66 protein-coding genes and 2 tRNA genes (2 of these 68 only partly in view) are annotated in these 56,949 nt (G+C 34.1%); 44 read left to right on the plus strand and 24 right to left on the minus strand.

Annotated features, from left to right (window positions below; genetic code table 11):
• A protein-coding gene (locus ACW9XH_RS07815) for an acetyl-CoA carboxylase biotin carboxylase subunit (protein WP_457760098.1) crosses the window boundary here: on the plus strand, positions 1-1,477 show its 3' portion. It extends 11 nt beyond the left edge of the window; the window shows 1,477 of its 1,488 coding nt (coding positions 12-1,488); its start codon lies beyond the left edge, outside the window; it ends in the stop codon at positions 1,475-1,477.
• A 6-nt stretch (positions 1,478-1,483) separates the two neighbouring features.
• On the plus strand, positions 1,484-1,996 hold the full coding sequence (locus ACW9XH_RS07820; RefSeq protein WP_457760099.1) for an acetyl-CoA carboxylase biotin carboxyl carrier protein subunit: 513 nt from the start codon (positions 1,484-1,486) through the stop codon (positions 1,994-1,996).
• A gap of 5 nt (positions 1,997-2,001) precedes the next feature.
• Here the strand turns inward: ACW9XH_RS07820 and ACW9XH_RS07825 are convergent, their stop codons facing one another.
• Positions 2,002-2,466: a redoxin domain-containing protein gene (locus tag ACW9XH_RS07825; protein ID WP_457760100.1), complete on the minus strand. Its 465-nt coding sequence runs from the start codon at positions 2,464-2,466 to the stop codon at positions 2,002-2,004.
• A gap of 156 nt (positions 2,467-2,622) precedes the next feature.
• On the opposite strand from ACW9XH_RS07825, the gene ACW9XH_RS07830 reads away from it, so the two are divergent.
• From ACW9XH_RS07830 to ACW9XH_RS07880, 11 genes are read left to right on the plus strand one after another with little or no spacing between them, the layout of a single operon-like run.
• On the plus strand, positions 2,623-2,955 hold the full coding sequence (locus tag ACW9XH_RS07830; RefSeq protein WP_457760236.1) for an NADH-quinone oxidoreductase subunit A: 333 nt from the start codon (positions 2,623-2,625) through the stop codon (positions 2,953-2,955).
• A 40-nt stretch (positions 2,956-2,995) separates the two neighbouring features.
• Entirely contained in the window at positions 2,996-3,520 is a 525-nt protein-coding gene (locus ACW9XH_RS07835) for an NADH-quinone oxidoreductase subunit B (protein ID WP_457760101.1), read from the plus strand.
• Positions 3,520-4,101, plus strand: a complete 582-nt coding sequence (locus tag ACW9XH_RS07840) for an NADH-quinone oxidoreductase subunit C (protein ID WP_457760102.1) — start codon at positions 3,520-3,522, stop codon at positions 4,099-4,101. Before ACW9XH_RS07835 ends, ACW9XH_RS07840 begins: the two co-directional genes overlap by 1 nt.
• Before the next feature lie 2 nt (positions 4,102-4,103).
• On the plus strand, positions 4,104-5,240 hold the full coding sequence (locus ACW9XH_RS07845; RefSeq protein ID WP_457760103.1) for an NADH-quinone oxidoreductase subunit D: 1,137 nt from the start codon (positions 4,104-4,106) through the stop codon (positions 5,238-5,240).
• On the plus strand, positions 5,241-6,539 hold the full coding sequence (gene nuoH / locus ACW9XH_RS07850) for an NADH-quinone oxidoreductase subunit NuoH (RefSeq protein ID WP_457760104.1): 1,299 nt from the start codon (positions 5,241-5,243) through the stop codon (positions 6,537-6,539).
• Complete coding sequence (locus ACW9XH_RS07855; RefSeq protein ID WP_457760105.1) at positions 6,539-7,036, plus strand: 4Fe-4S binding protein; 498 nt, start codon at positions 6,539-6,541, stop codon at positions 7,034-7,036. Before nuoH ends, ACW9XH_RS07855 begins: the two co-directional genes overlap by 1 nt.
• Complete coding sequence (locus tag ACW9XH_RS07860) at positions 7,029-7,541, plus strand: NADH-quinone oxidoreductase subunit J family protein (RefSeq protein WP_457760106.1); 513 nt, start codon at positions 7,029-7,031, stop codon at positions 7,539-7,541. The genes ACW9XH_RS07855 and ACW9XH_RS07860 overlap by 8 nt, the downstream gene beginning before the upstream one ends.
• Complete coding sequence (gene nuoK / locus ACW9XH_RS07865; protein WP_457760107.1) at positions 7,522-7,827, plus strand: NADH-quinone oxidoreductase subunit NuoK; 306 nt, start codon at positions 7,522-7,524, stop codon at positions 7,825-7,827. The genes ACW9XH_RS07860 and nuoK overlap by 20 nt, the downstream gene beginning before the upstream one ends.
• A complete protein-coding gene (locus tag ACW9XH_RS07870; RefSeq protein ID WP_457760108.1) occupies positions 7,827-9,380 on the plus strand; it encodes a complex I subunit 4 family protein in 1,554 nt (517 codons plus the stop codon). The genes nuoK and ACW9XH_RS07870 overlap by 1 nt, the downstream gene beginning before the upstream one ends.
• Positions 9,381-9,383: 3 nt before the next feature.
• Positions 9,384-11,462, plus strand: a complete 2,079-nt coding sequence (locus ACW9XH_RS07875; RefSeq protein ID WP_457760109.1) for an NADH-quinone oxidoreductase subunit 5 family protein — start codon at positions 9,384-9,386, stop codon at positions 11,460-11,462.
• A gap of 13 nt (positions 11,463-11,475) precedes the next feature.
• Positions 11,476-12,960: an NADH-quinone oxidoreductase subunit N gene (locus tag ACW9XH_RS07880; protein WP_457760110.1), complete on the plus strand. Its 1,485-nt coding sequence runs from the start codon at positions 11,476-11,478 to the stop codon at positions 12,958-12,960.
• On the opposite strand, the gene ACW9XH_RS07885 is transcribed toward ACW9XH_RS07880, so the two are convergent.
• The gene (locus ACW9XH_RS07885; RefSeq protein ID WP_457760111.1) at positions 12,950-13,801 is read right to left on the minus strand and encodes a polyprenyl synthetase family protein; all 852 of its coding nucleotides are present in this window, start codon (positions 13,799-13,801) and stop codon (positions 12,950-12,952) included. The genes ACW9XH_RS07880 and ACW9XH_RS07885 overlap by 11 nt on opposite strands.
• 42 nt (positions 13,802-13,843) lie before the next feature.
• A tRNA-Glu gene (locus ACW9XH_RS07890) sits at positions 13,844-13,922 on the minus strand.
• Between the two features lie 80 nt (positions 13,923-14,002).
• Here ACW9XH_RS07890 and ACW9XH_RS07895 point away from each other — a divergent pair.
• The 19 genes from ACW9XH_RS07895 (at position 14,003) to ACW9XH_RS07985 (ending at position 32,687) form a co-directional block, all read left to right on the plus strand.
• Positions 14,003-14,635 (plus strand): TenA family transcriptional regulator, encoded by a 633-nt coding sequence (locus ACW9XH_RS07895; protein WP_457760112.1) that lies wholly within the window; start codon positions 14,003-14,005, stop codon positions 14,633-14,635.
• 41 nt (positions 14,636-14,676) lie between these two features.
• Positions 14,677-14,750 (plus strand) — tRNA-Ile (locus ACW9XH_RS07900).
• A 48-nt stretch (positions 14,751-14,798) separates the two neighbouring features.
• Positions 14,799-16,142, plus strand: a complete 1,344-nt coding sequence (locus ACW9XH_RS07905) for a tyrosine-type recombinase/integrase (RefSeq protein ID WP_457760113.1) — start codon at positions 14,799-14,801, stop codon at positions 16,140-16,142.
• The gene (locus ACW9XH_RS07910) at positions 16,135-16,941 is read left to right on the plus strand and encodes a hypothetical protein (protein WP_457760114.1); all 807 of its coding nucleotides are present in this window, start codon (positions 16,135-16,137) and stop codon (positions 16,939-16,941) included. The genes ACW9XH_RS07905 and ACW9XH_RS07910 overlap by 8 nt, the downstream gene beginning before the upstream one ends.
• A 2-nt stretch (positions 16,942-16,943) precedes the next feature.
• Positions 16,944-18,305: a hypothetical protein gene (locus ACW9XH_RS07915; protein ID WP_457760115.1), complete on the plus strand. Its 1,362-nt coding sequence runs from the start codon at positions 16,944-16,946 to the stop codon at positions 18,303-18,305.
• Positions 18,306-18,629: 324 nt separating this feature from the next.
• Positions 18,630-18,794 (plus strand): hypothetical protein, encoded by a 165-nt coding sequence (locus ACW9XH_RS07920; protein WP_457760116.1) that lies wholly within the window; start codon positions 18,630-18,632, stop codon positions 18,792-18,794.
• 57 nt (positions 18,795-18,851) lie between these two features.
• The gene (locus tag ACW9XH_RS07925; protein WP_457760117.1) at positions 18,852-19,052 is read left to right on the plus strand and encodes a hypothetical protein; all 201 of its coding nucleotides are present in this window, start codon (positions 18,852-18,854) and stop codon (positions 19,050-19,052) included.
• Positions 19,053-19,125: 73 nt separating this feature from the next.
• Positions 19,126-20,214, plus strand: coding sequence for a DNA sulfur modification protein DndB (gene dndB, locus ACW9XH_RS07930; RefSeq protein WP_457760118.1), 1,089 nt, complete (start codon positions 19,126-19,128; stop codon positions 20,212-20,214).
• The gene (gene dndC, locus ACW9XH_RS07935; RefSeq protein WP_457760119.1) at positions 20,211-21,653 is read left to right on the plus strand and encodes a DNA phosphorothioation system sulfurtransferase DndC; all 1,443 of its coding nucleotides are present in this window, start codon (positions 20,211-20,213) and stop codon (positions 21,651-21,653) included. Before dndB ends, dndC begins: the two co-directional genes overlap by 4 nt.
• Positions 21,640-23,664, plus strand: coding sequence for a DNA sulfur modification protein DndD (gene dndD, locus ACW9XH_RS07940; protein ID WP_457760120.1), 2,025 nt, complete (start codon positions 21,640-21,642; stop codon positions 23,662-23,664). The genes dndC and dndD overlap by 14 nt, the downstream gene beginning before the upstream one ends.
• Entirely contained in the window at positions 23,639-24,025 is a 387-nt protein-coding gene (locus ACW9XH_RS07945; RefSeq protein WP_457760121.1) for a DndE family protein, read from the plus strand. The genes dndD and ACW9XH_RS07945 overlap by 26 nt, the downstream gene beginning before the upstream one ends.
• Positions 24,022-25,185, plus strand: a complete 1,164-nt coding sequence (locus ACW9XH_RS07950; RefSeq protein ID WP_457760122.1) for a cysteine desulfurase family protein — start codon at positions 24,022-24,024, stop codon at positions 25,183-25,185. Before ACW9XH_RS07945 ends, ACW9XH_RS07950 begins: the two co-directional genes overlap by 4 nt.
• 43 nt (positions 25,186-25,228) lie before the next feature.
• The gene (locus ACW9XH_RS07955) at positions 25,229-25,909 is read left to right on the plus strand and encodes a hypothetical protein (protein WP_457760123.1); all 681 of its coding nucleotides are present in this window, start codon (positions 25,229-25,231) and stop codon (positions 25,907-25,909) included.
• A 23-nt stretch (positions 25,910-25,932) separates the two neighbouring features.
• Complete coding sequence (locus ACW9XH_RS07960) at positions 25,933-27,690, plus strand: DEAD/DEAH box helicase (RefSeq protein ID WP_457760124.1); 1,758 nt, start codon at positions 25,933-25,935, stop codon at positions 27,688-27,690.
• The gene (locus ACW9XH_RS07965; protein WP_457760125.1) at positions 27,677-28,450 is read left to right on the plus strand and encodes a hypothetical protein; all 774 of its coding nucleotides are present in this window, start codon (positions 27,677-27,679) and stop codon (positions 28,448-28,450) included. Before ACW9XH_RS07960 ends, ACW9XH_RS07965 begins: the two co-directional genes overlap by 14 nt.
• 38 nt (positions 28,451-28,488) lie before the next feature.
• Positions 28,489-29,424: a ParB/RepB/Spo0J family partition protein gene (locus ACW9XH_RS07970; RefSeq protein ID WP_457760126.1), complete on the plus strand. Its 936-nt coding sequence runs from the start codon at positions 28,489-28,491 to the stop codon at positions 29,422-29,424.
• Between the two features lie 8 nt (positions 29,425-29,432).
• Positions 29,433-30,230 (plus strand): hypothetical protein, encoded by a 798-nt coding sequence (locus ACW9XH_RS07975; RefSeq protein WP_457760127.1) that lies wholly within the window; start codon positions 29,433-29,435, stop codon positions 30,228-30,230.
• Positions 30,223-31,320 (plus strand): hypothetical protein, encoded by a 1,098-nt coding sequence (locus ACW9XH_RS07980; RefSeq protein WP_457760128.1) that lies wholly within the window; start codon positions 30,223-30,225, stop codon positions 31,318-31,320. Before ACW9XH_RS07975 ends, ACW9XH_RS07980 begins: the two co-directional genes overlap by 8 nt.
• The gene (locus ACW9XH_RS07985; RefSeq protein ID WP_457760129.1) at positions 31,317-32,687 is read left to right on the plus strand and encodes a hypothetical protein; all 1,371 of its coding nucleotides are present in this window, start codon (positions 31,317-31,319) and stop codon (positions 32,685-32,687) included. Before ACW9XH_RS07980 ends, ACW9XH_RS07985 begins: the two co-directional genes overlap by 4 nt.
• 12 nt (positions 32,688-32,699) lie before the next feature.
• On the opposite strand, the gene ACW9XH_RS07990 is transcribed toward ACW9XH_RS07985, so the two are convergent.
• The 12 genes from ACW9XH_RS07990 to ACW9XH_RS08045 form a co-directional block, all read right to left on the minus strand.
• Complete coding sequence (locus ACW9XH_RS07990; protein WP_457760130.1) at positions 32,700-34,028, minus strand: hypothetical protein; 1,329 nt, start codon at positions 34,026-34,028, stop codon at positions 32,700-32,702.
• A gap of 42 nt (positions 34,029-34,070) precedes the next feature.
• Positions 34,071-35,552, minus strand: a complete 1,482-nt coding sequence (locus tag ACW9XH_RS07995) for an MBL fold metallo-hydrolase (protein ID WP_457760131.1) — start codon at positions 35,550-35,552, stop codon at positions 34,071-34,073.
• 34 nt (positions 35,553-35,586) lie between these two features.
• Positions 35,587-35,898 (minus strand): hypothetical protein, encoded by a 312-nt coding sequence (locus ACW9XH_RS08000; RefSeq protein ID WP_457760132.1) that lies wholly within the window; start codon positions 35,896-35,898, stop codon positions 35,587-35,589.
• Entirely contained in the window at positions 35,895-36,485 is a 591-nt protein-coding gene (locus ACW9XH_RS08005; protein WP_457760133.1) for a hypothetical protein, read from the minus strand. The genes ACW9XH_RS08000 and ACW9XH_RS08005 overlap by 4 nt, the downstream gene beginning before the upstream one ends.
• On the minus strand, positions 36,482-36,811 hold the full coding sequence (locus tag ACW9XH_RS08010) for a DUF7220 family protein (RefSeq protein WP_457760134.1): 330 nt from the start codon (positions 36,809-36,811) through the stop codon (positions 36,482-36,484). Before ACW9XH_RS08010 ends, ACW9XH_RS08005 begins: the two co-directional genes overlap by 4 nt.
• Complete coding sequence (locus ACW9XH_RS08015) at positions 36,811-37,152, minus strand: hypothetical protein (RefSeq protein WP_457760135.1); 342 nt, start codon at positions 37,150-37,152, stop codon at positions 36,811-36,813. Before ACW9XH_RS08015 ends, ACW9XH_RS08010 begins: the two co-directional genes overlap by 1 nt.
• On the minus strand, positions 37,145-37,621 hold the full coding sequence (locus ACW9XH_RS08020; RefSeq protein ID WP_457760136.1) for a hypothetical protein: 477 nt from the start codon (positions 37,619-37,621) through the stop codon (positions 37,145-37,147). The genes ACW9XH_RS08015 and ACW9XH_RS08020 overlap by 8 nt, the downstream gene beginning before the upstream one ends.
• Complete coding sequence (locus ACW9XH_RS08025) at positions 37,618-37,815, minus strand: hypothetical protein (RefSeq protein WP_457760137.1); 198 nt, start codon at positions 37,813-37,815, stop codon at positions 37,618-37,620. The genes ACW9XH_RS08020 and ACW9XH_RS08025 overlap by 4 nt, the downstream gene beginning before the upstream one ends.
• Positions 37,812-38,069 (minus strand): hypothetical protein, encoded by a 258-nt coding sequence (locus tag ACW9XH_RS08030; protein WP_457760138.1) that lies wholly within the window; start codon positions 38,067-38,069, stop codon positions 37,812-37,814. Before ACW9XH_RS08030 ends, ACW9XH_RS08025 begins: the two co-directional genes overlap by 4 nt.
• The gene (locus tag ACW9XH_RS08035) at positions 38,066-38,290 is read right to left on the minus strand and encodes a hypothetical protein (RefSeq protein ID WP_457760139.1); all 225 of its coding nucleotides are present in this window, start codon (positions 38,288-38,290) and stop codon (positions 38,066-38,068) included. Before ACW9XH_RS08035 ends, ACW9XH_RS08030 begins: the two co-directional genes overlap by 4 nt.
• Positions 38,291-38,398: 108 nt before the next feature.
• Positions 38,399-38,572 (minus strand): hypothetical protein, encoded by a 174-nt coding sequence (locus ACW9XH_RS08040; protein ID WP_457760140.1) that lies wholly within the window; start codon positions 38,570-38,572, stop codon positions 38,399-38,401.
• A gap of 188 nt (positions 38,573-38,760) precedes the next feature.
• The gene (locus tag ACW9XH_RS08045; protein ID WP_457760141.1) at positions 38,761-39,186 is read right to left on the minus strand and encodes a PIN domain-containing protein; all 426 of its coding nucleotides are present in this window, start codon (positions 39,184-39,186) and stop codon (positions 38,761-38,763) included.
• 65 nt (positions 39,187-39,251) lie between these two features.
• On the opposite strand from ACW9XH_RS08045, the gene ACW9XH_RS08050 reads away from it, so the two are divergent.
• Complete coding sequence (locus ACW9XH_RS08050) at positions 39,252-39,995, plus strand: HFX_2341 family transcriptional regulator domain-containing protein (RefSeq protein WP_457760142.1); 744 nt, start codon at positions 39,252-39,254, stop codon at positions 39,993-39,995.
• Here the strand turns inward: ACW9XH_RS08050 and ACW9XH_RS08055 are convergent.
• A complete protein-coding gene (locus tag ACW9XH_RS08055) occupies positions 39,992-40,270 on the minus strand; it encodes a hypothetical protein (RefSeq protein WP_457760143.1) in 279 nt (92 codons plus the stop codon). The two genes, ACW9XH_RS08050 and ACW9XH_RS08055, sit on opposite strands and share 4 nt — an antisense overlap.
• 134 nt (positions 40,271-40,404) lie before the next feature.
• On the opposite strand from ACW9XH_RS08055, the gene ACW9XH_RS08060 reads away from it, so the two are divergent.
• A complete protein-coding gene (locus ACW9XH_RS08060) occupies positions 40,405-40,776 on the plus strand; it encodes a hypothetical protein (protein ID WP_457760144.1) in 372 nt (123 codons plus the stop codon).
• Positions 40,777-41,122: 346 nt separating this feature from the next.
• On the plus strand, positions 41,123-41,449 hold the full coding sequence (locus ACW9XH_RS08065; RefSeq protein WP_457760145.1) for a hypothetical protein: 327 nt from the start codon (positions 41,123-41,125) through the stop codon (positions 41,447-41,449).
• Between the two features lie 25 nt (positions 41,450-41,474).
• Here the strand turns inward: ACW9XH_RS08065 and ACW9XH_RS08070 are convergent, their stop codons facing one another.
• Entirely contained in the window at positions 41,475-42,212 is a 738-nt protein-coding gene (locus tag ACW9XH_RS08070; protein WP_457760146.1) for a PD-(D/E)XK nuclease family protein, read from the minus strand.
• Positions 42,213-42,252: 40 nt separating this feature from the next.
• Between ACW9XH_RS08070 and ACW9XH_RS08075 the strand changes: the two genes are divergently transcribed.
• Positions 42,253-42,804: a hypothetical protein gene (locus ACW9XH_RS08075; protein ID WP_457760147.1), complete on the plus strand. Its 552-nt coding sequence runs from the start codon at positions 42,253-42,255 to the stop codon at positions 42,802-42,804.
• Here the strand turns inward: ACW9XH_RS08075 and ACW9XH_RS08080 are convergent.
• The 3 genes from ACW9XH_RS08080 to ACW9XH_RS08090 are packed head-to-tail and all read right to left on the minus strand — an operon-like array spanning position 42,801 to position 43,811.
• Entirely contained in the window at positions 42,801-42,947 is a 147-nt protein-coding gene (locus ACW9XH_RS08080) for a hypothetical protein (protein ID WP_457760148.1), read from the minus strand. The two genes, ACW9XH_RS08075 and ACW9XH_RS08080, sit on opposite strands and share 4 nt — an antisense overlap.
• Before the next feature lie 40 nt (positions 42,948-42,987).
• The gene (locus tag ACW9XH_RS08085; protein ID WP_457760149.1) at positions 42,988-43,575 is read right to left on the minus strand and encodes a hypothetical protein; all 588 of its coding nucleotides are present in this window, start codon (positions 43,573-43,575) and stop codon (positions 42,988-42,990) included.
• A gap of 41 nt (positions 43,576-43,616) precedes the next feature.
• Positions 43,617-43,811, minus strand: a complete 195-nt coding sequence (locus tag ACW9XH_RS08090; protein ID WP_457760150.1) for a hypothetical protein — start codon at positions 43,809-43,811, stop codon at positions 43,617-43,619.
• Positions 43,812-44,049: 238 nt separating this feature from the next.
• On the opposite strand from ACW9XH_RS08090, the gene ACW9XH_RS08095 reads away from it, so the two are divergent.
• Complete coding sequence (locus tag ACW9XH_RS08095) at positions 44,050-44,640, plus strand: hypothetical protein (RefSeq protein WP_457760151.1); 591 nt, start codon at positions 44,050-44,052, stop codon at positions 44,638-44,640.
• A 110-nt stretch (positions 44,641-44,750) separates the two neighbouring features.
• On the opposite strand, the gene ACW9XH_RS08100 is transcribed toward ACW9XH_RS08095, so the two are convergent.
• The gene (locus ACW9XH_RS08100) at positions 44,751-45,374 is read right to left on the minus strand and encodes a hypothetical protein (protein WP_457760152.1); all 624 of its coding nucleotides are present in this window, start codon (positions 45,372-45,374) and stop codon (positions 44,751-44,753) included.
• Between the two features lie 970 nt (positions 45,375-46,344).
• Between ACW9XH_RS08100 and pstS the strand changes: the two genes are divergently transcribed.
• Positions 46,345-47,901, plus strand: a complete 1,557-nt coding sequence (gene pstS, locus ACW9XH_RS08105; protein ID WP_457760153.1) for a phosphate ABC transporter substrate-binding protein PstS — start codon at positions 46,345-46,347, stop codon at positions 47,899-47,901.
• A gap of 31 nt (positions 47,902-47,932) precedes the next feature.
• On the opposite strand, the gene ACW9XH_RS08110 is transcribed toward pstS, so the two are convergent.
• Complete coding sequence (locus ACW9XH_RS08110; protein ID WP_457760154.1) at positions 47,933-48,955, minus strand: PhoU domain-containing protein; 1,023 nt, start codon at positions 48,953-48,955, stop codon at positions 47,933-47,935.
• A gap of 136 nt (positions 48,956-49,091) precedes the next feature.
• On the opposite strand from ACW9XH_RS08110, the gene pstC reads away from it, so the two are divergent.
• The 4 genes from pstC to ACW9XH_RS08130 are packed head-to-tail and all read left to right on the plus strand — an operon-like array spanning position 49,092 to position 52,475.
• Positions 49,092-50,063 carry a phosphate ABC transporter permease subunit PstC gene (gene pstC / locus ACW9XH_RS08115; RefSeq protein WP_457760155.1) on the plus strand — a complete coding sequence of 324 codons (972 nt, stop codon included), beginning with the start codon at positions 49,092-49,094 and terminating at the stop codon, positions 50,061-50,063.
• Positions 50,060-50,983 carry a phosphate ABC transporter permease PstA gene (gene pstA, locus ACW9XH_RS08120; protein ID WP_457760156.1) on the plus strand — a complete coding sequence of 308 codons (924 nt, stop codon included), beginning with the start codon at positions 50,060-50,062 and terminating at the stop codon, positions 50,981-50,983. Before pstC ends, pstA begins: the two co-directional genes overlap by 4 nt.
• Complete coding sequence (pstB, locus tag ACW9XH_RS08125; RefSeq protein ID WP_457760157.1) at positions 50,980-51,816, plus strand: phosphate ABC transporter ATP-binding protein PstB; 837 nt, start codon at positions 50,980-50,982, stop codon at positions 51,814-51,816. The genes pstA and pstB overlap by 4 nt, the downstream gene beginning before the upstream one ends.
• Entirely contained in the window at positions 51,816-52,475 is a 660-nt protein-coding gene (locus ACW9XH_RS08130; RefSeq protein ID WP_457760158.1) for a phosphate signaling complex PhoU family protein, read from the plus strand. Before pstB ends, ACW9XH_RS08130 begins: the two co-directional genes overlap by 1 nt.
• 241 nt (positions 52,476-52,716) lie before the next feature.
• Here ACW9XH_RS08130 and ACW9XH_RS08135 read toward each other — a convergent pair whose 3' ends face one another.
• Entirely contained in the window at positions 52,717-54,117 is a 1,401-nt protein-coding gene (locus ACW9XH_RS08135) for an MBL fold metallo-hydrolase (RefSeq protein ID WP_457760159.1), read from the minus strand.
• A 116-nt stretch (positions 54,118-54,233) separates the two neighbouring features.
• Here ACW9XH_RS08135 and ACW9XH_RS08140 point away from each other — a divergent pair, with 116 nt between their 5' ends.
• Positions 54,234-54,680: a universal stress protein gene (locus ACW9XH_RS08140; protein WP_457760160.1), complete on the plus strand. Its 447-nt coding sequence runs from the start codon at positions 54,234-54,236 to the stop codon at positions 54,678-54,680.
• Positions 54,681-54,753: 73 nt separating this feature from the next.
• Here the strand turns inward: ACW9XH_RS08140 and ACW9XH_RS08145 are convergent, their stop codons facing one another.
• Positions 54,754-56,502: a hypothetical protein gene (locus ACW9XH_RS08145; RefSeq protein ID WP_457760161.1), complete on the minus strand. Its 1,749-nt coding sequence runs from the start codon at positions 56,500-56,502 to the stop codon at positions 54,754-54,756.
• A 145-nt stretch (positions 56,503-56,647) separates the two neighbouring features.
• On the opposite strand from ACW9XH_RS08145, the gene ACW9XH_RS08150 reads away from it, so the two are divergent.
• Positions 56,648-56,949, plus strand: the 5' end (the start) of a protein-coding gene (locus ACW9XH_RS08150) for a DsbA family protein (RefSeq protein ID WP_457760162.1). The gene runs 622 nt beyond the window's last position; the window shows 302 of its 924 coding nt (coding positions 1-302); the start codon lies at positions 56,648-56,650; its stop codon lies off the right edge, out of view.

Below are 56,949 nucleotides of genomic sequence, written 5' to 3' on the forward strand. Positions count from 1 at the left end.
AGTACTCATTGCAAACAGAGGAGAAATTGCTTTACGTGTGATTAGAACGTGCAAGGCACTTGGAATCAAAACAGTCGCTGTTTATTCTGATGAGGATTACAATTCAATGCATGTCAAACAAGCTACTGAAGCATATCATATTGGAGAGGCGGCTCCTGCAAAATCTTATCTTAATCAAGAAAAAATTCTTGAAGTAATGCAAGCATCTGGAGCCGATGCCGTTCATCCAGGATATGGTTTCCTTTCTGAAAATGATGATTTTGCAAATTTATGTGAGAAAAATAAAATTATCTTTATTGGTCCAACTGCAGAATCTATGAATCTTTGTGGAGACAAAATGAAATGTAAAGCTGCAATGCTTAAAGCAGAAGTTCCAACTGTCCCTGGAAGTCCTGGTCTAGTAAAAGATGCAGATGATGCAGAAAAAATTGCAAATGAAATTGGCTATCCTGTTATGTTAAAATCAGTTTATGGTGGTGGGGGTCGTGGAATTAGAATTGTAACTAATGATAAAGAACTACGTGATGGATTTGAATCAGTTACTGCTGAATCTATTTCTGCAGTAGGAAAATCTGCAATTCTTGTAGAAAAATACTTGGAAAAAACAAGACACATTGAATATCAATTTGCTAGAGACACTCATGGTAACACTGTACATATCTTTGAGAGAGAGTGTTCTATTCAAAGACGTAACCAGAAATTAATTGAACAAACTCCTTCACCAATAGTTGATGAAGAAACAAGAGCACGTGTAGGGGAATCTGTTTGTAGGGCTGCTGATGCAGTAGGCTATACCAATTTGGGTACTGCTGAATTTCTAAGGGCTGATAACGGAGACTTTTATTTTATTGAAATCAATGCAAGATTGCAGGTAGAACACCCAATTACAGAATTTGTATCTGGGTTAGACTTGGTCAAATTACAACTAGATATTGCAAATGGAGAAGCAATTCCATTCAAACAAAGTGATCTCAAAATGAATGGATATGCAATAGAGTGCAGAATTAATGCCGAAGACACTTTCTTGGACTTTGCTCCATCGACTGGACCTGTACCTGATGTGACTATTCCTGCAGGACCAAGCGTTAGATGTGATACCTATCTTTATCCTGGATGTACGGTTTCACCATTTTATGATTCACTTATGGCAAAACTCGTTACTTGGGGCCAGACATTTGAAGAGTCTAGAACTAGAATGCTTGCTGCATTAAATGACTTTTACATTCAAGGCGTTGAAACCTCAATACCGCTATACAAAACAATTCTAAATTCTGATGAATACAAAAATGGAGATCTTTCCACAGACTTTCTAAAACGCTATGATATGATCAATAGATTAACTGCAGATCTTAAAAAAGAGAAAGAAGAGAAAAGCGAAGCTGCCGTAGCTGCTGCAATAGTTCACTCTGAATATTTTAAGAGCCGTGTACAAAATAACACTGCAAATAACGCAAATTGGAAATACAAATTGGATTGATGAAAAATGAATTATAAAATACAAGACATTGAAAAATCATTTGAAGGCAGGATAATAGAAAATCTTGGAAACAATGATTATGTAATCAAAATTAATGATAACGAGCATAAATTAAAAATCATTACTATGAATTCTAAAGGAATAGAATTTATTTTAGATCAAAAATATCACAAAGCAAAATATCTTGAACAGTCTACAAATGAAATGAATGTTGTAATTGATAATGTTCCAATTACTATTAATCGTAATACTCATTTTGATGAGATTGTATACAAAAACACCGGTGGTGCAAGCAGTGCTGATGCACAATTAGGTTTAAAAAGTCAAATCCCAGGCAAGGTTGTGTCAATATCTGTTTCAGAAGGAGACTCTGTAAAGAAAGGAGATGTTGTTTGCACTTTGGAATCAATGAAAATGCAAGTTTCTATAAAATCTCACAAAGATGGAGTTGTAAAAACAATCAAAGTTAAAGAAACTGCAACAGTTGCTAAAGGCGACGTTGTTGCAGAAATAGAATAGATTTTTTATTTTAAGAAATTTTTAATCTCTTCATAGTTTGGCTCTTTTAATGGATCTTCTGAAACCCATTTGTAACCAATTTTGCCATCTTCATTAATAATGAAAACAGAACGTTTTGCCGCATTGTAACCTTTAATGTGAAGTAAATCTGGCATCAAAACACCATAATCTCGAATTGTTTTACTGGCATAGTCTGCTAATAATGGAAAATTAAAATTGTTCTTTTCTGCAAATGCCTTGTTTGCAAATGGGCCGTCATTGCTAATTGCAACTACTTTGGCACCCATGTCTGAAATTTCTTTCCAAGAGTCTCTAAATGAACAAAGTTCTACTTCACAGACAGGAGAACTTGCTGCAACTATGAATGATAAGACAATCTTTCCGCCTTTAAATTCCTCTAGTTTCCTCATTTTTAATTCGGTATCTACAAGTTCAAAATCTGGAGCAATATCTCCTACATTTAATGACATGATCGCAGTTTGACGTTATCCTATTAAGTTCTTTTCAAAAAATTCTTTTTTCTAAAATTTGATCCACAAAATGAAACATACCTTTTTATACAAAAATTGGAGTGAAAAGCTAAATTGGTCGGGGAATTAGCGGGCAATTATAGTACCGTTGTATTGATGTTTGGCTTTGCCGTAGTAGCAATGGCTCCAGCTTTAGTTATTTCTAGAATGATTTCTCCTCGCAAAAAAAGCAATCCAGTAAAATTCCTGCCAATGGAATGTGGACAAGTTCCAACTGGTGAGGGTAGAACGCATTTCATGATGCAGTATTACCCGTATATTCTGATGTTTGTAGTCTTTGATGTAATGGCTATCTTCTTGTATGCATGGGGAAGTGCACTTTTGGAAATTCCAAAAATAGCAACTTTGCCGATGATGGGATTTTTAGCAATCATGTTTGGAGCAATGGCTTTTGCATTGTATCAATCCGGGAGAAGAAGAATATGGTAGTTTTTTATACAAATTGTATTTACGAGGGTAGGAGATAAAATTGCTTAAAGATTTAGTAACACCAGAAAATGCAAACGTCTTTGTCGGAAAGTTAGGGGACATTTTAGAAAAAGCAATTGGTAAACCATTAGGTTATGCAATTAATTGGGGTAGAATTTGGTCGCTTTGGCCTGTTCACATTGAAACAGCTTGCTGCAGTGTAGAATTCGGTGCAGCATCAAGTCCTAGATATGATGTTGAAAGATTTGGTATCATTGAAGCATTCGGTTCACTTAGACAATGTGATTTGGTAGTTGTTCAAGGAACGATTACAAGAAAGATGGCACCCCGTCTTAGATTAGTTTATGATCAAATGCCAGAACCCAAGTATGTGATTGCTATGGGAGCTTGTGCAATTACTGGAGGACTATATTTTGATTCATACAATGTACTTCCAGGAATCGATGGAATTATTCCAGTTGATGTCTATGTTCCAGGTTGCCCTCCTAGACCCGAAACTCTAATTCAAGGATGTATGTTATTACAAGAAAAAATCAAGAGAATGAAAGCCAGGAAGTTTGTATAATGAGTACTGAAACTGAAAATCCTCCTGAAGTAGAATCTTCTCCACCTACACCTGCAGCAAAAAAACCTGAAGCAGTACCTGTAGATGTACCTGCATTTGAAAAAAGTATTTCTGATAAAATTGTTGAAAAGTTTGGTGATAAAGTCGAAGTCGGATTTGTAAAAGAAGATAGGGTTAGAATTAACGTTGGTAGAGAAAACGTTCACGATGTTGCTGAATTCATTCGTGATGGACTAAATTATGATCATGTTGAATCTGTTTCAGGTGTAGATTACCCTCAAGATAATGAAATTGAAGTTGTCTATCATATAGGATCCTATGATGATTCTTCATTGGCAAGACAAATTCTAGTTTTAGCTACAAGAGCACAAAGAGAAACAAACCCAATCCCGGGAAATGATGCTACCAGACTCCCAACTCTTAGAGATATATTTTACAGTGTAGAATTTCATGAAAGAGAAGTTTTTGAAATGTTCGGTGTTTTCTTTGAAGGTCATCCAGATAATAGACGATTACTTTTGCCTGAAGATTGGGCAGATTTACCTCCACTTCGAAAGGACTTTACAATAAAGGGAAGATAGAGATGACTTTTACATTACCACCTGGATTGGCACTCCAAAAAGTAGATGAGAGAATAATGACTCTCAATGTCGGACCACAACATCCTGGTTCTGGACACATGAGAATTATTGTACAAATTGACGGTGATTACATCGTAGCATGTGATCCTGATCCTGGATATGTCCATCGTGGAGAAGAAAAGATGGCCGAATATAGAAATTACATTCTAAACATCCCTCACTTGGAAAGACCAGTAATTCATGATTCATGCAATGTATTGTATCCATATGTTTTGGGATCTGAAGAAATACTTGGAATTGAAGTTCCTGAGCGGGCAAAATATGTTAGAGTGATTGCGTCTGAATTAAACCGATGTATCTACATCATGTACTGGCTTGCAATTTATGGAATATTTTTGGGCCATTCTACAATGTTTATGTGGCCGGCAGGAGATCGTGAACTCTTAATTGATCTTATGGAAAAAATGACTGGTGCAAGAGTTACACATGCACATTTTGTTCCAGGTGGAGTTAGAAATGATTTACCGCCAAACTTTGAAGATGTTTGTTTACGCCAAGTTAACTATTTTGAAAAACGTATCAAAGAATATGCTGCAATCTTTTATGATAATCCAATCTTGATTGCCAGAACTCAAGATACTGGTATTCTATCTAGACAAGACGCAATAAGATATGGAACCACTGGTTCTGTACTTCGTGCAAGCGGTGTTGATTATGATCTTAGAGTAAAGGAACCATATGATGTCTATGAAGAATTGGATGTTCATACCAATGTAATGAAGGAAGGTGATTCTTACGCAAGATCCAAAATCCCATGGCTTGACATGTTGGAGAGTTGCAATATTATCAGACAAGCATTACAAAAAATGCCAAAGTCCGGCTCTGTTAGAACTAAACTAAAACCAAATCCAAAAGGTAAGGGACTCGATTCTGTATACAAGCGTGTAGAGTCTGGTAGGGGTTCCTTGGGTTGCTATATTGTATCTGATGGAAAAACAGAACCGTACAGAGTAAAGTTAAGTGTCCCTTCATTTAGAAATCTGATTGCATTACCAAATCTTCTCAAAGGAGAAAAACTAGGTAACATGCCATCCGTTTATTGGAGTCTAAATTATTGGCCAGTGGAGGCAGATCGATAAATGTCGGTTATTGCACCAAATTTCAAACTAAGTGAGTTTGTTAAATCATTACTTGATAACATATTTTGGATTATTCTCATTTTAGTTTTAGTTGGCCTTCCAGCAGCTATGATGATTCTGTTTGTAATTGAGATGCCAGTCATTGATGGTGAGTTACTTACACCATTTCTTGCATTAACTTGGTTGGCAGACCCGTCACGAATTCTACCTGTAGTCAAAGCATTCATGGCAACTGATATCTTTAGGGTAATGGCATTTCCTGGATTTGGTTTTGCAGCATTACTAGCTGCTGGTACAATCTTTGTTGAAAGAAAAATGCTTGCAAAATTACAATTAAGAGTTGGTCCATTTTATTGTGGAAAGTTTGAGGGCATCTTGCAATTAATGGGTGACGGTCTAAAATTAATCTCAAAAGAAATTATTATTCCAGCAAAAGCTGACAAACCAATTTTCTGGGCAGCACCAGTACTCTTTGTAGCTGCGGCTGCAGCATTTGTAGCATTCATTCCTGTTGCGCCTGGTTGGGTAGTTGCAGATGTGGAGATGGGCCTGCTTGGTGTTTTTGCAGTAATTGGATTCTTCCCAATCATTACAATTCTTTCTGCATGGTCTGCAAACAGTAAATTCCCATTCATTGGTGGTATCAGGGCCTTGTTCCAAATGGTTTCATTTGAAATTCCACTAATTCTATCTTTGCTGGGAGTTGTTATGTTAACTGGATCTCTAAATCTATCTGAAATTGCTGCAAGCCAATCTGTCTTCCCATGGATTGTATTTTTACCAGTAGGCGCTATTGTATTTTTCATTACAATGCTTGCAGAATTAGAAAGAATTCCATTTGATTTGCCAGAGGCAGAAAGTGAAATTGTCGCTGGATGGTTGACTGAATTATCTGGAATGATGTATGGCCTAGTCCAATTGGGAACATATCTGAAACTTTATGCATTTGCAGGATTGTTTGTAGTGCTTTTCCTTGGAGGCTGGAACGGTCCGATGGTTGTACCTCCATTCCCAGCAGAACTTCTTGAAGGAGTTGTAATGGGTCCTGTTACCGTAGGACCATTCCCTGGATTGCCATTATTTACACAAGAAATGCTTAATGGTACACTTTGGTTTGTTTTGAAAACTGCCGGCGTCATATTCTTCATATTATTACCAAGAGGTGTATTCCCAAGAATCAGAGTTGACATGCTATTGAATCTTGGATGGACAAAATTAATTGGACTAGCTTTCGTTAACATCTTTATTGCACTTGGCTTGCTTTACGCTGGAGTGCTCGGACCAGGAGGATTACAATAATGGGAACTGCAACTGGTATTATTCGTGCATTAAATTCTGGAATTAAACACATCGCAATGAAGAGATTCACTCTTCGTTATCCTGAGGAGAAACTAAAGTTTGTAGGTGATGGATATCAATTTGATCCATCAACAGGTGTAGGTATTGCAGGATACAAAGGACGTCACATGCTATTTCATGATCACTGTACTGGATGTCAATTATGTTCAATTGCATGTGAAGGTGTCGCAGAAGCTATCGCAATGGTAAAAGTTCCAGAAGAACAAAAACAAAACAAAAAATCAATCATGCCTCAAATTGACTATGGAAAATGTGTTTTCTGTGGTCTGTGTGTTGATGCATGTCCATTTTATGCACTATACATGACTAATGATTATGAATTATCCTCATTTACTAAAGAAGGACTAATCTATACTCCTGCTCAACTGCAGGTAAAACCATACATTGCACAAGACAGTGAAATACAAATTTCTGATAGAGGTGCAACACATGGCTGATGCTGTTTTTCTTGCACTAACTGTAATTACAATCGGTTCTGCAATTGCAGCACTTGAATTAAGATCATTGATTTATGGTTCCATCGCTTTGATGGGAACTTTGGGAGGAGTCGCAGGATTCTTTTTCTTACTTGATGCACCATTTGTTGCATTATTCCAACTAGCAGTATACGTTGGTTCTATTGCTGTTTTGATTTTGTTCACTGTCATGTTGGTAAAAAGAGAATTAATCTTCAAAAAAATTGAAGACAAACGTAGAAAGTTTGCAGGTATTGGTTTGATGCTAATAATTATGGTTTCATTAGGTGCAGTATTCTTGGATTCTGGTATCAAAACAATGACTACTGATGAACCTGCTACTGACTTTAGAGAGATTGGAACTGACTTTGTAACATATTATTGGCCAGCATTAATTTTGCTAGGATTACTTTTAGCAGGATCTGTTACTGGTTCACTAATTTTAGCCAAACGAGAGGACGTGGAGAATGACCAGCGAACTAATTGATTTTACTTTAGTATCGGTAGCTATGCTGGGCATAGGAATCTATGGCCTTGCAGTCAAACGTAATTTTATTCGAATGCTCTTTGCAGTTGAAATTATTATCAATGCCGCAAATCTCAACATTGTTGCATTTGGTAGATTCTTACCACACACTGGTGGTCAAACTATGGCATTATTCTCAATTGCAATTGCTGCAGCAGAAGTGGCAGTTGGATTATCATTGATCATTGTAGCTTATCGCATGTACCAGAATGTCGATATTGCAGACTTTAGGAGCTTGAAGGGATAATGGAGTACGCATTATTACAGGCAGTTTTCTTACCGTTACTTTTATCCCCTGTTGCATACATAATCGGAAGAAAAATGGGCCCAACACCTGCAATGTGGTTTACATTTGCAATTCTGTTGTATACTACAATTCTTGTAATTACTGCAGCACTCTCTGGAACTGTGGAGGAACATTATCCATGGACAGAACAGTTCGGCGAATTTGGTTTCGTATTGGATGGATTGGCATCACCATTTGCAATAATGATTTATGTTCTATCTACAATCTTGGCCATTTACTCAAAGCCATACATGATTCACAAATTCCATGAACAGTTTGAGGAAGAACAGAAAATTAACACATCTGCAAGTGGTCAAACTTCCGTTGTCGAATCCTCGTCTCTTACAAGTTATGTAAATGCTAAATCTGGAATCTACTTTGCACTTTATCTTGTATTTGCAATGGGTATGCTCGGAACAGTCCTTGCAACTAATCTGATTGAATTTTATGTATTCTTTGAGGTTATGCTAATTCCAGGTTTCTTCCTAGTTGCACTTTGGGGTGACGGACCAAGAAGAAAGATTGGTTTAATGTTCTTGTTTTGGACTCATGCTGGTGCAGTAGTTTTACTATTAGGATTTTTAATGATTGGTCTAACTATTGGTAGTTTTGATTTTGCAGACATCAATGAATCAGAAATTCCAAAAGACATTCTCATGTTCTCTGCAGTTGCAATTTCAATAGGCCTTGGTGTAAAACTGGCAGTCTTTATGTTCCACATTTGGCTTCCATATGTTCACGGTTCTGCACCAACACCAATCAGTGCATTATTGTCCCCTGCCATGATCGGAATTGGTGCTTATGGTATTTTCAGATTAATTGTAGAATTTTTGCCTTCAACATTTGCAGATCTTGCAATATGGTTCCATATCTGGGGTCTTGTTACAATGATTTACGGCGGTGCAATGGCACTGATGCAAGACGATTTGAAACGCATGCTTGCATATTCTAGTATTAGTCAGATGGGTTACATCCTATTTGGTATTGGTTCAATATCTGTACTTGGTCTTGCAGGTGCTGAGATGATGTATGTAACACACGCTATTGGCAAAGGCATTCTCTTCATGATGGCTGGAATTATTATTGTCAAAGTCGGAACTAGAAGCATCTCAAAATTAGGTGGATTGGCAGGAAAGATGCCAATCACTGCAGTATGTGCAGTTATTGGTGCATTGACAATAATGGGTGTTCCGCCAACAAGTGGCTTCATGGGAGAATGGATTCTCTTTTTCGGTGCATTAGAGACTGCAATTGAAGAAGGTTCAACACTTAGGGCAGTAACCTTTGGTCTGGGTCTCATCGCAACAGCCCTTACAATGTCTTACATGCTATGGATGTTAAAACGCGTATTCTTTGGAAAAACTCCTGAACATCTCGAACATGTGAAGGAAGGAAGCTGGCACATGACTGTACCTATGATGATATTGGCAGGATTCTCAATTGTAGTTGGTATTTATCCTGATATTTTCTTGAAGACAATAATTCCATACATGAACGGAGTGTTGGGAGTTTAGATTATGGCAACAGAAGCTTTAGGATTACCATTTGAAATTGGAGCAGCAAGTGCCTGGTTAGTTTGGATTCTACCGTTTGCTGCTGCATTAATTATTCCAGGTGTTGGTAAACTATCAAAACATGCAACTGGATATGTTGCAGTAGCATTTGCTTTGATGAGTGCATTATCTGCAGCATCCCTTCTTCCAATGGCTTTGGAGGCTCATGAAATCCATGATCAGATAATGTGGATTGAGGCAATTGGTCTAAAAGCTGGAGTTTTGGCAGATCCGCTTTCAATAATAATGTCAAATGTAGTTGGTTGGATTTCATTCCTCATTATGATTTACAGTACAGGATACATGAAGGGCGATAAAGACATTACAAGATTTTGGTTCTGGATGTTGTTCTTTATTGGTTCAATGCAGTTAATCGTATTATCTGATAATTTACTTCAAGTATTCTTTGGATGGGAAGGTGTAGGATTAGCGTCTTATGCGTTGATCAGCTTTTGGTATCGTGATAAAAAGAAAGATCATGTTGGTGTTGAAGGTAGAACTGTTCTTGGCATGTTAGATTACTATTCACCAACACATGCTGGTATGAAGGCATTCATCATGACCAAAGTTGGAGATGTGATGATGATTGCAGGAATGCTGCTGATATTTTTGTTTGCAGGTACTTTTGGATTTAAAGAATTAATGCATGATACTGATTGGGCAACTAACATGGCTGCTCAGGGACTGCTAGTTCCTGCATTTGTTTTATTATTTGGCGGTGCCATGGGAAAATCAGCACAATTCCCACTAAACGAATGGTTGTTAGAGGCAATGACTGGCCCTACTGCAGTATCTGCATTGATTCACGCAGCAACAATGGTCAAAGCAGGCGTATTCTTGGTGGCAAGAATTGGCCCACTTGTATTTGCTTTAGCTGCTGCAGGAATTATGGCTGATCAATTCTTTGAGATAATTGCCTGGGTTGGTGCAATTACTGCATTGTTACTTGCAACACAAGGCATGGTGAATAACGAAATTAAGAAAGTCCTTGCATATTCTACTGGTTCTCAAATTGGTTATATGATGATGGCATTAGGTATTGCAGGATTGTCTCATCAATATGTCGATGGTTACACTGCAGGATTTTACCACTTGATTTCTCACGCAATGTTCAAGGCTTCATTATTCATGGCAGCAGGTTCTCTATTGCACATTGTTGGCTCTAGATTCATGAGCGATATGGGTGGTTTGAGAAAACAAATGAAGAAAACTTATGTGTTCATGTGGGCTGCAGGTCTTGGTTTAATGGGAGCACCATTTATCACTACAGGTTTCTGGAGTAAGGATGCAATCTTTGCTGCAGTCTATACATCTGGAAATGAGTGGGCAATGCCACTATACCTTATCGCTGTTCTAACTGCTGTTATCACTGCATTTTATACAACAAGAATGATTGGACTAGTCTTCTTTGGAAAGAAGAGCAAACACATCGAAAAGATGGAAGAAGAAGGACATCATATTCATGAAGCACCAATGTCAATGTGGATTCCATATGGAATTCTTGCAGTACTCACTATTGGAATTGGTCTGATTGGGTTATCTGCAGAAGAAGGACTGCATCACTTATTTGTAGAATATCTTGAAGAATCATTTGGTATTCACACTGCACATGTTGCAGATGAAGCATCAATCTTGCCTGAATTCTTGCAAGGTCTTAATCCTGTTGCTTTAGGTTCTTCACTGGTAGCATTTGCTACGGGAATTGGATTGGGTTACATCTTCTATATTGGCAGATGGGTCGATCCTGTGAAATTTGTAAATTCAAATATTGTATTTTATGCCATTCACAAACTTTTCTTAAACAGATGGTATCTTAACGCAATGGTCTACTGGTGCTTTGTTGTAGCCCCTCTATGGCTTGCAAGAGGAATATTCCGATACTTTGAAAAGACCGCTATCGATTATGGAATGAATGCTGGAGTCCAAAAAGCAGTTGGATGGAGTGCCAAAGTCGTTCAAGGAACTCAAACCGGCGTTTCACAATCATATCTATTCGTATTTGGAGCAGGATTACTATTCGTAGTTCTGATATTGTTGATATAGGAGAAATGATGAAATGTTAGAAATTACTTCAACTCCATTGGTATTAATTGCAATTTTGGGCACTGTTGGAATTCTTCTTCCAATAATCAGCATCGCAAGAAAAGAACAAGGCTCAAACTCATTTTATGCAATCATCGCATTTGCAGCATTAATTGTATCCATGGGATATGTTGGATACCAATTTTATGCAGAAAATATTGCCTCTTCTGCATTATTCTCAGAAGACGTAATTGTAGATGACGCGTTTGGAGGATTCTTTGCAATTGCAATGCTTATCGTTGCCATCTTCACAACTGTTGGATCTTTTAATTATATGCGAAAGCATAATTCTCCTGCAGTTTACTATTCACTAATTCTACTGGCAACTATTGGTATGGTGCTAGTTGCATATTCTACTGATTTGATAATGTTATTTGTTGCATGGGAACTGATGAGTATTCCAACATACATCTTGGTCGGATATATGAAAAAGAATCCAAGTTCTAATGAAGCAGCTCTAAAGTATTTCCTCTTTGGTGCATTATCTTCTGCAATCATCGTTTACGGAATTTCAATTTCTTATGGATTAACAGGTTCTACAAATATTGGGGAAGTCATTCAAGGCTATTCCACACTTGATCCTTCAATGTTGCCACTTGCATTGCTTTCTGTTGGAATGTTTATTGCAGGATTTGGATTCAAAATGGGACTTGTGCCATTTCATCAATGGCTTCCAGATACTTACGAGGGAGCTCCACCTACAATCACAGCACTGTTAGCTGCTGCAACCAAGAAAGCAGGATTTGCTGCAACTATTAGAATTGTTGTTCTTGGAATGGTTGTTTTGAATCTTGATTGGACTTTGGCTCTTGGAATTATTGCAGTAATGACGATGACTATTGGAAACGTTGCTGCAATTATGCAAAAGAACATTTCCAGAATGTTGGCATATTCTAGTATAGCACATGCAGGATACATTTTGATTGGACTTGCAGTTGCACCACACAGTTCTCTTGGTTTACAAGGTTCTCTATATCAGATCATGAATCATGCAGTAATGAAAGGTGCTGCATTTATTGCAGTTACGGGTATTGTCACAACACTTGCAGTCACACATATTGACAAATTGCAGGGACTTGGAAGACGAATGCCTATCACTGCACTAGGATTAGTTATTGCATTATTTGCTTTAGCAGGAATTCCTCCACTTTCAGGATTTTGGAGTAAATTGATGTTATTTGGCAGTGCTCTTGATGCTAGTTCTGCAATATGGTGGGCACCTTGGCTTGCAATTGCAGGTGTTCTTAACAGTGCATTATCACTTGCTTACTATGGTTGGATTACAAGAAAGATGTACTTTGAAGGGGAAACCGAAAAGAGAGTTGCAGAACCAAAATCAATTATAGCTGTCATGATTTTCTCAACAATCTTCTTGGTAGGATTCGGTGTATATCCAGAACCGTTGATTAAATTTGTAGAGTTTGCAACTCCGGTAATTAGTTTAGGTCTTATGCCTTAAATGAAGTAAATTTAATTAAATTATCTAAATTAATTTTTGCTTCATTGTCTGGAATATTTCTTAATGCTGATCTTGCTTTTTCTGAATATTCTTTTAACAATTCTTCCATTTTATTAAATACGTCTCTGGGATCAGAACTTTTCTTAATTAGTAAATTAAATAATTTGTCTTCATTTTTCCAATCTAGCAAATCATCTCTAATTTGATATGCAATTCCTAGATTTTTTCCATATTCAGTTAATGCTTCAATTTGCTCTTCAGTCCCATTTGCAATAATTGCACCAATCCTGGATGCAACTTGAAATGCAACTGCTGTTTTGTATTCAATTACTTTTAGATAATCATCAAATGTTACATCCTCGTTATTTTCTAATCTGCCTTCTATCATTTCCCCCTCACTCATTAGCATGGCAGTAGTGGCCAAATCTTTTGTAATTCTAGCATTATCTAATCTGGATGATATTGCAAGAATCAATCCTAAAACAAAATCTCCTGTTAGCACACTTGTGTTGTATCCATATTTGACATGGAATGGCTGCTTTTGCCTTCTCATGGTCTCATCATCAATGATATCATCATGAATGATTGACTCCATATGTAAAAATTCAACAGCACATGATGCTGAGAGTACGTTTTCATCTATTTTGCCCACACTTTCAGCTGCCAAATTCAAAATAATGGGCCTAATTCGTTTACCGCCCTCTAAGGAATATTTTAGAGGTTCAATAAATTCAGATTCCGAATAAATTGAGAGTTCATCATCCAATGCTTGATTAATTCGCTGAATGTATTTTCCATAAGTTTCAAGTAGAGGATTTATCTCGATATTTTTCCTGTCCAAGATGAGCCTAAAGAAAAAACTTTACCATAAGTAAATAAATCTTGGTGCTCCAGCCGGGATTTGAACCCGGGATCTTTGCCTTGAAAGGGCAAAATGCTTGACCGGTCTACACCACTGGAACCCATGAAAATTATTTTTTATGACCATAAAATCTTTTGTAAACAACAAAGATTTTTTTATTGGCGATATTGGAGATGTGATATGAACATAATTAAGAAAATTGATGAAATGATTGAAGAAAGAAGTTTACTAAAACACCCATTTTACCAAATGTGGTCTGATGGAAAATTAACACAGGAATCTCTGGCAGGTTATTCAAAAGAATATTTTCAACTTGTAAAAGCAGTCCCTTCCTTTATGGCTCCCATTATTGAAAAATCTCCTGAATCTGTGGTTAAAGAGTTAGTAGAAAACCAACAAGAAGAATCTGATCATATTAAACCCTGGATTGCATTTGCTGGCGAACTTGGAATATCTGAAGATGAATTGACCTCATATTCTGGAACACCTAAGACCCAGAAAGCAGTATCTGACTTGAATAAATTGATGGATACTTTTGATGGTGGGGCCTGTGCCATGTATGCTTTTGAAAAAGAAATTCCTAAAATTAGCCAAACTAAACTTGAAGGCTTGGCAGAATTTTATGGCATAACCAACAATGAAGCTACAGAATACTTCAAACTTCACACAGAAGCTGACATTAGACATGCAGCATCTTGGAGAAACATTTTGGAGAAATCTTCAGTTGATTCTAGCAACTTGATTGAAATTGCTGATAAATCAATTTCAGCACAAAATTTGTTGCTTGATAGTTGTTACGAAGAATACTGTTAATCTCATAACATTTTAAACCTGAGAAAAAATTCCTTTGCTTAGGGCCCGTAACTCAGCTTGGTAGAGTAACCGGCTCATAACCGGTGAGCCAAGGGATCGAAGCCCTTCGGGCCCATACCATTCAAGCTCCTTTATTTGGTCCCATGATCATAAAGGAGGTACAATGACTAGTACTGATTACTCTTTAGAGGATTTATCTGACATTTCTCCCTATGAGAATTACATTACTGCAATCAGGGATGTAACAACTCGAAAAAAATACGCAGGACAACTTGAAATGTTCCTCAACCCAAAGTATGATTGGGAAAAATCACAACAGAAAAGAAAATTACTTTCAGAGAAAAAATTTATTGTACTAGTAAATGGTTTTGCAGAATTAATAAGGAAAGATCCTCACGCAGGCAAAAACAAAATCAAACGTTACGTCATGAGTCTAAAACAGCAAATTGATAACAAAACACTAAATCCAAACACTGCACGAAACAGACTCAAACCAATCAAGACTCTGTTACGTGCAAATGAGATTGACTTTTCCTGGTATCTTATAGATAGAATGATGCCAAAGGAATCAAAAAGCGGAGACAGAGCATACACAAGAGCTGAAATCCAAAAGATGATCATTCATTGTGAGGATATCACAGATAAGGTAATCATTACTGCTTTTTCATGTGCAGGATTCAGATTAGAGGCCTGGAACTATTTTACATGGAGTGATGTTGTGTTTTTCAAAAATGAGGATAATACCTACAAGGGTGGAGCACTGCGAATTTACCATGGAGATGCTGAAGAATATTGGACTCATATCACACCTGAATTTTGCAAATTACTAGACTTGTACAAGGTGTACTGGAAGAGTAAGTTCTTTGCAGACCCGTTACCTTCTGATCCTTTATTGGCCCAAGAAAGATTACCGTATCCTGCCCGTCTAAAATCCGGTGGGGTCTCAAGAAGAGTAAGAAAAGTAGTTGATCACCTGGGGTTGAGAAATGAGATGATTCCGGGAAAGCAGAGATATGTAGTACAACTAGACCACGGATTCAGAAAATATTTCAATACCATGTTGAGACGTGCCAAAGTTGATTTTGCTGACAAAGAAGACATGATGGGTCACAAGGTAGCCCTAGAATCAAGTTATGAGAGGTACGAGGAGGCAGATTTTGAGCGATTTGCAGAATATCAAAAGGCAATCCCTTTCTTGACAATATCTGATGAGGAGAGACAAAAAATAAAGATTGAGACTCTGGAATCAAAACAAAAGGATATTGAAAATCTACAAGAAAATATGGAAAAAATAATCGCAGAGAAAATGAATCAATATTCTTCCAAATTTATCAAGGATTTTGAGAAAATCATGGATAAAAGCATGAAACGCTCTAGTTTAACGTTGGAGAAAAATGATTTGAAATTGCTCAAAGAAATGTCAGAAGATGATGAGGAATTTGAGAAAATGAAATCAGTTTACAATATTCAGCAAAATAATCCAGTGACGGAGGGAAAAGATGCCTGAAAGAACAGAAAACTACCAGCCAAAATCAGTGATTTGGAGAGAAGTAGATTATGCAAAACACATACAACAATCCCTTGGTGTTTTGGATTTTGACACAAGTTTTGACAACCAGTTTCAAAAATGGAAACTGATGATACAGTTTATTGATGATGTCTCAGAAGCAATCAGACAAGAAATTATTCCATTAAAATCAAAAAATAGACTTGATTTGATACCTGACAAGTTAGCAATTGATAAGATGGATAAGATTTGGAATGGTCAGACATATTTACGAGTGAGAAGAAATCATGAAGGTACAAAAGTACTTGGCAAAGAACTTTTTTACGAAAAACCAGATCCGATTTTTCAACTAAAAGACAAGAAAGGCATAGTGATTGACACCTTTGAAACAGAAATAATCCCAATGCCAAAATTAAAAAACATGATTCCAGTTGGTAGGATTGATTCTGATACTTGGGGTATTCGAATCAGAGAGACTATGCCACTCAAGTATGCATTTGAGGGAGCAACCTATGCAACTGTAATCACTGATGGAAATTTCATTCATCACCTTCCTGATGGAGCAATACCAAAGTTTGAAGAAATAGATATGAATTCTTTGATTAAAAGAACCCCTATCTTGCATAGATCAATTTACGACAAAATCATGGAGATTCTTCCGATGCACTTTAACATGAATTACCATGTTTTTGCTGCTAATGCACATAAGATAATGCAATGGATGGAAGAAGAGAAAAAAAACGGGATTTATGGCAAGAATTTGGAAAGTGATTCAACATCAAGTAATGATGTGATTTGAAATTGCTTAGGCTTAGAAAAAACACTGTCAACAGATCAATAAATAAAAAGATTATCAACATAAATGAACAAAACCTTACTGGTATTCTGGGAGTTAGAGGTTCAGGAAAAAGTTTGTTGGGGGAAGCGTTACTTGAAAGATATTTTGACTATGGGTTTACTTGCCTTGATTTATGGTCAGCACCAAACATGGAAGGCTGTTTCTGGATTTTTGCAAAAGACGGTCACAAGAAAAGAATTCCTATAACGATTCTAGCACCAGAATCATTTATCATACCTGAAACACAAATAGACAAATTTAATGGAACATTTATCCATGTGCGAGAACCACTTGTAGAGTTTGTAAAACTACCATCACCAACAAAAAAGAATGAGTCTGAAGCAAATGAACAGATATTAGAAATTCTAACAGAGACAATCCTACACTGTAGAGAACACAGAAGAATACTGGTTTTCAATCCCTATATGTTTCCAAATGAAACTGAAATGTTTAGGATTTTAGAAATTTTAATGAGGAACATGATTACAATATCGAATAATTATTTTCATTCATTAAAACCAGAACAGGTTGGTAAAACTTCAAAGGAGCAAATGACAAACAGGGAGAGAAATTATCACAGAATGTGTTTTTTAATGAGGGAGTTTGGAGAAGTTGCACCCGCAAGGCTGAAGGGCGACAAATCCGGTGAATCCACACTAATCAAAAAGGCACTACTAAAATTTGTTAGATTGGCAAGACATGCAAACATTGATGGCATAATTGACTATCAAAATGCAAGTGATGCCGATTCTTCTATCAGAAATCAAATTGATACCTGGCTGATAAAAACATGGACACCAGAACTTGGAGGTGAAAATTTCAAATGGGTTTTCAGACATATCAAAGAAAGAAGGGATAAAATTTTTGATGAAGCTGGTTTTAATGATGAATCTTTTCAATGGGCAGATTCTTCATATCCACCAATAGAAAAGCTGTCCAACACTTGGTTTTATGCAGTAAAGCGTGGCGATTCACCAAAGTTAAAACGGGTTCCGGAATTACATATCAGACACAAAGAACCAGATGATAAATGGTGGGCAATAACCGGTATTCCAATACAATTTGATAAAAAGTTGAAAATGAAAACATTAGCGTCACCAACAAAAAAATCTGCAAACTATGATGAAAAATTTTTGTATAATACAATAGTTGAACTAAAATCAAGAAAAGGTAAGGAGAAACTAAAGTGGAATGATATAATCAAAGTTTTGTCAGAGATGCAAGAAAACGGAGATCTGATCTACAGATTATCATTTAATGGCATGGAAAGTAATACAATATCTAGTATTTTTAGCAGATTAAAGACAAAGTTCAATGAAAAGTGATGAGAACAATTCTTGGATTTAGGCACAAATAACTGCCGTACCTATTGTCGTAAACTGTCGTAAACCAAAAATTGTAGGCATAAAATACAACAAAACGACAAAAACACTATGATGTTTTTTGTCGTGTTGTAGTGTTGGAATTTAATTTGCAAAAATTTTTTGCATAACAATAAAAAATTAAGCTATGATTAGTACCAATTACACACATGTTAATGGAGTTTTGAACCCATATGAAAAATCTCTATGAGAGAACTAATCATCATTGAATTTTTCTAAACTCAAGTATTCAATAACTCTATAAACAATTAATTTTCTAATTATATTATGAAAGACAAAATTGGTGGATGGCCATACACAGTAACAAAATCCGGTGGAAAAACTGTACTTCACTTTTATCCAAAAGGAGATGACCTCAAACATCCAGACACTCCAAAGTTTACACTGGCTTTAGACAAAGAAGATTTGAAAAAACTTGTAAAACTCAGTTAACTGCGATCTGTAATCTCTTTAATCAAAGTTATTTAGGAGATTTTTTTAATTATATTCATGGGGTATGCAGAAGCTCGTGAAGAATACAAGAAAAAACATGGCAAATCATTGAAAAATTCCTGGATTGCTCATGTGTTAGGAGATTTTGGCAAGACCACTCGTAAATCACCATCTCGAAAAGGAGAATACAAGTATCCATGTCCTGCAGATGTTCGACCAAATCTTGTAAAGATCCTAAAAGACCTTAAAATGGTATAAAAATAAAGTACACTTCCAATTAATAATTATAAACTTCCAAATGTTTTTAATAGACTTCCATTTTACCTAGATTGTGGTTAGGGGTTCAGACAATCTAGATACAGCTTATAGTTTTGATGCCTTACAGGGAATACAGGCAGGACGAAATTTCTATGTTGCAATGTGTCCACTAAAAATAATTCCAAAATTATTCATATTCAATGAAGAGGAATTGCCACCTCAATTTAGAGCCCAGAGAATTTTACGGGATTCAAGAATTCCATCGATGGCCACTTACATTGTAAATAATCCTAAAGAGTATGTCTTTTCATCATTAACTGCATCAGTTGATGGTGCAATGAAATTTATCCCAGACCCATCAGTTGGTTCTGATGGGAAAATTGGCCGACTGCACATCTCTATGGAATCACGTTTACTAATTAATGATGGACAACATAGACGTAAAGCAATTGAAGAAGCACTCAAAATAAAACCTGAACTTGGAAATGAATCAATCTCTGTTGTATTTTTCTCAGACAGAGGATTAAAGCGCAGTCAGCAAATGTTTGCAGATTTGAATAAACATGCAGTAAAGCCTACAAAGTCTTTGGGAATTTTATATGATCACAGAGATGAATTTTCACAGTTTATTGTAAAGATGGTAAATGACTTGGATGTATTTCATAATAGAACAGAAATGGAAAAGACTAGTATTTCTAATCGTTCAACAAAATTCTTTACATTAAATGGAATTTCAGATGCAACTAAACTTTTGTTAAAACTTAAAACGAAAACAATTCCGCCAGAAAGCCAACAATTAGCTGCCGAATTTTGGAATACTGTTTCTAAAAATATTCCTGAATGGAATTTACTTTTGGATAAAAAAGTATCACCATTTGAGTTACGTAGTGAATTTGTCCACTCTCACACTAATATTCTAAATGCATTGGGAATGGTAGGGCATGTTCTTACTGGTAAATATCCTGATTCATGGAAAGACAAACTAAAAGGATTGCAAAAAATTGATTGGGCTCGAGATAGCTCACTATGGCAGGGTAAAATTATTCTTGATGGAAGAATGATGAAGCAAAAGGCAGGAATCCAAAAAGCAGCTGATGTGATTTTAGAAAAATGTGGTTCTAGTGTAACCCTTGATGAATTTGCAAAAAGTGAGGCTAAATGACTGTAGATTCTGTCTTTAAAACCCGCACTCTAAAGGAAATCTACGAGGAAGTACGAGAAGTATATCTTTCCGATAATAGGCCCTGGATACTTGGATTCTCTGGAGGAAAAGATTCTACTTGTATGGTTCAATTAATTTGGAATGCATTAACAGAGTTACCTGAAGAGAAAAGACAAAAGGAAATCTATATCATTTCATCAGATACACTAGTTGAATCTCCAAAGATTGTAGAGCAAATAACTGCTACTTTGGATATCATGGAAAAGTCTGCAAAAGAGCAAGGCTTGCCAATATCTACGAATTTGGTTAGACCTGAAATCAAAGATTCTTTTTGGGTATGTCTCTTAGGTCGTGGATATCCGGCACCATCAAATAATTTTAGATGGTGTACAGATAGATTGAAAATTAAAAATGCTGATAAATTCATCAACGACAAAGTTTCTGAATATGGTGAAGCAATTGTTGTTTTAGGTACAAGAAAAGATGAAAGTGGCTCACGTGCACAATTGATGAATTTGTATGAGATAAAGGGAAGTTGTTTGTCTCGCCATTCTAAATTTGCACAAACATATGTCTATCCTCCATTACGGGATTTTATCACTGAAGATGTTTGGAATTATCTATTACAAAACAAAAACCCTTGGGGAGGCAACAATCGTGATTTACTAGCACTATATCAAAATGCTGATGCAGCTGAATGTCCTCTTGTAGTTGACTCTAGCACTCCATCATGTGGTAATTCACGATTTGGTTGTTGGGTTTGTACTGTAGTTGAGAAAGACAAATCTATGGAGAATCTAATTGATTCAGGCGAAGATTGGATGCTTCCATTATTGGAATTACGTCAAGAGTTAAAAGATACACAAGACCCAGAAAAAAAATTAGAGATTAGGGATTTTAAAAGACGCGATGGTCATGTGATGTTTTACACAGATGGAACAGAGAAGATCACACCTGGTCCATACAAGATTGATTTTAGAAAACAATTTCTCATAAAATTACTAGAGGCTCAAAATAAGATAAGAAAAGACGGTCCAGACCCCAAAATGAGCCTAATTCTAGAGGAAGAATTGCACGAAATTCAAAACATTTGGAGAATGGAACAAGGAGATTGGGAAAATTCAGTTTATCAAATTTATGAAAATGTTGCAGGAGAAAAAATATCTCCAGTTCAAGAGGACCTTGGAGGATTTAGCAAAGTAGAGCAGGAAATTTTAGAGGAGGTTTGTGATAAAAACAATGTTCCAAAATTACTAGTGTCAAGATTACTACATGCAGAATTTGATTCACAAGGAATGACTAGACACTCTAAGATTTATCCAAAAATTGGAAAAATACTATCTGAAGAATGGCGCGGATTTGAAGAGTTAGAAAACATCAAAAAAGAACTCAAAGAGAAAAAAGAAGAAAAGAGGAAATACAATAATGCATCTAACTAAAGTTACTCTAAAAAATTATGGCGTATATAGAGACAAAGTTGAATTTGATTTAACAACAACTTATGAAAAACCTGTTGTACTAATTGGCGGAACAAATGGTGCTGGAAAAACAACCTTGTTTGAATCAATTTTGATTGGATTTTATGGTCAATCCTATTTTGATAAAAAAAATACACGAAAAGAATATGAAAAATTTCTTGGAAATAAAATTCACAGATATTTAGGGACTACTGCAGCAGCTGCTGATTCCACATCCATAATAATTGATTTTAAATTTTATCACAATGGTGTAATTGATGATTACACAGTAGATAGAACATGGCACAATGATGATGGTCGAATTTTAGAGGAATTAAAAATCAAAAAGAATGGACAAAGACTAGATTCAGTCGAGGAGTCCCAATGGCAATCATTTATTGAAGAATTAATTCCAAAGGGAATCTCCAAGCTGTTCTTCTTTGATGGTGAAAAAATTGTAAAGATGGCAGAAGATCAAGATGAGGAAATACAAATAAAATCTTCTTTTGATTCTTTACTTGGTCTAGATATTGTAGAGCAGCTTCATTCAGATTTACGTGTACATATTATGAGAAACATGAAAGAGGATGCAAAATCAATTCAAATTCAACATGACCAATACCTGAAAGAACGAGATGAGATATTAGAAGAGACAGGCCGATTCCAAGGCAAAATTGCAAGTAAACAGGGTGAACTAGATGAAATTTCAAAAGAAATTGATACACTTGAGGCTCAAATATCTAAAATTGGCGGCGGATTTGCCTCAAAAAGAGAAGACCTCAAGGCAAAAAAATCCTTTTTAGAAATGAAAAAAAACTCGCTTGAACATGATCTGAGAAACATGCTTAATGGCTCATTGCCATTTGCTCTCATCCCAAAACAGATCAAATCATTGCAATCTCAAATTAAAAAAGATGAGCAAATTCTCAAAAAACAATTTGAAAAAGATATTCTTGATGAAAAGTTAGATGAAATTAATGGAATTTTAAATTCTAAAACTCTTTGGAGGGGAATTCCTGATGAATCAAAAATCAAAGACATTTTGATTTCAAAATTCTCTAAATTATTTGATTCAGAAAAAATTTTAAAATCCGATATGACTAGCATGTTTAATTTATCTTCTTTAGAATCATCTAATGTTTTGAATTTATTTGATGAACTAGACACAATTAATGTTCCCAATCTGAAGAAATCTTCTCTAGAATATCACAAAGTGTCTGATCAATTAGAACAAGTGGATATTGCTTTAGTTAATGCACCAAAAGATGATGAAATAGGACCGTTAATTTCAAAATTAAATAAATTACATGAAAATCAAGGAATCCTGAAAAATGAAATTGAGCATCTGGAACAACAAGTAACTACAAAGAACACATATTTGAAAATGATTAATGTAAAAATTCGAAATATAATTGCAGATAAATACAAGGATAAAAATGCCGGAACCCAGGCAGAACTTGCAACCAAAGTTCAAAAAGTGTTAGATGAGTATATTGAAAAACTCAAAGTAAAGAAATTGCAATTACTTGAAGTTTATCTTTTAGACGAGTTGCAAAGATTACTACACAAAGAAAACCTCATCACCAAAGTTACAGTGGATAAAGACACATTTGATATCACATTATATGATAAAGATGGAAATTCCATTCCAAAAGATTTGTTATCTAAAGGAGAACAGCAAATGTTTGCAACGGGCGTATTGCTTGCATTGGCCAAAACTTCTGGCAAGCCTTTACCATTCATGATTGACACTCCACTTGCTAGATTAGATATGAGCCATCGTGATAATATGATTGAAAAATTCTTCCCATATGCATCGCACCAAGTAGTGATATTTTCAACTGATTCTGAAATTGATGAGAAGTATTATTCAAAAATGAAACCATACATTTCACGCTCATATGCAATGGAGTATTTGCCCAGCAAGGGCAAAACCCTGCAACATGAAGGCTATTTCTGGGATGAAAATGGAGTTAAAAAAATTGCAGTTTAGTCGATACAGATTCAGCTATAGGACTCAGAGCCTTTTAGGCATGTTAAAAAATAGAACCGGACTTGGCATCAATGTTTTAGCAAGGTATGCTATTTGTTTATCATTAAAAGACCCCTCAATTCCAAATCCTGATGAATTTGATGAAAAAGGAATGGAACTAGTTCCAAGTATTTTGTTTGGGGAGCATGAAAATATCTACATGGCATTAATGCTTGATAGACTGCACAGAGACAAACTAGACCCTGAAACATACTTGCACAAAATGACTCGAGCTCATTTTAATCGTGGAGCAGCAGCACTATTTCCTAGAATTCAAGATTTATCTGATTTTAGTGATATTATCCAACAAGAGAGAAAATGAGTGACATTAAATTTCCAATTTATCTGGACCATCATGCAACAACTCCTGTAGACCCTAGAGTGTTGGAGGAGATGCTTCCATACTTTACTGAAAAGTTTGGTAATGCATCCAGTCTTGACCATCCATTTGGATATGAAGCATCAGTAGCAGTTGAGAATGCACGAGAGATAATAGCAAATGCAATTGGTGCACGACATGATGAGATTGTGTTTACTTCTGGTGCTACAGAGTCGGATAATATTGCGTTAATTGGAACAATGAGTAAGTATGCGGATAGAGGAAATCATTTAATCACATGTGTTACAGAACACAAGGCAGTTTTAGATACAGTACGTCACTTAGAGAGTTTGGGGAAAAAAGTTACGTACTTGCCAGTAAATAAATACGGTGAAATTGATTTAGTACAATTAGAGAATGCGATTATTCCCGAAACAGTAATGATTAGTATCATGGCTGCAAACAATGAGATTGGAACAATTGCAGACGTTGCAGCCATTGGAAAAATAGCACATGATCATGATGTAATTTTTCATACTGATGCCGCGCAAGCAGTAGGTCATATTCCAATGAATGTTAATTCAATGAATATTGATTTGATGTCATTTTCTGCTCATAAAATGTATGGTCCAAAAGGAATTGGTGCTTTGTATGTAAGAGGAGTAAAACCTAGAGTAAAGCCTGATGGGTTGTTTCATGGTGGAGGACAAGAGAGAAATATTCGTTCAGGGACTCTAAACGTACCTGGAATTGTAGGGTTTGGTAAAGCAATGGAGATTTCTCAAAAAGAGATAGATTCAGAGAACAAGAAATTCAAAGAATGGTCTGATTTAATGTTAAAAGAATTTGAGAAAATTGGAGGAAAATTAAATGGACATCCTTCAAAGCGATTATCATATAATCTGAATGTATCTTTTTCAGGAATAGAGAGTAAAGCCATCATTAATTCTGTATCTAAAGAGATTGCAATTTCTGCTGGTTCTGCATGTACTACTCAAATTGTAGAGTCATCACATGTGTTATTGGCATTAGGTTTGAATGACAATGCCACTCATGAGGCAATTAGAATTGGAATTGGACGATTCACCACTTTAGATGAAATTCAATTCACTGTGGAAAAAATTTCTTCAATAGTACAATCTCTTGAGAAAATAAGTGTTTGAATTGCCCTAAATCTTTTAAATTACTGAAATGTTAATTTCATACATGACTGAATTTAAAGAAAAAACCTTTGAGGAAACAAATAGGTTAGTAACTGAACTTTTTGAAAAATATGGAGATGTAAAAATTATTGCAAAACAATTAGGTATTTCAACATCCATGGCAAAGAAAATTATTAAATTTTCAAGATTACCCAAATTAATAAAAGAAAATTTAGATTCTATTAACATAAATCAAAAAGTTGCCATTGACTGTGCAATACGTTCTGCAGATGCACTTGCATGGTCTAAAGATAGTGGAGTACCTGAAGAAAAAGTGTTTGAATTAGCAAAAGCATATTCTGCAGCTGATCAAGATCTGATTATAGATACTATTCCCGTACATGAAATTCGTCTGGTTTTAGAACCTTCCATGCTGAAAAAAATAGAATCTCTATGTAAAGAAAATGCTATGAGCGCTGAAGAATTCGCTATGTCTCTCATAGAAGAAGGATTAGACCACTTTGGTGAACTTGAAAAAATAGATGCGTTTTGGAAGGGTCATCTTTCAGATGAGGGTGGAATTATAGGTGATGCATATGAATTTGAAGGTAATTCTTTTGAGATTATCGTTATAGGTGACAATAAAGGAATTTATAAAAATGATAAAAAAATGAAAAAAACTGAATATGATCAATTGCCTAGTATTTTTAAAATGACTTTAAGGTTAGAGCCTGAATTTGATTAATTACTGTTAAAAAATGATGTTTGATGTTCAAAAACTTCCAAATTCAATTTACAGATAGAAGTAATGTAAAAAGTAAACTTCGAAAATTACAATTTGATGACAAAGTAACATTTGATTTAACAATTACCGCATTTGAATTACTATCAAAAATCAAAGAAAGTAAACTATCAATTATTTCTTCGATAAAATCAAACAAAGAAATTGAATTGTATGCTCATCAAATTTTTGCAGCAATGAAGGTAAAAAATGAATTTGGAGGCTCAGCGATATTAGCTGATGAGGTGGGTCTTGGAAAAACCATGGAAGCTGGAATAATTTTAAAGGAATTTCTAATTTCGGGTCTTGCAAAAAGTGTTTTGATATTAGTTCCACCTTCTCTTGTTTACCAATGGCAAGATGAATTACAATCAAAATTCAATCTCAACTTTACACAGAAAGATGATCTTAATTTCAAAGATCCTGCTAGTCATGCATTATTGATATTTTCACATAGTTCTGCCACATCTCCTGCAAAAAAAGAACTTTTGACAAAACGAAATTGGGATATGGTAATTGTGGATGAAGCTCATAGTATGAAAAATGCATCTACCCAAAAGCATCAATTACTAAAAGAATTACCAAGAAAATTTACTCTGTTTCTTTCTGCAACACCTATCCAAAACAATCTCTCAGAATTGTATAATTTAGTTGAATTGCTAAAACCTGGAACTTTTGGTACTCTGTCTGAGTTTAAAACTAGATATGCAGATGACCGTCAAATGCGTAGAGTTAATCCTTTTTTTAAAGAAGAATTACAGAAAAAATTATCAAAAATAATTATTAGAACAACAAGACAGCAAGTAAAAAAATACATTTCTTTTACTGATAGAATTGCATATACCAAGATCCTCAAACCTACAAATGATGAACGAGATTTGTATGATAGAATTACAAACAAAGTTCATGAATATTATGATTCAGGATATGATGTTCTGTATCTTATGGTAATTCAGAGATTAATATCTAGTAGCAATGAATCAACTAAGCAAGCTTTGTTCAAGATGAGAAAATCAGAGCTGTTCAATGAAGATGATTATACGGAATTAATGAAAATTGCAAATAGGATAAAAATAGATAGCAAAGCAAGTGATCTTTTGGATGTAATTAAAGCAGACAAAGATTCTAAATTTTTGATTTTTGCAGAGTATCATGTAACTCAAGACTATTTGTCTAGAGTAATGACTGAAAATGGATACTCTGTAACTTTGTTTAATGGAAAAATGAATCTTATTGAACGCGCAGAATCTGTTGAAAAATTTAGAAATAAATCACAAATAATGATTTCAACTGGAGCAGGTGGTGAAGGACAAAATTTTCAATTTTGTCATAATGTTGTAAATTATGATCTTCCTTGGAATCCAATGAGAGTAGAACAAAGAGTTGGTAGAGTTCATAGGATAGGCCAAAAAAAGGATGTGAACATATACAATTATGCATACGAGCACACCATTGACGCATACATTTTACAACTGCTTTACACAAAAATCAAATTATTTACCATGGCAATTGGACAACTTGATTTGTTGTTTGAGGATGTCACTGATGAAAAAACAGGTACACATTTTTTTAAAGAATACATGACTGCAAAAAATGAAAAAGAATTAAAAAATAAATTTTCAGCACTCGGAGATGATTTTAAAAATAGAAAACAAAACCTAACTACTGCAGTAGAGCAATTTAATCAAGAAGTTTTTGAGAATTTTTCACTGTCTCCAATTGAGGGTGTAAATGTCTCAGATTGAAAATCAAGTAATTTCACTTGTTTTAGGATATTTTTCTAAAATTAATGCTAATGTTATAGAAAAAAATGGATTGTTTGATGTTGAAATTCCTCAAGAATATTCAAAAATGTTTGGAACAACCAAATTAAAAATTACTTTTGATCCGAAACTTTCAGATTCTGATGATTATGTACTGGTATCTCCAGGTAGTAATATTCTACTATCTATTTTAAACAAATGCATTGATTTTGGCCCTGTCATAACTACCAAATTAAATTCAAATAAATATAATTCAAATATCATAAGATTTTATTTTTATGTAATTTTTGAATCAATAAATTCCAAAACAAAATTAATTCATGTAGATGTCAATGTAAATAACAAAAAAATTATAATGATTGATGATTCTGAAATAAATTGGAATTATAGTAATGTAAATATGAAAATTCGACCTGAAATTATTGATGATTGTTATGTTGAATCCATAATATATTTAGAACACAATTTATTGAAATCCGATATAATTAATTTTAAAAACGATATGTTGCATCTCAAACAAGAAGAATTGGACAATGTTACTTTAGAGTATAAAAAACGTAACAAGGAAATTCAAGACAAATTTACTATTTTAAGAAGTAAGGGCGAATCTGGAATTGCACTTGAAAATCTTATCGATGAAAATGAAACCACCCATAATGAAGAAATTAACATCCGAGAAAATTTAGACAAAAAATATGCTATTGTGATCGATTTTGCCCTAATTGCATCTGTGATTATTTAGCCTAAAGCTCATATACTCATATATCCATTAAAATAAAGTTGCCATCTAATTCTAATAAATTCAAAAAATTTGATTATATTGAACTTGATAAATTGTATGTCGGTTTAAGTAATGTTCGAGTTGAAAATGCTACTGATGAAGAAGAATTATCCATTCTTGCAGAACATATTGGAAAACATGGGTTGCTAGAACCCATTGTTGTTTTTGCCGTAAATGATCTTGAGGATGAACATCCATTATATGAAAGTAGAAAAAGTTACAAAAACCAATATGAAATTTTAGCTGGTCAACGAAGATGGACTGCATTTAAAAAATTAAATAAAGAAAATCCCGGTGAAGGTTGGGATAAAATCCCTTGTCATGTGAGAGAAGCTCCAGATGATGAAGTTGATGCAAAAGCAATTTCACTTGGAGAAGGATTAACTCAACTTCCCTATACTATGACGGATATTATAGATGCATGTGATACACTTTTTAAAAAATACAATGATCCAAAGATTGTTGCAAAAATGACAGGGATTTCAGATATTTTAGTAAACAGATATGTCAAATTTGCAAGGTTACCAAAATTTATTCAGGAAAATTTAGGTTCAATTCATAAAACTCCTAAAACAGCTGTGAATTTAGCTGTAGAAGCTGCAGATGCATTAGCATGGTCCAAAGATAGTGAAATTCCTGAACAAAAAGTATATGATCTTGCAATGAAATTGGGAGAAAAGAAAAAGAACTCTCAGGAAGAATATAAAAAATTAAAACAAGCAGCTGAAGAAAACCCTAAAGAATCATTAGCAAAGATAGAGGAAGAATCTCTAAAAATTATGTCTCCTAAAAAATTCTCTATAGTTCTTGATGCAAAAACTGCTATTCGTTTAGAATCTGCAGCTGAAAGAAGTGGACATGATCCAGGCGAAGAGGCATCAGATATTATTCAAGAAGGATTAGATCGTAGAGAAGGACATTCTTCAGAAGAATAATTTCTAAAATGGTTGAAAAACTTTTAGATGATTTGGATACTTACTCCGATCTTTTGTTAAGTATAGGAACGCATGATCCCAATAGACCGTTTACGCCTATTGAAGTTTCAGATCATCTTTTGAGACTCAAAAAAGAAACAGGCGATTCATTGCAACAATTATCAAAAAGGGTAGGGCTAGGAAAAAAACTTAAAAAATCAACAATAAAAAAACCAACCGATACTACTCAAATCAAATTATTTGAAAAACTACAAAATTTGTCTAGAAGAAATGTGTACATGCTTGGATGGGGAATATCGAAAGATGGAAAAATTGCAATGACTATTGGGTGCGATATTGCAAAACTGTCTAATCCTGATGAACAGGATATTTTTTTAAATACAATTCTTGAAAGTTTAGAGACGGACAAACCAATTCGCAAAGACGATGTAAAGGATATTTTAAATCGAAAACGTAATTCTCCTGAAACACCTATTGGAGATATTATTGAACATGTTATGAAAATTAAACCTGTAATGGAACTATTTTGGAAAATTGGAATTACTCCTGAAGATACTTTCCTTGAAAAATTCAAGAAAAAAATATCTGATGAGAAAATTCAACCTTCCGATTTATTGAGAAAATTGTTGGAAAAAAAGATAAAAAAAGATATGATAAAGTATGTTTCCATCACAAAAAATGATTTGGTTTGGATAACATTAGATGAAAATAATTTCAAGGAATTGGAAAACGAATGGAAATCAAAAAAAATACCTGTCACTGCATTCTTTAATCAAATTTTAATGGATGAAATTCAAAATGACTGATTTACGTACATTGGCAAAGATTCATTGTGATCCGATGAGTATGAGAACAGAAAATGGGATACCTGAAGATCAAGCAATTTTACTTGGTAATTCCATAGTTTGTGATGGGTATGTTTCTGGAAAAACCACTGCTGTTTTTACACATTTTCATGACGATCACACTTGGAATTTTATGAGTGCTTTGAGAAATTGTCATAACATATTGCTGACGGAACCTACCTACAGGGCACTTAAAGCACTACAAAAATTTCCAGAACGGCCAGCCATTCAGAAATTATCGTACAATTTACCATTTACAACCACTACTGGAGAAATAATAGAATTAATCAATGCAAATCATGTTTCAGGTTCTTCTCAAGTATTAGTTACAATGGAAAATACAGGTGAAAAAATTCTCTACTCTGGAGATTTCTCATTTCCTGAAATTCCTACTCCGAAAGCAGATGTTCTTGTATTGGATGGTACTCATGGAGTTCCTCTTTATGATTTTAACACGGATAAGGAATCTATAATGAGAAGAATTTTCGATACGGTTTGTGAACAAATTGAGAATAACCGTCCCGTAGAAATTCTAGCTAATCGAGGCACAATGCAAGATATTATGGCTCAATTGGAAAAAACAGAAAATGGAGAATTTATTGCAGAAGATATTCCATTTTTGGCAGAACAAAATGATGTTGATTTAACTAATGCAATAAAGTACACTTATGATGAAAAGATTAGAGAAATTGAAGTTTCAACAAATAGCAGACTAAATGAATTATATCATGATGAAAAAAAGCCATACATACGATTTGCAAGGCCAGGTCAAGGTTCAATGCAACAAGAACGTGCCCAAATAATACAAGCAGATGTTAATCCAAACTATAAAACAAATGGTCCGTTTTGGAGCGACAAAAATGGAAAAATTTATGCTTGTTTAGCTGCACATGCAGATTATGGCAATATTTTAAAATATGTAAAAATGATCGATCCAAAATTGGTCATTGTGGATGGAACGAGAGCTAATTCTGAAGATTCAAAATCACTTGCAAATGCAATAAGTAAAGAATTTGGAATTGCTTGTTATATGGAAAATTGTAAACCATGACAAGAGAAACACAGCTAAAAAATTTTTTGACTTATGTAGTAGAAGATTCTCTTGAAAAACTCAATGAAATTAATTTAAAACAACCATTCAAGCAGAAATCTGAAAAATGTTATGAATTTAAAAATGATGATAATAAATTTTTTAAAGAGTCCATAGTAAAAAAAAATAACTTTGAAGAATTTTTCTCACGGCCCGAAATTAAACAAGAAATAGAAAAAATCAACGATTTTAATGATGCTGTAGACATTGTATCGGGATATCCTAACACGAAGATATTTTCAAAAAGAGGACTATCTGCCGAAATCCTAGTTCATTCTTTTATAGAAAATTATGTTAAGAATGCAGATGATTTTAAATTTGTAGATTCTATTTTTAAAAAAACTATCAAAAGCTTCATAAATTTTTTAGATTCCGAAATTCTTCAAGTTCCTTATTTCACTCCATTATTTCGATTATCCTTTGGTTCTAAGAATATAGAAAAAGAATTAGGTGAAATCAAACTTGTAAAAATAAATGGTGATCGATTTAAAATTGTCAAAGAAAGCCTGGTCGGAGATAATCGAGGAGTTTCTGGCGAACTTAGAAAATTAAGCTACGTGTTAGAAGTTAGCGTTGATTTTAAAAACAATACCAAGGAGGAAGACGAAATTGCTAATCAGAAATTTGATAAATTCCTTAAAGCTGCATATCTTTTTGATAAAGGGGATTTAAAAATTGGTCCTATTTACAAAAACTATTCCCCTTGGATGAATAATGCCTCAAAAATTTTGAATATCCAAGATGTCGTGTTAGGTCCTAATACGCTTAAATTAACATCCACCTCATTTAACAAATTAAAAGTGTTCTATCGTGAATTTTGTAATGTTGATTTAGAGAAAAAAGATTGGTCATTTATTCAAGTAGCAATAGATAGATTTTCTTCAAACATAATTAGAAATGACTCAATTGATAAAATTGTAGATCTCAATGTTGCATTGGAGTGTTTGTTTAGTTCTGCAGGTGAAACATCCTTGAAAATTTCCAACCGTTGTGCAATGATGGTGGGCCTTGATGAAAATGATCAAGAGTTATGCTGGAATTTTATAAAAAATACTTACAAATTACGAAATGATATACTGCATGGAAGGAAGGAAAACAATTTTGACATTACAAATGATGTACTGGAATTGGAAAGAATAATTCGTATAGCCATAAGAAAATTTCTTAATCTCTCTAAAAATATTTCTAAAAAGGAATTAAAATCTGAAGGTAAAATAAAAAAGGATGATACTCTTCGTGATTATGTTTTAAATGAATTAGATTTGGGTTTGATTAATAGAACCCGATTGGAACCTTTTTCAATACAAACAAGTGGGCCTTTTAACTAATTTAACCATTCATTAGTCATTAAATTCATTTGAATGATCTTTGACAAATTCTTTTGCATTTCCTTGATTTTTTATTTGATCAATCATTTCTGATGCCCATCTTTTTGAAATTCTACGTCCTTTCTCATATTCCCATCGTCTAAGAAATCTTGCAGCATCTAGGTCTTTTGAAAATTTTACAATAAAATTATATTGTCGCCCTGTTCTGTCTGTAAATCTATTAAATTCATACTTGCTTTTCTTAACTGGCCAATCTTCAAGAATTGCATTAAGTTCATTATTTTTTTTAGATGAGGCACTAATTGGTTTACTGTAGTCATCTTTTGTTGCAAAAAATTCACTTCTTAATTCAAGAGTTTCTTTGAACTTTTGGGCAATCTTTTTTGCAAATATGATTACCTCATTTGTATTATCTTCTTCTTGATCCCATTCAAAATAGTCTGTTGCATAAACTGCAATTTCAGATGCCAAAATTGGGTCGGCAATTAATTTGTCATCAATCACCAATTCTCTCAATTCAGTTGGAACTCTTGAAAGATTCCTGAAACCATTTCTAACAATAAAAATATCTAATTCTGTTTCTTGACAAAGTTTCCTTAAAGATCCAATCTGAGCATATGCTTCAATCATATCTTCCATTAATCCTATATTGTGTTGAGAAATACTTGTACGTTTTTTATAATTTTTAATTAGTAATTGACATTCATTTTCTATATTGTAATCATTTTTAATATTATTTTTTGTATCGTGTATTCCTTTAAAAAATTTAATGTTGCCTTCATTTTCTTTAGTTGATTCAATCACATTACCATAATCTACTTGTTTTTTTATTTTCTTAACTTCCTTTTTCTCATTTACCTTGTTATTTTTATCACCAATTGTTACTGTTACACATTTACAATTACATCTAGAACCTTGTCCCCCACAATGATTATTTTTTTCACATTGAGTACACGTATTAAATTTTAGTTGCTTTTTAATTTCATTTGCTGCTTTTAACCAATCTGTAGGATTTTCAGAGTTTAAGTTTTTTTCTGTTTGATCTATTAATACATTTTCTTCTTCTATATTTTCTAAATTGTCTGATTTATCTCTTAATTTTTCTTTGTAAATTTTATTTCGTGGTTTTTGTCTAATTCTATAATTACAACAATCACAAAACCATCCTACGGAATCTATTGCTGCGGGAGATCCGTCTTTCATATGTGCTCCTCTATGATCTATCCAAACATCGCATGTTTGACACCGTCCTTGACCTGCACCATATCGACTACCTCCTGGAGGTTTTTTTACAATGAATTTTTTACAAATCTCTTTGCATGTTCTATTTTCCTTTTCCATTCCTTGCTCATATACTTCAAACCCAAATATCTCTTCTTTTAATTATAATTTTACAGTGCCATGCTGACTCACCGAAGTTACATTTGAATGCCATTTCTTATGATATTCGTCCTTTACAGTATGAATTGGAATCAAATATTTGGCATTAGTGTTTTCTACAACATACTTGATTTGCTCCCCATCTCCGTGCCCCGAAACATGAATTTGATGCCAATCTTGCTCTCTTTTGAGCACACCAAAGTGCACAAACCAGTTTTTGACCTGGTCTTCTTTGATTTCCATCTCTGTGTTAAATGGCTCTGTCAATGAGCGAATGTATGTAGAGCCTTCAGTAGGCTTTACATCAATTAAATCCTGTAATCTAAAGTCAGAACAATAAAAGATGTATTGATTTTGCTTTTTCTGAATGTCTCTATAGTCTATAGCATTAGGATAATCTAAGAATTCTCTTTGCCATAATCCATAATCAGACAACAATTGTTTTTTTGAAAATATGTCAATGTCTTTATCAATTAATCCCCACGAGCCTCTCTGAATGTATATTTTGATATTTTGATCAGTGGGTCCAGGATATTTTCCTTTCAGGTTTGGAGATTCATTAAATAATTTTAAAAGATATGCTTGTTTCATATCAATTACCAAATCACGATTAGTGTTTTTTGCTGCAATGTAAAATGATAACAGTCTATCTAAATCTCTAATTGGATAACCAACAATTGCCAAACCTTTGGTATTATTTACAATATCGGAAATCTTTCCTTCAACATCATACTCTGTAATTGATGGCGGTGCATCAACTCTAGTTCCCTCACATAGTAAAACATCCAAATCAGATTCGGCACATCTCTGAACAAACCTTTCAGTATCATCTTTGCGTCTTCCATGGAATCGCAAATCTGCAGTATTTCCAATTGTACCATCAGGAGTATTGAGAATGAATGCATGAACTCCAGGAATTGAATGGTCTACGGGTAATGGTTCTACTCCAATTGAATCGATGTTGAATTTTTTTCCTGATTCAAATACTTCAATTCTTCTTGGAACTGCAACTTTGTCCCCTGATGCTCTGGAAATTTGTCCCTTGTTATTTTCATAAATTTGAAATCTTTGTTTTGCAGTATGGTATTGGTCTGAACCTGTCTCATCAAAGTTTTGCATGATCAGTTTTGATTCTTCAGAACAGTAAATTGGAATATCCTCTCGAAGATATGGAATGTATGCACAATGGTCAACATGAGCATGAGTTAGAAGTACTGCATCAATTTCAGTATCCTCATCTCCTCCAAAACCCATATGCTTTGCATAGTCACGTCTGTAAAGTCCCTTAATTTTGGGCAAAATTCCTAATTCAAAGAGGTCATTGAGACTGTTTGATGTACGAGGTCCTAGAAATTGTGAGAAAAATTGCCCTTCTTGAGAAAAAGACATGCCAAAATCCATGAAAATCTTTGTTCCCTTGCTTTCCACGAGGAATTTGTTTCCCCCAATGTCATTTACTCCACCGTGAAAAGTAATGTTTGTCATATTTTCATGCCCTTGATTGTGTATAAAAGAACAATTATTGCTCCAAAATTATTTTCATTAACGTTACAATGTATGAAGAATTCCGAGTAACATTTGTGTAATTTGATGGTTTTAGGAATTGGTCTTTTGGTAATGTTCTTGCTAATCTCCATACCGATACAAACTCTTCATGTTTTACAGTTCTTTTTTCTCCTGATGATTCTGGAGTAATGGCAATAGCTTGAATTGAGTTCCTTGCTTCAAATTTTTTATTTTGATCAATTGTTTCAAAATCATGCCTTTCTAGTAGCAGTTTGGATAATTGACTCCAAAATTCCTCAAATTTAATTTCATCAAAATTAGTCATGATTTTAACTCTTGTTTGATTTTATTGAAATTATCTAGCACATTACAAATTGGTTTAAGTTCCTCATAATTATTTTCTGTATATTTATTTTTTATTTGCCAATCTTCATACAATTCATTTTTGTTATTTTGTGATTCAATGTAGAAACTAAATCCTATTTTTCCCGTTTTTATCATTTTTACATCTTTATATTTTTCAACATATTTTTCTAACTCTTTCGCTGTAAACACAACATAGTGTTCTGCAATGCCTCTAGTTGTTTGATCTTTTTCTAAAGTTTTAGGATAATAACTTGTAAAAATAAAAAAATCAACCTTCTTTGAATTTATTTTCTCCTTTTCAAATCGATGCCCGCTTACCCAATAATTTCCATTTTTTTCAAGATAGATTTGGGATGATTTTACTTGGATTGTAGTTGTTTTTTTATTTTTTTTGTTAAACACTATCAAATCTACATATTCTAATTGTGTATTAATTGGAAAAAAAACTTCATAATTTGATCCTAACGTATCTTTTTGTTTTAACCAGTTAGCAACTAATGCTTCATCTACATTTAATGACCAAAAATTCTTGACCATTTTTTTCATAATTCATCTTTCTCCATACTGGCAAATAAAGATGATATTCTTAATTTTATTTTTTTAATACTATTAATTCCTAGTCTAATAAAATTATCATCAATTCCAAACTTTTCAAAGACTCTTCTCAGAAAATAACTTCTAGCAAAAGAAACTGATGCATAGACAAAAGTAATCGCCAAGTTAGCAACTAGTGGGTCTTCTTGAATCCATCCCATGGATAATGGTAAAACTACTATTCCAAGCCCATATCCTATAGGATAACCGCCAAATGAATTGACAAATGCTTCGGACAAACTCTTTCTATGAGAATCTGTGGGGGTGATTTTCGACATTAGAATTTCTCCTTTTGTTTAGATTTCATCTGACGATATTCTTTCTCTAATTTTTGGAATTTGTCATAAAATGGCTTGTAGTTTTTTTCAAATTCTTTTCTCATTTTTTCCTCTTGGTAAATGAAATTATACAAATTTTCACAACAAACAAAAAATTTCTCTTCAATATAGGCGGGATTTGTTTTGTATGCTTCCCATAAGGGGAGGAATTGTTGTTTATAGCATTCCAATAATTCGTTTGTTTCTTTCCATTTGTTTTGATATCCTTCCATTTTTTTGTATAGTGTTTCTTTTGCAATGTTTCTTTTTCTTGAAATAGATTCTATGTTGTTTTTAATCATTTTTTTCCTCAAATCTTTCTTTCAACTTTTCTAATACCTCGCCTTCAATACCATCTATTTCATGTGTATCAAGATAGATTTGATAATTTTTAAAATTCTCAATAATCTCCTCATCAGAGTCTTCAGTGCGTTTCCAGAAAAGTAATGTAACACGATCATGCCATTCAGGATACCATCCTCTTTCCTCAAGCCAACTGTAAATCCCTCGATGTATTCCATAGATGTACATCTCTTTTACTTTCATTCCGCTGTGATTTGGAATTATGCGTGTGGCTTCAGATACCAGCATTTCACCATATTCTAAATCATGATTAAATGGTGGAATATCTTTGTAAATACAAGCGTCTTCGGTATTAGTATAGACACCTCCAATCTTACCATCAACATCATCCCAGTCTAAATAAGTAATTTCTGTAACTAATTCTCTTAGACCTTTCATGATTTCTTCTCTACTCCATTGTTCCATCATTTCATCTCCTCCATTACATCATCAGAAAATGAATTCATTTCAGAATTATTTTGATTTTCTTTGCATGGTTTACACATGTCTTGAATTATTCCAGGTAAATAATACAAAATTACCAATCCGACACTAATTAATGGATTTACAAAACCTAGTGCAATAGTAAATATCCAAAATACAACTTTTTGAATTGTATTCATTGGTCATACACCTCATCAAGATTGAATCCTTTGTCATAATCAAAAGAATCTATTTTGTCTGATTCATTATGTTTTGCCTCGCCCCACTTGTGATGACATGAATTACATTCCCATTGAGGATCACGTTCAGTAATTAGACAGCCTCCTAGAACTATCTCTTTTCTCTCTAGTTCATCCTCAATTGATTCCATATCTGCAGGATATCCCCAGAGAATTTCTGCAATCCATGTTTTCTTACACTTGGGACAATTCAATTTCTTTTTCCCCAAATTTTATCTAGATTTTCCTTGTTTTTCTTCTCTCTAGCCTCAGATTCTTTGTTTGATTTTTCGATATCTTCTGATAATTCCCTAGTCATTGTATCCATAGATTTTCCAAAATCTTGTACGGTTTTATTGAAAAGATCAATTCCTTTGTTGATATTGTCCATGTTAATTTTTTCAAGAATAGTAACAATCAATTCCTTTTTGGTCATCTAATCAATTACCCCTCATTTTTTTAATATTGAAAATTACAACAATACATGTAACAATAATTCCTAAAATTATAAACACTTCATAATGTGATTGAGTAATTTCTGTAATTACTTCCAATTGTATCCCCTCAACCTTGTTAATTCGTCATAGCCTTCTTGGATTAACTGCTCCAAAGTAAATACACGTGCACGATAGCATTTTAGTTCTGTTTCATTTTTTTCAATTGAATGTTTTTGAAATGAAATTGCAATTGATTTTGGAAGAATTCTTGTAATTTTCATTTTGATTCCTCCATTTCATGTTTATCTAACTTTTCTTTTAGATTTGCAAAAGACAATGCAATGCTATCTTGATATGTAGAATTTTTTAATCTAAATAAAATGGTCATGATCTATCTCCATAAATCATTGGCTCATCTCTTTCATCTTCAAACTCTCGAATTATTCTTGGATACATTGCAGGTTTCATTTTAAATTCCCCCTACCATTGAAGGATGAAATCCTGCAACTCCAAGTAACTCACAAGTCTTGAGAAGCATTCTATCAAATGTTACCAAAACAAAGTCTTTTGCTTGACATAGACTCAAGATTTTATTATCTCCGTTATGACAAATTTGAAATTGATTTGTTATTTCATTTGCAGTTGTTTTGTTTTGCTCGTCAATCTCTGAGAGTTCTATTGGTCTGCCAAGAATTTTAGAGATTTTCTCAATGACTATCTTTGGAGATAATCCTCTAACTCTTTGAACTTCTTGTAATACTACATCACATAGTACTATGGAAATTGATTTACCTCTAAGACGGGCTTTGAGTCCAGAGGCAACTTTAGGTTTCTCTAAAATGTCTATTACGACACAAGAGTCTAATGCTATTTTTTGGATTTGTACTTGTTTCATAGAGTATTTTGGGCTCAGAAATTATTATATAGCATGTCAATACTATGCATACTTAGCATACTGTTATGGCTAAAATAGCAAAATTACGTGTACATATTGCCCCTGTAGGGTATGAGATAGATAGAATTGTTCTTTCAGCCAAACAAGAAAGAGCAGATAGGGTTTGGTTGTTACTACATGAAAACAAAAGTGATGACAAGGCAGGGCCATTTGTAACAAAAATTACCACACAACTAGAAAAATTACACATTGAGATCAAAGAAGAGTATCATGATAGACGAGATTTATTCAAAATTATTCGTGCAGTAAAAAATATCATGGACAAAGAAAAGGGCAATGAAATCTATGTGAATCTAGCATCTGGTAGTAAGATTCAGGCAATTGGAACAATGATGGCATGTATGATGTTTAATGATGATGATTCAGTTCATCCGTATTATGTAGAGGCTGCAAACTATCCTGGGTTTGATGCGAAAAAACCACTCTCCACTGGAATTAAGGAAATAGTCAATGTTCCACCATATTCTATAAAGACACCTGATCAAAAACTGGTATCTGCATTGCAAATAATAACTGAACACAATGGAAAACTGACAAAAAAAGAGATGGCTGTATTATCTGAAGAAAAAGAACTAATCACAATTAATGCAAAAGAGAAAAATCATTCAATGGCAAGATATGCAAGTCTGGATAAAAATATTATTCAACCTTTAAAGGAATGGGAATTCATTAGTGTTGAAAAAATTGGAAGGAATCATTGGATCGAAATCACTGAAGAAGGAAAGAATGCTTCAGAATTTTTAATTTAATTGGCATCGACATATGCCTTGACTTTTTTTGCAAAATCTCGCAAATCACTAAAAACATACTTTACATCAAATAACTCACATTGCTTGGTTAAACCATCATCATTTGTTATCACAACAAGATTTTCTTTTTGTGCAAATTTGGCTACTGCTGTATCATCTGACCCCAAATTAGGACAGTTCGTACCTCCAATTTTTTTATATTTTATATCAAATGCATCCAGAAATTTGTCAATTCCTAAAACATTTTCATCTATTAGAAACTCTAGATCAGACAACGGTATTTTCTCATTGAATTATGGATTAAAGTTTTCTAAATTTTATGCATAGAAGTTAAGTTATACTAATAATATAATTAATAATATTAAGTATAGTTAAACCGCTAAATACCATGGTAGCATACTATTGTGTCATGTCTGAAAGCAATAAAACCAAAAATGCAGCATACGTAGTCCAATCATATTTTGATCATAATGATGAACTAGTTGCTGCAAACAAATTTCTGGTTTGTGATGGACAACCAGAAACAATAGAGAATCTAAGCTGTGAGGAAGTAAAACATTTGCTTCTAAGACATGGCATGTGGCCTCAATACACAAAGAGAATAAAGAATTTAGAAAAAGTAGAATCTGAGTTTTGGAAACTCTATGAGCAAGAAGTAGACCTTGTAAAAAAAGTCAGAACATTAGAAAATATTGCAAATATGCAATCCCTAGTTTCAAACTGTTATGGCACTGCAAAAGAATTTCTTGTTCCGACTCCAAAAGGAGAATTAAATAACTGACATACTACTCTCCAGGAGTAGAGTATTTGTGTCCAAGATGTAACTCAAATTCTGTACGTTTTATTTTTGATAATAATGATAATGAGAAATATGAAATTAAAGAATTGATTTGTAAAAAACAAATTATCTTATCTGAAGACATTAATGATTATTACAAAAATAAAAATGCACCAAAGTGGCTGTGTTACAATTGTTATAATTGTGGAATAGTATTTCCGTAATGTTTGGTTGCTACTAGTTTCGATAAGACAAAAAGTGGAAAAAGAAATTGTTGTGATCAAAAGAAATACTAGAAATCACTCGACAGCTTGTAAGATGTTATATGCAATGTAAAAAATAATTATTCATGGACGACAACATAAAAGAGCTAATTGAGAAAGCAAAAGAAATTGGACATGATACAGTTCCTATTTCAAAACGGGTTGAAGCTAAGAATAAAATCCTCGAGATTTTAAATTCTGAGCCTGAAAAACAATTCAAAACTATAACTTTGAATATTTTTCTACAAGATGCTGACATTGAAATATCAAATATTTCTACGATATTGTCTGAACTTGTACAGCAAGGCAAGTGCGAAAAAATTCAAAATGGATTGTATCGTGCAAATTTCCAACTCTTACCCGAAAAAACAATTCTAGAAAAAATCAAACTAAATTTACAGAAACTATTCTGATATCTTTAGCTTAGATTTTATTTTTTTATATTTTATAATCACAAAATGATTTCAAATTGCAAGCGTTACACTTGTTTACACTATTGTGATGTTTAGGCTCGTTTATCCCCAATGATATGGTTGCAAATTTCTGCAATGACGTATGTAGATAGTGAAGTGAAAATGCATCTTGTACCTCTGAGAATACCTTGTATGGCTCTCTAGTTTTCCTATTACAAATTCTAATTTGCCATTTTTTTTCAGTATGAGGCATTTCAAAAAAATCCTCAGGATTCCTGCTTCTTTTAGCAGAAAAACTGGAATTCAAATACGCTAAAACCTGTAATAGTTGGCTTGGATAAGGCTGGGTTTTAGAATCATAAATCTGAGGTCTTCCTGCAAATTTGTCATCTTGAACTATTAGAGTCTCATCAATTCGTAGGATTTTGTCTATTCTGCCTGACAATGAAACAAGAACATTCTCTGATGGAAACTCAAATGGAACATTTAGTGTAGAGTAGATGTTTTCACGTGCAAACTCGATATCTTCTTGTTTGTCTTCTATTTGTTCAATTGATACTGGTTCTAGTTCTACGTGTTCTGCTTCATACTTTTCTTCTGCATGGTGAGCCTTTGTCCCTTGGATTAGTGCTTGTGAGGGTTTTGGTCTTACTCCTTTGATGGACAAAGGAATTTTGTATTCACAGTATCCTAAAGAATCTGCAAAATCAGTAACAGATGCAGTAAGCAATGTGATATCATCATCTTTGTTAATTTTGATCAAATCGTATTCATTAATAATGAATGTGAGAAAATAAACTTGTATGAAATTTTGTCTTAATTGCAATTCAAAGTTATTTCAAACATCTAATGGGTTAAAGTGTAAAAAATGTGATGATTACAATTCTGATGAAAAAATTACATCAAAAATTATCTTTTCTGATAACGAATCATTCCCATATGTAAGAAATGAGTATTATGTTCAAAAGGAAATTCGAAATAGACTTCATCTTGGCTTGATGACTGGAATAAACCCTCAAAATGAATTGGAAATTATTGTTCTGTTTAGAAATGCACATGTTCTAAAATTGAATCAAACAAACATCTACTTGGATAGATATGATGAAGAAACTGGGATTTATCGTTATGTAGGGAAAGGACTGATAGGTGATCAAACTCTCACTGGAGACAATGAATTGCTAAAAAATTCTTTAGAGCATAATTATGTGGTTTATCTTTTTTGGCAACATAATGCTAATAGTGACCACCAATATGTTGGCGAGGTAACTGTTGAGGATGTTATTTTAGAGAAACAACCTGACAAAAATGGAAAAATTAGAAATGTATATGTATTTTTGTTAAAACCTGAAAATTAAGGAATTCGATGTGTACTATTGGCAATTTGATCTAATTTTGTACTGATTCCTTGCATTGTTTGATTTAGTAGTCTTACTTCAGATAGAAGAATATTCAGAGTTTCATTTACTTTATCTATGTGAGGAATTTCTTCTGTTCCCATACTGTTGTTTGATTTTCAACCATAAAAAAAGTCCTATTCATTAATTCTTGTTAAAAAGAGACAATGCTTCTTTCTGATCATGAGTTAAAATCATAGAATTATTTGTGTTATGAGGATAGAGTTCTGCTTGTTCCCAATTTTTCTTAGAAACACTGGTGGCGATTCCTATTTTGACTCCTCTACTCTTTAAAATCTCAATTAATTTCTCATGTTCAAACAGAAAAACTGATTCAATTATCCAAGGACGTGAAGAACCTTTTGATGATGCAGCAGGAGAAAAAGGTCCAGTTAGTACAAGATAATAATCCGGAGGAGATGTAGTGGTGTTTACATCAAGGAAACCTTCACGTTTTCCATAAAATTTGACATTAACTTGTTTGTTTGATAAATTTCCTGTTCTAAAGTAACCGTCACTTCCTTTGTTTGTTGCAGAATCACTTAGTTCAATATCAAAAATTTGAGATGCAATGTATTCTCCTACATGCCCTTTTTCCACAGGTCTTCCAATTATTTTAGAAATTTCTGTATCAATGATGTTCTTTTTTGAAATTAAATTTGCTAAATCTTTGATAGTCATACTATGTGATAAAATTAATGTTATTTTAGAAGTGTCTTGGCCTGTGACCAAAGAGGGCGTTTTTCCGAACTAAAAATAATTTTATCTAAATTTTATTTTCTAATTAACCCTTTGAATTTATCTTTTGGTGTTACTTTGAATTGTTTGCATGTAGTGCATAGATTACAGCTTGAGATGATTGATTTTCCTTTAACAATGTGGTTATGATGTGCTTTGGTATGTCCACATGACCCACATTTCATAACAATCATTTCTTCTGCAGCTTTTTCGATTTCCCCTTTTACCATTCCCTAATTAGCCAAAATATGATATTTAACTAATTCGTAACGAAGTTCTGTAAAATGATCCATATTCCCTTGATAACTAAATGTGAAATTTCCAATATTTATTAAAAACAATGCATGATGGTGGGCAGAAGGATAAATTGATGATGATTCTTTCATTCAAGGAATACAATACTTAGATTTTGAGTAAGAGTCAAAACTGTTTTTATTAAATAAATAATAATGAATAGAAAATAGGATTATGATGGATGAAAATCAGTTAAAAGAATATTATTCAAAACTGTCATCAGAATTTCAATTATCTCATGGAAAAAAAGATACAGTCACAAATTGGTCTTTAACAATAGTACTAGCTTCCTTAGCAGCATATTTTGGATTAAGTATAGAATTTCAATATCCAGCAATTATGAGACTAGCATTATCAATAGGAACTTTCATGATTGTAACACAGTTTTTTGTTACATCGTTACTTGCATATGGATATCTTTCAAAATGGGGATTAATACGAGGACAAATTGAAAAATATTGGATTGGCGGAAATCCAACATTAAAAACAATAATTAAATTAATTGAAACATATGATCACAAAAATAATCTCAGTGTAAATAAAACTCGTATGTTACGTGCATCTTTAATATCAGGATTTGCAGTAATATTGGGAATTCCAATTGGTTTAATCACATATGAAATTTCAAAAATTGATGCAAATAATGTTACAGAATTTCATCTAACAGCATTCATCATTTTAACAATCTTTATTGGATACAGTATTTTATCCGTTGTGAAATATCAAAAATTTAACTATATTAATCCAGACACCATATTGAAATAAATTCTAGAATTAAATTTAATAGTCGATGTTCATCATAGATGTTGAATTTTTAAATCCTGAAATTTGAATTAAACACAAAATAATTTACTTTCATGCGTAGCCAACTTTCATTAGACCATCATGTTGGTGTTATGACTAGAAATCATATCTGTTATCTTTTCTTCCCATTTTTTTTGTTCAATGATATTGGTTCCATGTTCTGTTTCAACTTCATAGCACTTTTTTTGAAATGATATTCTTTCTTCATTTATTGGATAATAGAAACGCATAGCATAGACCATAGCCGCGTCATCAGCACGTTCTTTTAAAGACAAATCGCCTGATGGGATGGGGAGAGTTTGCTCTAAAAATATTTGAGATTTTTTATTAAAATCCATTACAAAATATTGATTTAAATCAAAATGACCACGTTCATGTCTTAATCCTTGAGAATTTTTACCACGTTCTTGAACCCATGAATGAGTTTTCAGCATAATGTTAAAGACTTTGATGGATTGAAATCTGAATTCGTTATTGTCTTCATCTATTGATATTTTCCAATATGGCTCCATGTAGCAGAATATGTTGGCAGTTTCTTCAGTTTCTTCTTCTGGAGGATCTTTTTTGAAAATATCCCACTCTAATGGCTCCATTGGATTCCATGATTTTTTGTTCTCTTTAGATTCTGATTTCCAATTACATATGTCATGCCACATATTCCTAAGCTGTGAATCATCTGGACTATTTTGGATCATTTGAAACCTTGTTGGTTTGACTGGTATGAAAGTTTTCTAGTTTTCATACCTATCTGCGTCCATTTCCATCCCCAAAATGGTAGGTGAATCCCCGTGGGCCATTCCACAAAAACCAATTAGGGAATTATCTGATCAGTTCAAGTCTCTAAATTGAAACTAGATCTATTAGTAACTCACATCGAACCTGAATGGTTTTGACAGGGTACTAATGTGATTAATTGAATCCTGCAAGGAACTAATTCTTTTCCCAAAAATGGTTTAGGCCTCTATGGATTCTCTCTTTTCTTTTTATTTTGTAAAATTTGCTTCCCTGTGGGATTGACACTCTTTTACCAATGCCCCATCATGATCCTTTATTTTACATCCACAGGAGAAGATTATGTGCATTCTGATTTAGTTTCTTGAAAAATATGATAAAAAATCCCTCCTAATGATTTACAATGACGTATGAAAAATATTTTATTTCTGATTTCTATATAGATTATGAAATTTTTGTAAGTTACAGAAAATTATTGCACATTTGTTTTATCCAATTTTGTTTTACTGTGGTCAATGACTGCTACAGCCTTCCTTGAGCATGACAATTACTCATTTTCAAAAATCTTATTGTCAAAAGAGATAGCGGACATCATAAAACAGGTTGTTCGAGATACTAGTACGATTCATCTAAAATGCAATGATGGGGAGAATTTCAAAGGAAAATAATGTCTGACACTATCCAATTACAGTGTAGTCCAAACTGCTGGTGTAAGAAAGAAAAATCTGATGAATATCTTTGTTCATAAATTTATGATAAATTAGTGGATTCTAAAATAATTCTATTTTTTATGCCTATCTGCATCCGTTTTTATCCTTCGAAATGGTTTAAGCCTTAACGGATTCATCCTGCGTTCATTTTCTATATAGTATATGGAACTAACATAATCTATGCCTAGTATTTGTAAATAGAATTTTCAAAACAACTCAGTTAATGAAGACAAAAACATCGTTACTGATTTTATTGACTGCACTTGGAGCGATCATTACTCCTCTGTATGCAGACGCAGCAACAACACCTGACATCCCTGATCCAAACAAAGAATTTACTTTGACAGGAGCAGGTGCAACATTCCCATTCCCTCTCATTGATTTGTGGAGAGTTGAATACAACAAGGTCTATGACAATGTCAACCTCAACTATCAATCAATTGGAAGTGGTGGTGGAATCAAACAACATATCGAAAAAACTGTAAATTTTGCAGCATCTGACAAACCTATGAGTGAAGCAGAAAGAGATTTGGCTTCTGGAACATTACACATACCTGAATCTATTGGGGGTGTAGTTGTAGTGTATAACATTCCTGAAGTTCCAAACACAGGATTAAAGTTAACTGCTGATACAGTTGCAGGAATCTTTTTGGGAGAAATCACAAAATGGAATGATCCTATGATTGTTGCAGAAAATCCAGGATTGAATTTGCCTGACAAAGCAATTGTTACAGCACACAGATCAGACGGCTCTGGAACTACTTTTATCTTTACGGATTATCTTTCAGTAGTTAGTCCAACATGGGATGAACTAGTGGGTAAAGGAAAATCTGTTCCATGGCCTTTAGGCTTGGCTGCTGCAGGCAATGAAGGTGTCGCAACAATTGTAAAATCTACAGAATATTCAGTCGGCTATGTTGAACTTGCTTATGCGTTTCAAACAGGAATGACTTATGCATCAATTCAAAATGCTGAGAAATCTGCATTTGTTGAACCCTCTCTAGACAGCATCTCTGCTGCATCTAGTGGTGTTGCTGATAGTTTACCTGCCGCAAAAGATAGTTGGGTAGGTGTATCACTTGTAAATGCACCCGGATCTAATTCATATCCTATTGCAAGTTTCACATACTTGCTAGTATATGATGATTTGAAACCAGTAACCAAAAACAAAGAACAAGCAAAAGCTGTAATCCATTTAATTAATTGGATGATTACTGATGGTCAAGAATATTCATCAAGTTTGTTGTATGTTCCACTAGCTGACAAAGTAACAAAACTTGGACAGCAAGGACTGAAACAAATAACATATGATGGAGAAATTCTTTGGGATGAAAATGCATCTCCAAAATCAGAAGTCACACAAGAGATTAATCAACAAACTGAAATGACAGCATCTGATGAGAAGGAAGGTGGCGGTTGTTTAATTGCAACTGCAACATATGGCTCAGAGATGGCACCTCAAGTTCAGTTGTTAAGAGAAATTCGAGATAATCAACTAATGAATAGTGCTCCAGGAATGTCTTTCATGACTGGATTCAATCAATTGTATTATTCATTCTCACCTCAAATAGCTGATATGGAAAGAGCAAACCCTGCATTCAAAGAAATGGTAAAAATTGGAATTACTCCGTTACTGTCATCTTTGTCTATAATGGAATATGCAGAGTCTGACTCTGAAGTATTAGGATATGGTGTGAGTGTAATCCTGATGAATCTTGGAATGTATGTGGGAGCACCAGCAATGATGTTCTATGGATTAACTAAAAAATACCGCGGATAAATTATCCAAAGTTTATTTTTTTATTTTTTTTTTAAGATTCTTCAATGACGCTTTGCACAGTTTCATCTATTGCAATCTCAGATATGTCTCTTGAATATTCTGCTGTTCTTCTAATGTCTTCTAAAATTAATTTTATTATTGCAGTATTGTCATGAGGTTTGAGCGAATCCATTAGTTTTTTTTCTTTTTCAATTACTTTGGTTACACTTGTTGCGACGTTTTCTGCCATTATGTAATCTTTTTTAGACAGTGCATCAATTGAATTTTCAAAAACAACAAGTGATTCTTTGCTAATTTGTTCTATTTCTTTTAGAATTTTTTTATCTATTGGAGATTTCAGATATTTTATCTTCTTTGCAATTAGTCCTGCATGATCTGCAATTCTTTCAACACATTTTACCACTGTTCTGTATCCTAGACAATCTGATGGTTTTTCAAGGCCAGAATCTATTAAAACTTGAATATTTTCTAAGGCTAAGTTTAGATTTCTAAGCAAATAAAGGCTGAATCTATCTACCTCATCATCCATTTTGATTATTTCTTCTGCATGCTGTGAATCTGTTTCACTTAGTGCTTCAATGGCCTCTTCATGCATATTTTTGGCCGTCGTGTACATTCTTTTTAATGCGACACTAAATGATAATTGTGAAAGTTGAGTTAGGACTTGTAATGTAATTTTCTCCGAACTGGATTCAATAATCTCAGTTCCCATTAATGTAGTTCTTACTAAATCTCTAATTGCACTTTTATGTATACTGGGAATTTCAATCCCCTTTGTTTTAATTTCAATAGTTTTGTATCCTGAAAGATACATTGCAATAATCTTCCTTCTTATCGATTCTTTTGAATCATTTTTTCCAATAGTTGCTTTGGCATTGTTTTTTTTGCTTTGTTCTTCTTGAAATAATGTAATTGAATCGTTACGATTTTTTAGCAGGGTAATTTCAGAATTTTTTTTAAGTTTTAATCCGTCTATCCATGTTTTTGGTATGGATACCGTGTATGTAGAACCTCCAGTTAATTGCAATCGTCTGATCTGTTTTATTTCTGACATGACTGTGCTTAATTTAATACTGAAATTAATCTAATATACCGCTTCTTAACATGATCTATATAGATCTAAATTTATCTCATATTCTACATAATTCATGATCCGTTTTTAGATAACATGTAATTCTGGTTGAATCTATGTGGAGAAAAAACCTGATGCATATCGAAAACAGAATATCCACTCTGATAAAATTTTCAAGTTAGCTGCCACAATTGCAGGATCATTTGTTTTAGTAATAATAGCTCTGATGATATTCCAGTTAATTTCTGAGTCTTATCCAATTTGGGAAGCTGAGGGTCTTGGATTTATCATTGGTACTGATTGGAATGCAGTTGAGGGAAGGGAATCGTTTGGAGCATTGCCTTACATTGCAGGCACGCTTGTCACTGCCGCTTTGGCAATGGCGATTGGGGTTCCTCTTAGTATCGGAATTGCAATGTTCATTTCAGACGCTCCTGCAAAAATTGGCGGTCCTTTAGGATTTCTAGTTGAACTTTTAGCTGCAGTTCCTAGTATAATTTATGGCCTCTGGGGCCTTTTAGTTTTTAGACTTTACTTTCAGGATTGGGTGGAGAAACCGTTACATAATTTGTTTGGCGATTCGATATTCTTATTTTCAGGAACTCCGTTTGGTCTTGACATCATTACAGCAAGTGTAATTTTAGCCATTATGATTATTCCGACAGTCTCATCAGTATCGCGTGAAATAATGAAAGCAGTTCCCCAACAACAAAGAGAGGCTGCATACATGTTAGGTGCAACAAAATGGGAAATGTTCAAGCTTGCAGTATTTCCATATTCTAAGACTGGATTGATTGGGGCTTCAATTCTGGGGCTTGGAAGAGCAGTTGGAGAAACAATGGCAGTTACAATGCTAATTGGAAATGCAACTGGCATCTCTGCATTCCCATCTTCATTCTTCAAACCAAGTCAAACGATGTCCAGTATTATTGCAAACGAGTTTGTTGAAGCATCTCCTGCATCGTTACATCTTCCAGCTTTAATTGGAGTTGCCTTGATTCTTTTACTCATTGCAATTGTAATTAATGTTGTAGCACATCTGCTAGTAACTAGGATGATGAAAGTAAAGGAAGGGGCAATTAACAATTGACTACTACTAACGAAAAAAGACAAGAGTACAGGGCATTATTCAAAAATAATGTGAAGAAGAGGTTACTTGTTGATAAAATAGTTCACATCATAATATTTGCATTTGTCATAATTGCAATCATTCCGCTTGGAAGCATACTTGTTGAAGTTTTCAAAAATGGTATTACTGCGATAAGTTACGAGTTCTTGACTGCAACTCCTGGTTCAATCGGTTCTGGTGAAGGGGGTATTGGTCCTGCAATCCAAGGCACTCTGATTATAATTGGACTTGCAAGTCTGATCGGTGTTCCTATCGGAGTCATGTCTGGAATATTTCTATCTGAATATGGCGATAATAGACTTGCAAGAAACGTTCGATTTTTCAATGATGTGTTTATGGAATTCCCATCCATAGTTCTTGGAATATTTGCATTTTTAGTAATTGTATTGATTCTCGGTCATTTTTCAGTGTGGGCAGGCGCGTTTGCACTGGCATTAATCATGTTTCCAATTGTTGCAAGAACCACTGAGGAATCTCTGAAAATGGTTCCTGTAACTTATCGTGAAGCAGGAACTGCTTTGGGTTTGAAAAAATGGGTTATTACTTTTAAAATCGTTATTTCTGCTGCAAAAGGCGGCATGATTACAGGAATTTTATTGGCAGTTTCAAGAATAGGTGGAGAAACTGCTCCTTTGATAATGACTATTCTTGGCAGTAGTCAATTCTTCAGCAGTATGGATGTTCCAATGGATGCATTACCTCTGAGAATTTGGAGGCTGTCTTTGCTACCCTATGAGAGTTCACAGTTGCAGGGTTGGGGGGCTGCTTTAGTTTTGATATTTGTCATTATAGGGATCAATTTGGCTGTTCGATACTATTTTGGAAATGGAAATGGAATGATAAGGAAATTAATTAAACAGGGGGGATTAGTTAAAAAATGACTATGAGTACACCTGAACAAAAAATTACTAATTCAATTGATTCACAAATTCCTGATACTACATCCCATGTAGAAAAAAAATTCAAAATGATTGCAGAAAATGTTTCTATTTATTATGGTGATACAATGGGTGTGAAAAATGTCACAATGAAATTTCCAGAAAAATCTGTCACTGCTTTAATTGGACCTTCTGGGTGTGGAAAGACTACTTTCCTTAGATGTCTTAACAGAATGCATGACATGACAAAAAATGCTAAAGTTGAAGGCAAGGTGATGATTGATGACATTGATCTCTATGATAAATCAATAGATCCAATTTATCATAGAAGAAAAGTTGGAATGGTTTTTCAAAAACCAAACCCATTTCCAACAATGTCAATTTATGATAACGTTACTGCTGGTCTAAAATTAAATGGAGTAAAAGACAAGAGAATTTTGGATGAAATTGTAGAGGACACGCTCAAAATGGCATATCTTTGGGATGAGGTAAAAAATGATTTGAAAAAATCTGCAATTGAATTATCTGGTGGTCAACAACAAAGGCTTTGTATTGCAAGAGCATTAGCGATTCAGCCTGAGGTTTTACTGATGGATGAGCCTGCATCTGCATTAGATCCTATTGCAACACAAAAAATTGAAGAAACGATTACAGAACTAAAAAAAGACTATACAATAATCATAGTAACTCATAACATGCAACAAGCAGTCAGAGTTTCAGATTATACCGGATTTATGTATCTTGGAGAATTAATAGAGTTTAGAGAAACAAAGAAACTATTTACTGATCCAAAAAATGATTTGACGGCAAAATATGTTCAGGGGCAATTTGGATAATGACTAGACTAATCGATCCATCACTTGAAAGATTGAGCGCGATAATGTCCCAGATGGGGGATATGGCAAGCGAGTGTGTTTCACTAGCTGTTGATTCATACCTTGAGGGAAAAAATACCACTGACCAAGTTTACGAACTATCTGATTCCATTCGTAACAAGTATTTTGAAGTTGAAGATTTGATTTTTGATATGTTGCTAAAGTATCAACCAGTTGCAGATGATTTCAGACTGATTCGTTCTTCAACTGAGATATCTTATGCATTTTCAAGATTTGGAAGATATGCTTATGATATAACCCAGGTAAGAGATCTGTTTGGAGATATTTCTGAATGTACTAATGAATCTCTAATTGAAATCACAAAAAAAGTAAAACACATGATAAAAGAGGCCGTCCTATCTTTTGCAGAATTAGACGTTAGAAGAGCTGTAAAAATACAAGAAGACGAAGCATTCATAGATAAAATCTACAACGAACGATTGCCACAACTGATAAAATCTAATAATACCAAATGTGCTCTAGCTGAAGCCTTGCTCTTACGCTATCTTGAAAGAATTGGGGATCATGCAGTCTTCATGAGCGATGCCATCAACTATATCGTTACAGGAAAACACAAACCAAGCGAGAAGAGAATTGCAGATCATACTAAATCTTCTTAGTCAGGACAGTTACTCAAGAAAATCCTAGTTTAATCCTGCAAGGGTACAGGGTCTAATTTTATCTATCATGAGTAAAAGATACAAAAAATAAAAAATTATGGTGAAAAACCTGAACCGCTGACGTTTCTATCCCATGCGTCTACCATCGGATTTTGTTAGTTTAACACTCCTTACTTATGTTTATAAATAAATCATAATTTTTTATCCAGAATATGTGTAAAAATTATTGCAATCTCCACATTCAGCTAATGTCTACTGCACATCTGTTTGGACCAATCTCCAAGTCTGGAATTTCTGAATGAATCAGTTCAGTTTCTCCCTTGTTGATGGATATTATTTTTTTATAATTCATTGGCCTTGGAACCGTAATCGAAACTACCTTGCTAACAAACTCTTGTTTTGATAAATCAAGCCAAGGCAGTTTTTTTGATTTTTCTATTGTAGAATAAAATGCACCGTTTATTGATTCTGCATTTTCTCCATGATGTGTTGGAAATACCGTGGTGCTTTGTGGAAGGGATAGTATTTTGTCATGTAACGAATTGTATATCTCTGCAGCAAATTTGCTTGCCTGATCTCTTAAATCCGGCCTTCCGATAGACTCAACAAACAAAATATCCCCAGTGAAAATATATTTTTCATCGATGATATAGCTTAGGCTTCCTGGCGTGTGGCCCGGGGTATGGATTACTCTGATCTTTGTCTTTCCAAAAGATATCTCATTAGAATCTTCCAGAAAATTTGCATCAATGTCATATGTTTCATCTTTTGAAAGATATAATTCTGCATTTTCTGCTTTAGCCAGTTCTCTTGCAGATGAGACATGATCCGCATGCTGATGCGTATCGAGGATTTTACTAATTCTGAATCCCTGTTGTTTTGCAATGTCTGAATACTTTTCAAAAGGATACAACGGATCAATTACAACTGCTTCTCCATCTGACTCAACAATGTGGGAGAGACATCCCTTCCCAACTTTTTGTATCTGTATTATTTTTACTGGTTTTTCTATGACGGTTATGGGTTTGAGAACTTGGTTCCATCCTGCAAGACCTCCTTCCAAAGTTTGAGAATCAATCCCTGCCCGTGCCAGTGCAAAATTTGCAATCATTGCACGATTACCGTGGGGGCATATGGTTACAATCTCTTTGTCTAGGGGTATTTTTTGCACAGTTTCTGCATTGAAAAGTTCATCCAATGGAATGTTTACACTTCCAGGTATTCTATAATCAGAAAATTCATCCTTATTTCGGACATCTAACAAAAACACGTCTTTCAGTTTTTTAACAAGTTCATATGGCAAAATTGTTCTTCCTGTCTGAGTTTTTGAGACTTTGCCATCCCAAGAAGAAAACCCTCCTTCTAAATAATGTGCATCAAGACCAAAGGAAACCATCATCTCAGCCGTTTCTTTGGCAAAGTTTTCAGGCTCTGAAATAAGTACAATTTTGATATTTTTTGGAATTTTTGGCATTATCTTTTCCTTGGCATGAGTATCACATACAGCATGAACTGAACCGTCCACGTGTGATTTCTCAAAACCCTCTTTAGGTCTTAAATCAAACAAAAGTAATGGTTTTTGCCGTATCAAATCTTGATTTAGTTGCCTAGATGATATTCCTAGTTTGATGGCATGTTCCATGTGTAATCAACCATTGCATGATAAATAAAATATCCCAACACCATTCTCAAATTTGAAACTACGTTTAATCAAATTTACTTATACATGTTAATATTTGAAATTACGTTAGATTGGTTATGATAAAAAATATTCTGGTTCCTTATGATTTTACAAATTTTGGAGATTTAGCATTTAATGAAGCATTAGAAATTGCAAAAAAATTTGATTCAAAAGTAACACTGTTGACTGTCATTGGAAGTGACATTGACACGTCTGGAATGTCTTGGTCACGTGCTGAGGAAGTACATACTGAAGCAGAAAACAAAGCAAAGGAAAACCTGGGAAAGATACAAAATTCAAACATTGTGGGAAATATTCCGATTTCAGTTGAAATAAAACACAACCCTTCTACCGCAGACGGCATTCTTTCTTTTGCTGAAAACAATAAGACTGATTTGATTGTTATGGGGTCTCATGGCAGATCAGGTTTTAAAAAACTGGTTCTTGGAAGTGTTGCATCAGAGGTTGTGACAAAGTCAAGTTGCAGAGTTTTGATCATAAAACCGCCAAAAAAATACAATTAATTCCAAATTTAACCAAATATGGAAGTCTTGATTTTTAAAAATTAGTTTGTATCAAAATAAAAAAAGAAAAAGTTTATTGTCCACACGTGCAACCCATACCGCAAGTACAGGTTCCATCTGCTGAACAATTACAATCTTCTGCGCTACATGCACATCCTTCACCACATGAACAGGTTCCATCCTCAGAACAATTACATTCACTAGTTCCATGCATCATTTTGTATTCATCTGCCCCACTACTCATTGTTGCAATAGAGTATGTAATCGCAAATGGATCTTCGCTGAACGTATGAACAGCTAGTGCATTGCCTGTAAACATCCATGTTCCCATCTTGTCTTCAGGATTAACCAGTGTCAGTGCAAACTTGGTATCGCCATCTGGAGTCCAAATGGTCTGTCCCATGTCTTCACCTTCAGCTAGTGGTCCGTGTAATGCAACAAGTTGAACATTTTCAGATGCAGAATAAGTTAACAATCCCGCGTATGAATTGTCTCTTGGAGGTAACAATACTGCTAGTTGATGTTGCTCATGACCCATTCCAGGATCTGTTGCAGATTGCATTGTTCCCGAAATTGCCTTCATGATATGGCCACTAGTTTTGTGTCCTGCCATTTCATGCATTCCAGTTCCACATGCACATCCTTCACCACAAGTACAGGTTCCGTCTGCTGAACAGTTGCAGTTTTCTGTATCGCATGCACATCCTTCACCACATGAACATGTTCCATCCTCAGAACAATTACATTCACTGGTTCCATGCATTCCAGTTCCACAGGTACAATTTGGTCCACACATACATGCTCCTTCTTCACCAGAACAGGTACAGGTTCCATCTTCTGCACAGTTACAATCACTGGCACATTGACATGCTCCAGAGATATCTGAATGATCAGATACCGTTGCATAGTTTACTGTGTATGTAATCGCAAATGGATCTTCGCTGAACGTATGAACAGCTAGTGCATTGCCTGTAAACATCCATGTTCCCATCTTGTCTTCAGGATTAACCAGTGTCAGTGCAAACTTGGTATCGCCATCTGGAGTCCAAATGGTCTGTCCCATGTCTTCACCTTCAGCTAGTGGTCCGTGTAATGCAACAAGTTGAACATTTTCAGATGCAGAATAAGTTAACAATCCCGCGTATGAATTGTCTCTTGGAGGTAACAATACTGCTAGTTGATGTTGCTCATGACCCATTCCAGGATCTGTTGCAGATTGCATTGTTCCCGAAATTGCCTTCATGATATGGCCACTAGTTTTGTGTCCTGCCATTTCATGCATTCCAGTTCCACATGCACATCCTTCACCACAAGTACAGGTTCCGTCTGCTGAACAGTTGCAGTTTTCTGTATCGCATGCACATCCTTCACCACATGAACATGTTCCATCCTCAGAACAATTACATTCACTGGTTCCATGCATTCCAGTTCCACAGGTACAATTTGGTCCACACATACATGCTCCTTCTTCACCAGAACAGGTACAGGTTCCATCTTCTGCACAGTTACAATCTCCTGTGCATTGACAGATTTCACCATGTGCTCTTTTCTCATGAACTGTTTCAGGAGATAATGGCAATCCTTTTTGTTCCATACTATATTTTGGAATTACAACAGATGGTGTTTGTTGCTGTTCATATGCAGCTTTGCCACCTGGAATTTCAGAACATAGCTGTAATCCACAGATATCAGTACTAGAACCAAATTTTGAGGTTCCAACACCTTGACCTTTTAACGCATCAGCGTATTGGATTTCAGAAGTTGCTATCGTTGCTGTCAGTAAAATTGCTGTCGCAAATAATACTGAAAGAATATTTTTCATTGCAAAAAAATGGGATTTATGTTATAAAAAGTCAAAGTTTAATGTCATGCTTGAATATCTGATTGGCATATATAACAAATTCCAAGATTAAAAATTATGGTTTTACTTTAAAAGAAGTTTTGCAGCAATTAATTTCAGGAAAATCATGCAAAAACTACTTTTTATTTTAATTATTTCAATTATTTTTATTTCTATTACAACGTATGCAGATGCACAACAAATTCCAGATTGGGTTAAAAACAGTGCAAAATGGTGGTCATTAACACAAATTTCTGATCATGAATTTACTAGAGGATTGGAATTCCTAATCCATGAGGAAATTATACAAATTCCAAAAAATATCCAATCAAAAGGACAAGATGAACAAGGAATTCCTTCATGGCTAAGAAATAATGCCGGTTGGTGGTCTCAGGGATTGATCTCTGATGAGGAATTCCTAAGATCTAT

The organism is Candidatus Nitrosopumilus sp. bin_32a (genome assembly GCF_054095935.1).

Coding starts and splice junctions, on each gene's coding strand:
- pstS (WP_457760153.1), top strand. CDS start 46,345: ATGAAGACAAAAACATCGTTACTGATTTTATTGACTGCACTTGGAGCG.
- ACW9XH_RS08000 (WP_457760132.1), bottom strand. CDS start 35,898: ATGACTAATTTTGATGAAATTAAATTTGAGGAATTTTGGAGTCAATTA.
- ACW9XH_RS07855 (WP_457760105.1), top strand. CDS start 6,539: ATGGGAACTGCAACTGGTATTATTCGTGCATTAAATTCTGGAATTAAA.
- ACW9XH_RS07905 (WP_457760113.1), top strand. CDS start 14,799: ATGACTAGTACTGATTACTCTTTAGAGGATTTATCTGACATTTCTCCC.
- nuoK (WP_457760107.1), top strand. CDS start 7,522: ATGACCAGCGAACTAATTGATTTTACTTTAGTATCGGTAGCTATGCTG.
- dndC (WP_457760119.1), top strand. CDS start 20,211: ATGACTGTAGATTCTGTCTTTAAAACCCGCACTCTAAAGGAAATCTAC.
- ACW9XH_RS08135 (WP_457760159.1), bottom strand. CDS start 54,117: ATGGAACATGCCATCAAACTAGGAATATCATCTAGGCAACTAAATCAA.
- ACW9XH_RS07985 (WP_457760129.1), top strand. CDS start 31,317: ATGACAAGAGAAACACAGCTAAAAAATTTTTTGACTTATGTAGTAGAA.
- ACW9XH_RS08010 (WP_457760134.1), bottom strand. CDS start 36,811: ATGTCGAAAATCACCCCCACAGATTCTCATAGAAAGAGTTTGTCCGAA.
- ACW9XH_RS07830 (WP_457760236.1), top strand. CDS start 2,623: ATGTTTGGCTTTGCCGTAGTAGCAATGGCTCCAGCTTTAGTTATTTCT.
- ACW9XH_RS07880 (WP_457760110.1), top strand. CDS start 11,476: ATGTTAGAAATTACTTCAACTCCATTGGTATTAATTGCAATTTTGGGC.
- ACW9XH_RS08060 (WP_457760144.1), top strand. CDS start 40,405: ATGTCTGAAAGCAATAAAACCAAAAATGCAGCATACGTAGTCCAATCA.
- dndD (WP_457760120.1), top strand. CDS start 21,640: ATGCATCTAACTAAAGTTACTCTAAAAAATTATGGCGTATATAGAGAC.
- ACW9XH_RS08140 (WP_457760160.1), top strand. CDS start 54,234: ATGATAAAAAATATTCTGGTTCCTTATGATTTTACAAATTTTGGAGAT.
- ACW9XH_RS07845 (WP_457760103.1), top strand. CDS start 4,104: ATGACTTTTACATTACCACCTGGATTGGCACTCCAAAAAGTAGATGAG.
- ACW9XH_RS08075 (WP_457760147.1), top strand. CDS start 42,253: ATGAAATTTTGTCTTAATTGCAATTCAAAGTTATTTCAAACATCTAAT.
- ACW9XH_RS07960 (WP_457760124.1), top strand. CDS start 25,933: ATGTTCAAAAACTTCCAAATTCAATTTACAGATAGAAGTAATGTAAAA.
- ACW9XH_RS07825 (WP_457760100.1), bottom strand. CDS start 2,466: ATGTCATTAAATGTAGGAGATATTGCTCCAGATTTTGAACTTGTAGAT.
- ACW9XH_RS08020 (WP_457760136.1), bottom strand. CDS start 37,621: ATGATGGAACAATGGAGTAGAGAAGAAATCATGAAAGGTCTAAGAGAA.
- ACW9XH_RS08065 (WP_457760145.1), top strand. CDS start 41,123: ATGGACGACAACATAAAAGAGCTAATTGAGAAAGCAAAAGAAATTGGA.
- ACW9XH_RS07995 (WP_457760131.1), bottom strand. CDS start 35,552: ATGACAAACATTACTTTTCACGGTGGAGTAAATGACATTGGGGGAAAC.
- ACW9XH_RS07975 (WP_457760127.1), top strand. CDS start 29,433: ATGGTTGAAAAACTTTTAGATGATTTGGATACTTACTCCGATCTTTTG.
- ACW9XH_RS08045 (WP_457760141.1), bottom strand. CDS start 39,186: ATGAAACAAGTACAAATCCAAAAAATAGCATTAGACTCTTGTGTCGTA.
- ACW9XH_RS07820 (WP_457760099.1), top strand. CDS start 1,484: ATGAATTATAAAATACAAGACATTGAAAAATCATTTGAAGGCAGGATA.
- ACW9XH_RS07840 (WP_457760102.1), top strand. CDS start 3,520: ATGAGTACTGAAACTGAAAATCCTCCTGAAGTAGAATCTTCTCCACCT.
- ACW9XH_RS07925 (WP_457760117.1), top strand. CDS start 18,852: ATGGGGTATGCAGAAGCTCGTGAAGAATACAAGAAAAAACATGGCAAA.
- ACW9XH_RS08110 (WP_457760154.1), bottom strand. CDS start 48,955: ATGTCAGAAATAAAACAGATCAGACGATTGCAATTAACTGGAGGTTCT.
- ACW9XH_RS08145 (WP_457760161.1), bottom strand. CDS start 56,502: ATGAAAAATATTCTTTCAGTATTATTTGCGACAGCAATTTTACTGACA.
- ACW9XH_RS08095 (WP_457760151.1), top strand. CDS start 44,050: ATGATGGATGAAAATCAGTTAAAAGAATATTATTCAAAACTGTCATCA.
- ACW9XH_RS08035 (WP_457760139.1), bottom strand. CDS start 38,290: ATGACCAAAAAGGAATTGATTGTTACTATTCTTGAAAAAATTAACATG.
- pstB (WP_457760157.1), top strand. CDS start 50,980: ATGACTATGAGTACACCTGAACAAAAAATTACTAATTCAATTGATTCA.
- ACW9XH_RS07920 (WP_457760116.1), top strand. CDS start 18,630: ATGAAAGACAAAATTGGTGGATGGCCATACACAGTAACAAAATCCGGT.
- ACW9XH_RS07990 (WP_457760130.1), bottom strand. CDS start 34,028: ATGGAAAAGGAAAATAGAACATGCAAAGAGATTTGTAAAAAATTCATT.
- ACW9XH_RS07980 (WP_457760128.1), top strand. CDS start 30,223: ATGACTGATTTACGTACATTGGCAAAGATTCATTGTGATCCGATGAGT.
- ACW9XH_RS08080 (WP_457760148.1), bottom strand. CDS start 42,947: ATGGGAACAGAAGAAATTCCTCACATAGATAAAGTAAATGAAACTCTG.
- ACW9XH_RS08040 (WP_457760140.1), bottom strand. CDS start 38,572: ATGAAAATTACAAGAATTCTTCCAAAATCAATTGCAATTTCATTTCAA.
- ACW9XH_RS08100 (WP_457760152.1), bottom strand. CDS start 45,374: ATGATCCAAAATAGTCCAGATGATTCACAGCTTAGGAATATGTGGCAT.
- ACW9XH_RS08005 (WP_457760133.1), bottom strand. CDS start 36,485: ATGAAAAAAATGGTCAAGAATTTTTGGTCATTAAATGTAGATGAAGCA.
- ACW9XH_RS08025 (WP_457760137.1), bottom strand. CDS start 37,815: ATGAATACAATTCAAAAAGTTGTATTTTGGATATTTACTATTGCACTA.
- ACW9XH_RS07860 (WP_457760106.1), top strand. CDS start 7,029: ATGGCTGATGCTGTTTTTCTTGCACTAACTGTAATTACAATCGGTTCT.
- ACW9XH_RS07895 (WP_457760112.1), top strand. CDS start 14,003: ATGAACATAATTAAGAAAATTGATGAAATGATTGAAGAAAGAAGTTTA.
- ACW9XH_RS07945 (WP_457760121.1), top strand. CDS start 23,639: ATGGAGTTAAAAAAATTGCAGTTTAGTCGATACAGATTCAGCTATAGG.
- ACW9XH_RS08130 (WP_457760158.1), top strand. CDS start 51,816: ATGACTAGACTAATCGATCCATCACTTGAAAGATTGAGCGCGATAATG.
- ACW9XH_RS08015 (WP_457760135.1), bottom strand. CDS start 37,152: ATGATTAAAAACAACATAGAATCTATTTCAAGAAAAAGAAACATTGCA.
- nuoH (WP_457760104.1), top strand. CDS start 5,241: ATGTCGGTTATTGCACCAAATTTCAAACTAAGTGAGTTTGTTAAATCA.
- ACW9XH_RS07950 (WP_457760122.1), top strand. CDS start 24,022: ATGAGTGACATTAAATTTCCAATTTATCTGGACCATCATGCAACAACT.
- ACW9XH_RS07955 (WP_457760123.1), top strand. CDS start 25,229: ATGACTGAATTTAAAGAAAAAACCTTTGAGGAAACAAATAGGTTAGTA.
- ACW9XH_RS07875 (WP_457760109.1), top strand. CDS start 9,384: ATGGCAACAGAAGCTTTAGGATTACCATTTGAAATTGGAGCAGCAAGT.
- ACW9XH_RS07965 (WP_457760125.1), top strand. CDS start 27,677: ATGTCTCAGATTGAAAATCAAGTAATTTCACTTGTTTTAGGATATTTT.
- ACW9XH_RS08050 (WP_457760142.1), top strand. CDS start 39,252: ATGGCTAAAATAGCAAAATTACGTGTACATATTGCCCCTGTAGGGTAT.
- ACW9XH_RS07870 (WP_457760108.1), top strand. CDS start 7,827: ATGGAGTACGCATTATTACAGGCAGTTTTCTTACCGTTACTTTTATCC.
- ACW9XH_RS08090 (WP_457760150.1), bottom strand. CDS start 43,811: ATGGTAAAAGGGGAAATCGAAAAAGCTGCAGAAGAAATGATTGTTATG.
- ACW9XH_RS07910 (WP_457760114.1), top strand. CDS start 16,135: ATGCCTGAAAGAACAGAAAACTACCAGCCAAAATCAGTGATTTGGAGA.